This window comes from Shewanella sp. ULN5, assembly GCF_030731885.1.
In the GTDB taxonomy this organism is placed as follows: Bacteria; Pseudomonadota; Gammaproteobacteria; order Enterobacterales; family Shewanellaceae; genus Shewanella; species Shewanella holmiensis.
This window is the reverse complement of the sequence record NZ_JAPJEE010000004.1, coordinates 135,618-193,288: the sequence shown is the minus strand read 5'-3', so window position 1 is coordinate 193,288 and position 57,671 is coordinate 135,618. Positions and strand designations below refer to the sequence as shown.

50 protein-coding genes and 1 other RNA gene are annotated in these 57,671 nt (G+C 40.8%); 22 read left to right on the top strand and 29 right to left on the bottom strand.

The genetic code is table 11. The annotated features are described in order from the left end of the window. Window positions 1-596: 596 nt before the first annotated feature. The 4 genes from ORI98_RS06025 to smpB all read right to left on the bottom strand — a co-directional run bounded on the left by ORI98_RS06025 (window position 597) and on the right by smpB (window position 2,948). Window positions 597-980 (bottom strand): hypothetical protein, encoded by a 384-nt coding sequence (locus ORI98_RS06025; protein WP_306134621.1) that lies wholly within the window; start codon window positions 978-980, stop codon window positions 597-599. 121 nt (window positions 981-1,101) lie between these two features. After that, the gene (locus ORI98_RS06020; RefSeq protein WP_306134620.1) at window positions 1,102-1,632 is read right to left on the bottom strand and encodes a hypothetical protein; all 531 of its coding nucleotides are present in this window, start codon (window positions 1,630-1,632) and stop codon (window positions 1,102-1,104) included. A gap of 391 nt (window positions 1,633-2,023) precedes the next feature. Continuing rightward, window positions 2,024-2,379: a transfer-messenger RNA gene (gene ssrA / locus ORI98_RS06015) on the bottom strand. Between the two features lie 71 nt (window positions 2,380-2,450). Then, window positions 2,451-2,948: an SsrA-binding protein SmpB gene (gene smpB / locus ORI98_RS06010; RefSeq protein WP_306134619.1), complete on the bottom strand. Its 498-nt coding sequence runs from the start codon at window positions 2,946-2,948 to the stop codon at window positions 2,451-2,453. Between the two features lie 217 nt (window positions 2,949-3,165). Here smpB and ORI98_RS06005 point away from each other — a divergent pair, with 217 nt between their 5' ends. Together ORI98_RS06005 and ORI98_RS06000 are read left to right on the top strand one after the other, a co-directional pair. Next, entirely contained in the window at window positions 3,166-3,603 is a 438-nt protein-coding gene (locus ORI98_RS06005; protein WP_261299489.1) for an SRPBCC family protein, read from the top strand. Beyond that, on the top strand, window positions 3,593-3,928 hold the full coding sequence (locus ORI98_RS06000) for an RnfH family protein (RefSeq protein WP_261299490.1): 336 nt from the start codon (window positions 3,593-3,595) through the stop codon (window positions 3,926-3,928). The genes ORI98_RS06005 and ORI98_RS06000 overlap by 11 nt, the downstream gene beginning before the upstream one ends. Window positions 3,929-4,337: 409 nt before the next feature. On the opposite strand, the gene ORI98_RS05995 is transcribed toward ORI98_RS06000, so the two are convergent. Then, entirely contained in the window at window positions 4,338-4,829 is a 492-nt protein-coding gene (locus tag ORI98_RS05995; RefSeq protein WP_261299491.1) for an outer membrane protein assembly factor BamE, read from the bottom strand. Between the two features lie 265 nt (window positions 4,830-5,094). On the opposite strand from ORI98_RS05995, the gene ORI98_RS05990 reads away from it, so the two are divergent. From ORI98_RS05990 to ORI98_RS05965, 6 genes are all read left to right on the top strand, one after another. Continuing rightward, on the top strand, window positions 5,095-5,937 hold the full coding sequence (locus ORI98_RS05990) for an SAM-dependent methyltransferase (RefSeq protein WP_306134618.1): 843 nt from the start codon (window positions 5,095-5,097) through the stop codon (window positions 5,935-5,937). A gap of 29 nt (window positions 5,938-5,966) precedes the next feature. Next, entirely contained in the window at window positions 5,967-6,179 is a 213-nt protein-coding gene (locus ORI98_RS05985; protein ID WP_261299493.1) for a hypothetical protein, read from the top strand. A gap of 145 nt (window positions 6,180-6,324) precedes the next feature. Continuing rightward, entirely contained in the window at window positions 6,325-7,926 is a 1,602-nt protein-coding gene (locus tag ORI98_RS05980) for a GGDEF domain-containing protein (protein WP_306134617.1), read from the top strand. Between the two features lie 1,698 nt (window positions 7,927-9,624). After that, window positions 9,625-11,283: a malate synthase A gene (gene aceB, locus ORI98_RS05975; RefSeq protein ID WP_306134616.1), complete on the top strand. Its 1,659-nt coding sequence runs from the start codon at window positions 9,625-9,627 to the stop codon at window positions 11,281-11,283. Window positions 11,284-11,374: 91 nt separating this feature from the next. Then, entirely contained in the window at window positions 11,375-12,697 is a 1,323-nt protein-coding gene (gene aceA / locus ORI98_RS05970) for an isocitrate lyase (RefSeq protein WP_306134615.1), read from the top strand. A 310-nt stretch (window positions 12,698-13,007) separates the two neighbouring features. Next, window positions 13,008-14,471: an HDOD domain-containing protein gene (locus ORI98_RS05965; RefSeq protein WP_306134614.1), complete on the top strand. Its 1,464-nt coding sequence runs from the start codon at window positions 13,008-13,010 to the stop codon at window positions 14,469-14,471. A gap of 75 nt (window positions 14,472-14,546) precedes the next feature. Here the strand turns inward: ORI98_RS05965 and ORI98_RS05960 are convergent, their stop codons facing one another. The 4 genes from ORI98_RS05960 to ORI98_RS05945 form a co-directional block, all read right to left on the bottom strand. Further along, window positions 14,547-15,182, bottom strand: coding sequence for a nuclear transport factor 2 family protein (locus tag ORI98_RS05960; RefSeq protein WP_306134613.1), 636 nt, complete (start codon window positions 15,180-15,182; stop codon window positions 14,547-14,549). Between the two features lie 91 nt (window positions 15,183-15,273). Further along, window positions 15,274-16,098, bottom strand: a complete 825-nt coding sequence (locus ORI98_RS05955; protein ID WP_306134612.1) for a zinc-dependent peptidase — start codon at window positions 16,096-16,098, stop codon at window positions 15,274-15,276. 177 nt (window positions 16,099-16,275) lie between these two features. Continuing rightward, window positions 16,276-16,695, bottom strand: coding sequence for a CopG family transcriptional regulator (locus tag ORI98_RS05950; RefSeq protein WP_306134611.1), 420 nt, complete (start codon window positions 16,693-16,695; stop codon window positions 16,276-16,278). After that, entirely contained in the window at window positions 16,655-17,401 is a 747-nt protein-coding gene (locus ORI98_RS05945; protein ID WP_306134610.1) for an AAA family ATPase, read from the bottom strand. Before ORI98_RS05945 ends, ORI98_RS05950 begins: the two co-directional genes overlap by 41 nt. 598 nt (window positions 17,402-17,999) lie before the next feature. Here ORI98_RS05945 and ORI98_RS05940 point away from each other — a divergent pair. Next, window positions 18,000-18,233 carry a DUF3820 family protein gene (locus ORI98_RS05940; RefSeq protein ID WP_306134609.1) on the top strand — a complete coding sequence of 78 codons (234 nt, stop codon included), beginning with the start codon at window positions 18,000-18,002 and terminating at the stop codon, window positions 18,231-18,233. Here the strand turns inward: ORI98_RS05940 and ORI98_RS05935 are convergent. From ORI98_RS05935 to ORI98_RS05920, 4 genes are all read right to left on the bottom strand, one after another. After that, window positions 18,212-18,697, bottom strand: coding sequence for a GNAT family N-acetyltransferase (locus ORI98_RS05935; protein WP_306134608.1), 486 nt, complete (start codon window positions 18,695-18,697; stop codon window positions 18,212-18,214). The two genes, ORI98_RS05940 and ORI98_RS05935, sit on opposite strands and share 22 nt — an antisense overlap. A 110-nt stretch (window positions 18,698-18,807) precedes the next feature. Further along, the gene (locus tag ORI98_RS05930; RefSeq protein WP_261299504.1) at window positions 18,808-19,110 is read right to left on the bottom strand and encodes an NrfJ; all 303 of its coding nucleotides are present in this window, start codon (window positions 19,108-19,110) and stop codon (window positions 18,808-18,810) included. 80 nt (window positions 19,111-19,190) lie between these two features. Continuing rightward, on the bottom strand, window positions 19,191-20,924 hold the full coding sequence (locus tag ORI98_RS05925) for a bifunctional UDP-sugar hydrolase/5'-nucleotidase (protein ID WP_306134607.1): 1,734 nt from the start codon (window positions 20,922-20,924) through the stop codon (window positions 19,191-19,193). Between the two features lie 142 nt (window positions 20,925-21,066). Further along, a complete protein-coding gene (locus ORI98_RS05920; protein ID WP_261299506.1) occupies window positions 21,067-22,125 on the bottom strand; it encodes a CNNM domain-containing protein in 1,059 nt (352 codons plus the stop codon). Between the two features lie 148 nt (window positions 22,126-22,273). Between ORI98_RS05920 and ORI98_RS05915 the strand changes: the two genes are divergently transcribed. The 9 genes from ORI98_RS05915 (at window position 22,274) to ORI98_RS05875 (ending at window position 32,259) form a co-directional block, all read left to right on the top strand. Next, window positions 22,274-23,395 (top strand): bifunctional tRNA (adenosine(37)-C2)-methyltransferase TrmG/ribosomal RNA large subunit methyltransferase RlmN, encoded by a 1,122-nt coding sequence (locus ORI98_RS05915; protein ID WP_261299507.1) that lies wholly within the window; start codon window positions 22,274-22,276, stop codon window positions 23,393-23,395. A gap of 31 nt (window positions 23,396-23,426) precedes the next feature. Continuing rightward, window positions 23,427-24,212 carry a type IV pilus biogenesis/stability protein PilW gene (pilW, locus tag ORI98_RS05910; RefSeq protein ID WP_306134606.1) on the top strand — a complete coding sequence of 262 codons (786 nt, stop codon included), beginning with the start codon at window positions 23,427-23,429 and terminating at the stop codon, window positions 24,210-24,212. Next, window positions 24,213-25,259, top strand: coding sequence for a RodZ domain-containing protein (locus ORI98_RS05905; protein WP_306134605.1), 1,047 nt, complete (start codon window positions 24,213-24,215; stop codon window positions 25,257-25,259). A gap of 91 nt (window positions 25,260-25,350) precedes the next feature. Continuing rightward, a complete protein-coding gene (ispG, locus tag ORI98_RS05900) occupies window positions 25,351-26,466 on the top strand; it encodes a flavodoxin-dependent (E)-4-hydroxy-3-methylbut-2-enyl-diphosphate synthase (RefSeq protein ID WP_261299510.1) in 1,116 nt (371 codons plus the stop codon). A gap of 112 nt (window positions 26,467-26,578) precedes the next feature. After that, the gene (gene hisS / locus ORI98_RS05895; RefSeq protein ID WP_306134604.1) at window positions 26,579-27,853 is read left to right on the top strand and encodes a histidine--tRNA ligase; all 1,275 of its coding nucleotides are present in this window, start codon (window positions 26,579-26,581) and stop codon (window positions 27,851-27,853) included. A 15-nt stretch (window positions 27,854-27,868) separates the two neighbouring features. Next, the gene (locus ORI98_RS05890; protein ID WP_261299512.1) at window positions 27,869-28,489 is read left to right on the top strand and encodes a tetratricopeptide repeat protein; all 621 of its coding nucleotides are present in this window, start codon (window positions 27,869-27,871) and stop codon (window positions 28,487-28,489) included. A gap of 11 nt (window positions 28,490-28,500) precedes the next feature. Next, window positions 28,501-29,733, top strand: coding sequence for an outer membrane protein assembly factor BamB (bamB, locus tag ORI98_RS05885; RefSeq protein WP_306134603.1), 1,233 nt, complete (start codon window positions 28,501-28,503; stop codon window positions 29,731-29,733). Window positions 29,734-29,834: 101 nt separating this feature from the next. Further along, entirely contained in the window at window positions 29,835-31,301 is a 1,467-nt protein-coding gene (gene der, locus ORI98_RS05880; protein WP_188840694.1) for a ribosome biogenesis GTPase Der, read from the top strand. 376 nt (window positions 31,302-31,677) lie between these two features. After that, window positions 31,678-32,259 (top strand): CBS domain-containing protein, encoded by a 582-nt coding sequence (locus tag ORI98_RS05875; RefSeq protein WP_306134602.1) that lies wholly within the window; start codon window positions 31,678-31,680, stop codon window positions 32,257-32,259. Between the two features lie 73 nt (window positions 32,260-32,332). Here ORI98_RS05875 and ORI98_RS05870 read toward each other — a convergent pair whose 3' ends face one another. Next, a complete protein-coding gene (locus ORI98_RS05870; RefSeq protein ID WP_306134601.1) occupies window positions 32,333-34,765 on the bottom strand; it encodes a S8 family serine peptidase in 2,433 nt (810 codons plus the stop codon). A gap of 461 nt (window positions 34,766-35,226) precedes the next feature. On the opposite strand from ORI98_RS05870, the gene ORI98_RS05865 reads away from it, so the two are divergent. After that, entirely contained in the window at window positions 35,227-35,613 is a 387-nt protein-coding gene (locus ORI98_RS05865; protein WP_306134600.1) for a GNAT family N-acetyltransferase, read from the top strand. A 51-nt stretch (window positions 35,614-35,664) separates the two neighbouring features. On the opposite strand, the gene ORI98_RS05860 is transcribed toward ORI98_RS05865, so the two are convergent. From ORI98_RS05860 to ORI98_RS05795, 14 genes are all read right to left on the bottom strand, one after another. Beyond that, window positions 35,665-36,048 (bottom strand): rhodanese-like domain-containing protein, encoded by a 384-nt coding sequence (locus ORI98_RS05860; protein WP_261299516.1) that lies wholly within the window; start codon window positions 36,046-36,048, stop codon window positions 35,665-35,667. 48 nt (window positions 36,049-36,096) lie between these two features. Further along, the gene (locus ORI98_RS05855) at window positions 36,097-36,309 is read right to left on the bottom strand and encodes a DUF2892 domain-containing protein (RefSeq protein ID WP_188840697.1); all 213 of its coding nucleotides are present in this window, start codon (window positions 36,307-36,309) and stop codon (window positions 36,097-36,099) included. 23 nt (window positions 36,310-36,332) lie between these two features. Beyond that, on the bottom strand, window positions 36,333-39,587 hold the full coding sequence (locus ORI98_RS05850) for an efflux RND transporter permease subunit (protein ID WP_306134599.1): 3,255 nt from the start codon (window positions 39,585-39,587) through the stop codon (window positions 36,333-36,335). Between the two features lie 15 nt (window positions 39,588-39,602). Then, on the bottom strand, window positions 39,603-40,679 hold the full coding sequence (locus ORI98_RS05845) for an efflux RND transporter periplasmic adaptor subunit (RefSeq protein WP_261299518.1): 1,077 nt from the start codon (window positions 40,677-40,679) through the stop codon (window positions 39,603-39,605). A 203-nt stretch (window positions 40,680-40,882) separates the two neighbouring features. After that, on the bottom strand, window positions 40,883-42,145 hold the full coding sequence (locus ORI98_RS05840; protein WP_261299519.1) for an OmpP1/FadL family transporter: 1,263 nt from the start codon (window positions 42,143-42,145) through the stop codon (window positions 40,883-40,885). 378 nt (window positions 42,146-42,523) lie between these two features. Beyond that, window positions 42,524-43,987 carry a sodium/proline symporter PutP gene (putP, locus tag ORI98_RS05835; RefSeq protein WP_306134598.1) on the bottom strand — a complete coding sequence of 488 codons (1,464 nt, stop codon included), beginning with the start codon at window positions 43,985-43,987 and terminating at the stop codon, window positions 42,524-42,526. A 148-nt stretch (window positions 43,988-44,135) separates the two neighbouring features. Next, complete coding sequence (locus ORI98_RS05830; protein ID WP_306134597.1) at window positions 44,136-44,843, bottom strand: DUF3379 domain-containing protein; 708 nt, start codon at window positions 44,841-44,843, stop codon at window positions 44,136-44,138. Further along, the gene (locus tag ORI98_RS05825; RefSeq protein ID WP_261299522.1) at window positions 44,836-45,399 is read right to left on the bottom strand and encodes a sigma-70 family RNA polymerase sigma factor; all 564 of its coding nucleotides are present in this window, start codon (window positions 45,397-45,399) and stop codon (window positions 44,836-44,838) included. Before ORI98_RS05825 ends, ORI98_RS05830 begins: the two co-directional genes overlap by 8 nt. Window positions 45,400-45,521: 122 nt before the next feature. Next, window positions 45,522-47,141, bottom strand: a complete 1,620-nt coding sequence (locus ORI98_RS05820) for a BatD family protein (RefSeq protein ID WP_306134596.1) — start codon at window positions 47,139-47,141, stop codon at window positions 45,522-45,524. Beyond that, complete coding sequence (locus ORI98_RS05815; protein ID WP_306134595.1) at window positions 47,135-49,216, bottom strand: VWA domain-containing protein; 2,082 nt, start codon at window positions 49,214-49,216, stop codon at window positions 47,135-47,137. The genes ORI98_RS05820 and ORI98_RS05815 overlap by 7 nt, the downstream gene beginning before the upstream one ends. Beyond that, the gene (locus ORI98_RS05810; RefSeq protein WP_306134594.1) at window positions 49,213-50,217 is read right to left on the bottom strand and encodes a VWA domain-containing protein; all 1,005 of its coding nucleotides are present in this window, start codon (window positions 50,215-50,217) and stop codon (window positions 49,213-49,215) included. The genes ORI98_RS05815 and ORI98_RS05810 overlap by 4 nt, the downstream gene beginning before the upstream one ends. Then, the gene (locus ORI98_RS05805; RefSeq protein ID WP_306134593.1) at window positions 50,211-50,792 is read right to left on the bottom strand and encodes a DUF4381 domain-containing protein; all 582 of its coding nucleotides are present in this window, start codon (window positions 50,790-50,792) and stop codon (window positions 50,211-50,213) included. Before ORI98_RS05805 ends, ORI98_RS05810 begins: the two co-directional genes overlap by 7 nt. Further along, entirely contained in the window at window positions 50,793-51,728 is a 936-nt protein-coding gene (locus ORI98_RS05800; RefSeq protein ID WP_306134592.1) for a DUF58 domain-containing protein, read from the bottom strand. Between the two features lie 3 nt (window positions 51,729-51,731). Then, window positions 51,732-52,688, bottom strand: coding sequence for a MoxR family ATPase (locus ORI98_RS05795; RefSeq protein ID WP_261299528.1), 957 nt, complete (start codon window positions 52,686-52,688; stop codon window positions 51,732-51,734). A 535-nt stretch (window positions 52,689-53,223) separates the two neighbouring features. On the opposite strand from ORI98_RS05795, the gene fadI reads away from it, so the two are divergent. The 3 genes from fadI (at window position 53,224) to ORI98_RS05780 (ending at window position 57,186) form a co-directional block, all read left to right on the top strand. Beyond that, entirely contained in the window at window positions 53,224-54,534 is a 1,311-nt protein-coding gene (gene fadI / locus ORI98_RS05790; RefSeq protein WP_261299529.1) for an acetyl-CoA C-acyltransferase FadI, read from the top strand. 5 nt (window positions 54,535-54,539) lie between these two features. Continuing rightward, window positions 54,540-56,666 carry a fatty acid oxidation complex subunit alpha FadJ gene (gene fadJ / locus ORI98_RS05785; RefSeq protein WP_261299530.1) on the top strand — a complete coding sequence of 709 codons (2,127 nt, stop codon included), beginning with the start codon at window positions 54,540-54,542 and terminating at the stop codon, window positions 56,664-56,666. A gap of 340 nt (window positions 56,667-57,006) precedes the next feature. Continuing rightward, window positions 57,007-57,186, top strand: a complete 180-nt coding sequence (locus ORI98_RS05780) for a hypothetical protein (protein WP_306134686.1) — start codon at window positions 57,007-57,009, stop codon at window positions 57,184-57,186. A 278-nt stretch (window positions 57,187-57,464) separates the two neighbouring features. On the opposite strand, the gene ORI98_RS05775 is transcribed toward ORI98_RS05780, so the two are convergent. Further along, window positions 57,465-57,671: hypothetical protein (locus tag ORI98_RS05775; protein ID WP_371931123.1), on the bottom strand; the 207-nt coding region annotated here is incomplete at its 5' end.

Below are 57,671 nucleotides of genomic sequence, written 5' to 3'. Positions count from 1 at the left end.
CCACATCATCTATAGAGTTAACCTAGGAGATTCCCTCACGAAATCTAGCGCCACAAAGAAACCTCCCCACGAAATCCGCACTCTTCCTCACCCTCCTGCGGGCTCTTTATGTTAATTTTTTTTCAGTTTTTGAGTATTGCAGTTCATAAGGGCAACACGCGCCATTCCTAGGGGTTTTAAAAGATCAAAGATCTGAAAAGATCGCGATTAATTTCACTGTTTTGCAGTTCTAAATAGGCGTATCTACAGTTTATTAGTGCTTGCAGCCCGCATTGCAACAGGATTCTGTCTAGTTTTTGTGGGTTATGAGAAGATCTTGGTAAAATTAATAAATATATAAAGTTATATAAAAACAATTGGTTAATCAGGTTTTAAAGTGAAATTTATGCGGTTGTTAAAAATGAGATGACTAAGCGATCCAACTCATTTTTGGACAGTAACGTGTCAGAATTTAAACTCTACAGGTGGATGGTGGAATTAGAAAAAGTATGGTGTTCTGATATGTACGAACGCCTTTATAACGAGCTTCGCTTGCTGCGAAGCTGCGCATAGTGTTGTCCAGCCACAAAGTGGCATTCGTTGATAAATTTGTTATATCAATATTTTCTAGACCAATACTCCAGTCGCTTTTCAGGGTTTTCTAACAACTCTACGCACAGGTCAGAATATTTCTCTATCAAAATTGCCGAGTTTGACCAGTTAGTATCCAGTTCATTATACATTTCTTTGTAAGCTAATTTTACTCTTGCTGCTGATACTTTTTCATTTGAAAGTTCAGAAGCAAATCGAAAGGAATTGATACTAGATTGCTCATATAGACTTCCATCTTGTCCACTCGCAACCAAAGCTTGAGACATCAACAGAAAGTAAGAAGAGCAGTTAGAAAAATCTGAAGCGAGATTAGCCTGAACTCTTTCCATATCAGAACTAAGTGCGCTGAAACTGAAGAAAGGTAAAATCGAAAAAAGTAAGTACTTCATTACATTCCTTATTGATATAACGCCAGGCTCACCGAGCAAATTTTTAATGAAGGCTTTTATGCGTATTTTGGCATAAAGGTGCCTGCGGGAATTTGTTACACCTTCCCTGTGGAGTCGTTTGTTATGTTCGGCCTATTTCTTTTAATTTATTAATGAAGTTGTTTTCTGGGCTTAATATAACCCTTTCTCCAACGGATGTTTCAACCCAAAGCTTTAGGCTTTTTAAAGTTTTACTATCAGGTGTTTTTACAAAACCAGTAGCAAATGGAACAAGCCATTCATTTTCATTGTCAATTGGGATAAGAAAACTTGCTGATTCTCCATGTTGCAAAGTTTTGGGGTATTGAACACTTAAGTTGGAATGAAAAGGTTGTATACAAAATTGTGTATTTTTCCTTTTACCAACACTCCACCCAATACTCGTAATCACAACATTTCTATCCGCTTTGTTTGTGATGTTTATCCCGAAGTAATTATTCGGAGGGCTTCCGTCTCCATCAAATGTTACTCTTAATCCCGCGAACACTCTCAAATTTATTCGATTGGAAGTTCTTGCAAAATATAAAGAAGTAATGACTGCACTAATTGTTCCTATAGCGGCAAGCCAAGTTCCAATTGTGTTTGCTAACTGAATTTTTTGGTCAAATGTCATTGAGTCACCATTCTGAAGCATAATTTGTATAATGCGCGTGCACATTTTATTAGCCTGTCACTTAAGCCTTTTTGCAGAAAACCATTGATTAATAGGCACTATATCAGCGTTTCACTGAATAAACGAGCACAGCAAATTAAAAAGTGCGCATTAATATTTATGTCTTATCTAAAGCAGTCAATAGCATCCACTTATCGATTAGCAAAAGTAGGTCAACTAAATTGTTACTGTTCTGTGCAGCTTATCGCCTGAAAGCAATAAAGGGGTATTTATGTGTTAGCTGGTAAGGGCATTGTGATTATTATGAGTCAAACTTTTGATTGGCTGTGGACACTATGTGGACACTGGAAAGAAAAAGGGCTTAGCATTGCTGCTAAGCCCTTGTTTTAATTGGTGGAGGCGGCGGGACTTGAACCCGCGTCCAGAAAGCCTACATCCTCGGCACTACATGTTTAGTCTCTCTTTTATTTAACCAATTAGTCTCCGAAAGACAGGATGCTACTTGGTGAGTCCGGTACTGTTTCGCGGTTCACCCCCGGACGGAGTTCCCTCGCTAGCACACTGTAATATGACCATCAAAATCCACTGCCCACGTGCGAAACGTGTGGTTGATGGCTAGCTAGCCTAAGCTGCTAGAGAGTAGTTAGAGTCGTTTGCAACTATAACGGTGCGGCTTTTTACGAGGCCAACCGCCCCTCGACATGCTCCTTGGGTTTCGTGAATCCTGTCGAATCCAGAATCGCCCCCAATTAGTGATAGTGTAACGTGTTGTTTGGTGAATACCTAGCGACGATTAACAAAATATCATCGTTTGGTTATTATCCGTTCAGTCGGTCTTTTTTCATGACTCGAGACTGCTCAACTTTCCATTCACGCTCTTTGGTATCTTCACGTTTATCGTGATCTTTTTTACCTTTACCTAAACCAATTTCTACTTTGACCCACGCACCTTTGCGCCAGTACATAGATAGTGGGATTAAGGTATAGCCTTGACGTTCAATTAAGCCTGCAAGTTTATCAATCTCGCTACGTTTTAAGAGTAGCTTTTTGGTTCTGATAGGGTCACATACCACATGTGTTGAAGCTGTATTTAAGGGTTGAATAGTACAACCGTGCATAAATGCTTCATTATTTTTGATGTAGACATAACAATCAGATAGGTTAACTTTACCCATACGAATGGATTTTACTTCCCATCCCATTAACTCTAAACCCGCTTCGATTTTGTCTTCAATACGGTATTCAAAAGTGGCCCGTTTATTACGTGCTATTGTTGCAGGGGCATTTTTTGCTGATTTTGAATTCTTTTTTACCATGCTTATTTACCATCTAGGCGTTATATCGCCTGCAATTTGCCCATTTGAAAAGCGCTATTTATAAGGCTTACCTTATAACAGATATGGGGGAGAGTATTAATAATTCAACGATTATACCTAAATTATTGGTTTGTGTACGTCTATGTTATGCCGCAACAGATGCCTTTTTTATTTATCGTGATAAAATCTAATCATTATGTCGTAAAAGTGAGTACGAATGCCTAAAATTTCCAAAAGTGTATTGGTACGCTTTAGTGCCATGCAAATGTATGAATTAGTCAATGACGTTGAATCTTACCATGCTTTTTTACCTGGTTGTGTTGGTGGGAAAGTACTTGAATTTGATGGTAAAACTATGGTTGCATCGGTTGATGTTAGCAAGGCTGGTATCAAAAAGACTTTTACCACACGTAATCAAGTTGAAGCTGGTAAGCGTATTGCTTTGGCATTAGAAAACGGGCCGTTTAAACGTTTGAATGGTTTATGGGTTTTTACCGAGTTGACGGACGATGCCTGTAAAGTTGAGTTTGATTTAGATTTTGAGTTTTCAAATCCACTCTCTGATTTGGCTTTTGGACGAGTATTTAAACAATTAATGTCGTCTATGGTGACAGCATTTACTGAAAGAGCAAAGGTGATTTATCGTGACAACTGAACAAGAGCCTTTTGCGGTTGATGTTATTTATGCTTTACCTAAACAGCAAAAAATTATTAGTGTGATGGTAAAGCCTGGTTGTACTTTTATTGAGGCTGTTAAGCAAAGTGATATTTGTGCTTTTTTTCCGCAAATTGATTTAGCAACGGTTAAGCTGGGCGTGTTTAGCCGACAAGCTAAGCATGATGAAGTACTTTTGCCTGGACAAAGGGTCGAAATTTATCGTCCTCTCATTGCCGATCCAAAAGATGTACGTCGTAAACGAGCAGAAAAAGCTAAAGATGAAGGGCGAATTAATAAAATTACTGGGGCTAAGGTTAGCTAACTAGTCTTAGTTGGGGTTAGGTATAGGGCAGTATAACTGCAACGTATTCGTTTAAATTAAAACACGTTTAGCCCTAGCAAAACTTAACTGTTACTAAGTAAGTTGTTGATAAAATATGTTAGTTGATCTTAACTCTGATTAAGAGATTTGCTCACTCATCAATGTTATTCAATAAATATATACGCTACCTCTTCAGCCGGAGAGCTTTAGTGATAACAAGGTGAGTTTACCCGTCATTCGTCGGTCTATTGCAAGTTAATCTAACATAGTTAGTGTTGAACGTCGGCGCTGAAGATTGATTTATTCACCCGTTTCAGGCTATGCGAATATGAGCACAATTCTTGTGTACAAAAAAGCAGAGCGATTAGGCTCTGCTTTTTATTATTTGCTGCTGAATTAGGTAAATTATTTACTTATCATCAATGTTCGATGTATTTAATCCACGTTCTTCTTCAACAAGTGGCTTTGAATCCGGGCGAGTTTCTGGATTGAGCGGATCATCTTCTGGCTGGTTAATAGAAGGTAACTTGCTTTGATTCAATGGCGTATTAAATTCTTCACTGAGATCATAATCGCCCTCTACACGGCTGATTTTTCCGTCAATAAAGTGGATCACTAATTCTTTGTGGATGATGCTAGCATCACGACCACTTTTAAAGTGATAGACGTAGTACCAAGTGTCATCAGCAAAACTGTCACGTAAAACAGGACGGCCTAAAATGTATTCAGTTTGTTCTTTGGTCATCTCAATACGTAACTTATGGACTTCTTGCGACTCCATATAGTTACCTTGTGGAACATCTGGCTTATAAACTAGCCAATCGAATACGCCACAACCACTTAAAGAGATAGATAATGCTACTGCGCTTAACAGAGTAAGACTTTGTTTTTTGTTAATCATTGTCTGTGCTACTTCCCAAATTCTGTCGGCCATCATACCCAAGCAAGCCCTATCCTGACAAGGGGGGATGTGACTTGCAGGTCATTTGATTCATTTTATGGCTATAAGTTCACGAGTTTAATTGTGATTCTTAGTAATAAAACCATTGGAATCTTTACTCAAATTGTTTAACTTGTGATGTAAGACATATGTTATTAAGTTCTGCGCTGCAGTATCATTAATTATAAAACTTAGAATGATTTGTGTAATGCGCAATGGCCCCAAGATGAATGAAACTAACCCATTTGAGCACGATGATAATAAACCTGTTAAGCATGAGGGACGTTTAATTTGTGTTGGCACAGGGATGCAATTAAGTGGTCAAATAAGTCTGTTAAGTAAAAGCTATATTGAAATTGCTGATGTAGTGTTTTCTTTAGTTACCGATGGTTTTTCACAGCGCTGGTTAGATTCGTTAAACGATAATGTACAGTCTTTACAGTCTTTTTACGCAAATGAGGGCGAGTTTAAAAATCGCCGTGAAACCTATGCGCAGATGGTTGATGAGATTTTAGCTCAAGTTCGTTTAGGTAAATTAGTTGTATGTGCCTTTTATGGCCACCCTGGGGTATTTGCCTGTGTTGCGCATCGAGCAATAGCATTGGCGCGTGGTGAGGGTTTTGAAGCTAGTATGTTACCTGGTATTTCTGCTGAAGCGTGTTTATGGGCTGATTTAGGCATAGATCCTGGTAATGTGGGACATCAGAGTTTTGAAGCAACGCAATTTTTGCTTTATAACCACATACCTAATACTTGTACCCATTTATTACTTTGGCAGATAGCATTAGCGGGGGAGCATACGCTAACTCAATTTTCTACAACGGTGGATAAGCTAAATATACTGGTAGCGCATTTAAATCAATGGTATCCCTTAACACACCCCGTTATAATTTATGAAGCGGCGACCTTGCCTTTTCAACAACCAAGGATAGAATCTATTACCCTTGCTCAATTACCATATATAAAGCTGAATGCAATGAGTACCTTGATGATACCGCCAGCAAAAGCATTATCACTTAACCATCAAGTATTACAACAATTAGGGATCACTGCGGCTAATATTGGTTAGCAATAAGCGTGACGTTTTACGGAGATAATATGTCAAAATTACAACAATTTGCCCAAGCATTATCAGCAGATGCTGGATTATTAGAAGCTTACAAAGCTGACCCGAAAGGGGTAATGCTTGCTAATGGACTCACTAAGCAGGAAGTGGAGTTAGTTTTATCCGGTGATATCGGTGGCTTAAAAGCGCTATTAGGTGACAGCTTAATGCAAGCTTATGTAGTTATTGCGACCCCTACTGAATAATAAAATGCCCCTAAAGAGGCTTGTATATTGTTTTTTTATTCAATTGGTTTTTGCCTGTTGTGTTTTTGCGTCGCCAAATTTTGATGAGCGTCTGACTACACTAGATAAGTTATTACAAACAGACTTACCTCAAGCAGAAATCATATTGGCTGAATTAGCACCCTCTGTTTCTCAATTCACTCCTTCTCAGTTAGCCACCTACCATACGTTGTCGAGCATCAAGCAGTTGTATTTGTCCGAATTAGAACAGGCTAATCAATCACTTGACATGGCGTTATCTTTTGAGCCTTCAGAAGAACTATTGACTCGAATATACCTTTACAAAGTCACCATATATTTATTGCAGCGAAACTATGAAGCCGCTTTTTCTATGTTGGAGATGAACTTATCAAGAATTGAAAGTTATCAGGATAACCGTTTAAAAGTGGCTTCGTATGTGCGTTTGTTAAATATCTTCTTAGATTTAAATGCGTACGATGAAATGCGAGACACGGCTAATCTTGTGCTTAATATCAATCAAGGTAAAGACACTAAACATGAATGTTACGCGAAATTATATTTAGCCGTCGCCACTTTGAAACTGACGCAATATTCGCAGGCCAACGAGTTATTCAAAGACTCACAAATCTATTGTGCCACTAATGAACAACCATTAATTGCTAATATGTCCATTAAAGGGCAAGCACAGAGTTACTTTGAACTAGGCCAATTAGTACTTGCCAGAACCATGTTTGAAACTGCATTAACAGGTTATCAGGAGTTTCGTTTTCAACTTGAAATTAATGATGTTAAAGCCTATTTAAGTAAAATTTATTTCTATCAAAAGGAATACGAAAGAGCAGCACAATACGCAGATGAACTGAGTAAGCTTAATGATGATAAAGTTAACCAACATGCAAAGAAGCAAGCTAACGAGGTGTTAGCCATGTTGGCAAGTAAAGACGGCGATTACGCAAAGGCATACCAATATCAACTTATTGCGCATACTTTAGATTTACAATATTTAGAAGATAAAACGAATAAACAAAACGCTTATCAGATGGCGCGTTTTAATAATGCCGAGACCAATAGAGAAAATAAAAGTCTGCAGCAAGAGCGCATGTTAATGATGCAACAAAAAGATCTGATGTTGAAAGAAAAAAGTTCATCGATGATGTTTTCTACATTGCTTTTTGGGGTGTGTATCGGATTAGTGTTATTACTATTAACCGCTTGGCTGCAGCGCAATCAATTTAGGCGTCAAGCCCAGCGAGATGGGCTAACGGGGATTTATAACCGCCAAACAGGACAAGATTTAGCTGAAGATGAGCTGGTACAAGTGCTGGCTAATCATAGTCATTTTTCAGTGATGATTTTAGATTTAGATTTGTTTAAATCAATCAATGATCGTTTTGGCCATGCAACAGGGGATTGGACCCTTAAAAAAGTTACCCATGTCATTCAAGATATCATTCGACCAACGGATATATTTTGCCGAATGGGGGGCGAAGAGTTTGTGTTGTACTTACCCAATACCGATCCGCAAGCGGCATTGCAATTAGCAGAAATTATTCGTTCTGAAGTTGAAAGTATTAATACCAAGTATTCTGGGCATAATTTTTCAATTAGTATCAGTATTGGTATTAGCTCACTTGATGACGGTGATTTAAGCCTTGATCCATTTTTGAATCGCGCAGATATCGCGTTATATGAGTGTAAACGTCAAGGTCGAAATAAAGTCCTCATCTATCAGCCTAGCTTTGCATAAGCTATTTTGGTTTTTTAAGTGCTTAACATCTTCTTTACTACTTTGTATAACTTCATTCCAATAGTTGAGATTTAACGCTGCCACTATGGTTAATGTGATGGGCTGTCACTTCCCGATCTTTTACTTTCCTCCTTTATTTGTTTATCTCAAGCTAAGTTAACCTCAAATCAAGTTCAGAGATAAACAAATAATGTTGTAATAGTGAATATTCAGATGCCCAAAATCAAAAATCAAAAATCAAAAATCAAAAATCAAAAATCAAAAATCAAAAATCAAAAATCAAAAATCAAACATCAAACATCAACTTTGCGTCGATATTGAAAATAAGATGAGTTTACTAGTACTAGCTTCAATTTAAACTGACAGGCACCATTTAAACACCAAGTAGATGCCCGTCAATATCAAAGTAATTGCAACTTTTCTCGTGTTAGACATAGCACTGATAACTTTGCAAAGGGGGGGGAGGAGGCAGCTGTTACACCCTCCAGAGGATATTTCTTTTTCATATCAAATCCTAATTCTAAAGTGACCACTTCATTTTCGAGGTAACCTCAAGTTGGCCTAGTCTATAAATAAGCCAGTATGAAGCTGTTCACATTCAATTCTTCATCGTCAAACTTGAGTTTTGTTCGGATAACAAGACGAATTCACATATCAATCATTAGCCTATTCAAGCTGTGTTGTGTTCGAGTTGAATATATTTAACGTAGCTATGGTGCTTTGAATCACATTGACTATCTCGAGCAAGGGCGTGGGAGCATCCATTACTCATCTCCCTGCTTTGAGTGTTTAATCTTGGCAAACCGCTTTCTTGAACTGTTTGATAAATATTGCTTAGCTTTTTGAGGAAATAAGAAGACAACACGTCGCTGCTTAGCCTGATTTTAAATAGTTAAAAACAGCCTCAACTCGCCATAAATGACTATTTAAGCCTTTTTTTACCGTTCAAGTGTAAATAAATCATTAAAAATGCAAATAAATTAATTTTTTTTTCATTAATACCACTCGTGAATAGATTGATGATCTGATAACGCGCATCTGAAAATACCTCAAATCACCCATGCAAACAATTACCTTTACGTAAACGTAAGTTTCAAACGACCGTTTGAAAATTATTTTTGTTTTAAAAATGTTAAGCCTATGTATTTTATGGAAAATAACTCATTACCTCAAGGTGAGCTCAAAACAGGTTTAATTTATTCTACATATCAAACTCGACTAAAGTTGTGTAATAAATATATTACAGCTGGTAATAATATTACGTATTTTGTTTTCGTTGTTTTTTGTTGGTAATAAGGTAAGACCTTTTAATTTTACAGTGTTAACTTTACAAGGTGTAATTTTGCTAATTTGATTTTAATCAGGCAGTTAAATGGTGTTTTTTGTATTGGTAATACCATTTTAAAAGGTGTTTTTTTGGTGTTTTTTGACAAGATTGGTAAGGTTTGAACTGTTGCAAATACAACTGTTTTTGCGTAGTTTTTAATGCGAAACGAACATTTGATAGTTTGATTGAGTGTGAGAGTTAAGTAGAAGTGGTTAGATAGATTGCTCGGATTCATTTGCAGTGTGTTAAGCAAGCAACGTTAAATATTCTGAACCGTCTATCTGTAATGCTTAACTTTCGTTTTTAAACACTCACTAGTGAATATGTTCAACAAACAATGTGAATGATGGTCGCACCAAGGGAGTCAGGTTATGACGGCAGAGCAATTAGTAGCACAGTACAGTAAGACAACATCTGAACAGTCAAATTCTGTAAGCACTTCAGATTTAGTCATTGTTGGTCCTACGATAGCCGGACAAGAAGAAGTGTTTAATTCTGGCGCGATAGCATTACTTGACAGCTTATGTAGCCGTTTTGCCGCAGAAGTACCACAGTTACTTGAAAAACGTAAACAAAAACAAGCACGTATTGATGGTGGCGAATTACCAGACTTTTTACCTGAAACCCGTGCGATTCGTGATGGTGATTGGTCTATCCGTGGTATACCACAAGATTTAACTGACCGTCGTGTTGAAATTACTGGTCCAGTAGATCGCAAGATGATCATTAACGCGTTAAATGCCAACGTTAAAGTGTTTATGGCTGATTTTGAAGACTCACTTGCCCCAAGCTGGCAAAAAGTGGTTGAAGGTCAAATCAACTTACGTGATGCGGTTCGTGGTGATATTGAGTTCACCGCACCAGAAACAGGCAAACAGTACAAGTTGAATCCCGATCCAGCAGTGTTAATTGCTCGCGTTCGTGGTTTGCACTTAAAAGAAAAGCACGTTGAATACAAAGGCCTGGCGATCCCTGGTGGTTTGATGGATTTTGCACTGTATTTTTACCATAACTACCACCAGTTATTAGCTAAAAATTCAGGACCATATTTTTATATCCCAAAACTTGAAAGTCATATTGAAGCGCGATGGTGGGCAAAGGTTTTCGCGTTTGTTGAAGAGCGTTTTTGCTTAAAGCCTGGCACGATTAAATGTACTTGTTTAATTGAGACATTACCTGCCGTATTTGAAATGGACGAAATCTTATATGAGCTACGGTCAAATATTGTGGCGCTGAATTGCGGACGTTGGGATTACATTTTTAGTTATATCAAAACGCTTAAACGCTATGCCGATAGAGTATTACCGGATCGCCAAGCAGTCACAATGGACACCAAGTTTTTAAGTGCTTATTCACGTTTATTAATTAAAACCTGTCACAAGCGTGGTGCACTAGCTATGGGGGGAATGGCGGCATTTATTCCGGCTAAAGATGAAGCTACCAACTTGCAAGTGTTAACAAAAGTTCGCGGTGATAAAGAATTAGAAGCGCGAAATGGTCACGATGGCACTTGGGTTGCGCATCCAGGATTAGCGGATACAGCCATGAGTATCTTCAACGACTATATTGGCGGTGATAGAACCAATCAATTGCATATTACTCGCGATGTTGATGCGCCCATTTTAGCATCAGAACTGCTAATGCCATGTGAGGGTGAGCGAACTGAATCGGGTATGCGTTTGAACATTCGCATTGCGGTTCAATACATTGAAGCTTGGATCCAGGGCAACGGTTGTGTACCGATTTACGGCCTAATGGAAGATGCGGCAACAGCTGAAATATCGCGCACTTCAATATGGCAATGGATCCAACACGGTAAAACCTTATCTAATGACAAATTAGTGACGAAAGATTTATTCAGAAGCATGCTGGCAGAAGAGTTAATTAATGTGCAGCAAGAGTTGGGTGATGCACGTTACGAGTCAGGTCAGTTTGCTAAAGCGGCTGAGTTACTTGAACAAATTACCACCTCAGATGAATTGGTAGACTTTTTAACACTACCTGGATACGAGCTTTTAACCGCTAAATAGTAAAACCAATTTTATTCATTATAAGAATCTCACGTGCTGTATTGTGCAGCCGTGTTAACTGACTAGCAGTCAAACAGGAAGGAGTCACATTATGACTAAGGCAACACAACTAACTCGTCAACAACAAATCGATGCAATCAAAAAAGATTGGGCTGAAAATCCACGTTGGAAAGGGGTTAAGCGTCCATTTACTGCAGAAGAAGTGGTCGCCTTACGTGGTTCAATAGTTCCTGAAAATACTATTGCTAAATTAGGTGCCGCAAAGTTATGGGACCTTGTTAATGGCGGCGCTAAAAAAGGCTATGTTAACTCACTGGGTGCATTAACAGGCGGTCAAGCGGTTCAACAAGCTAAAGCGGGTATTGAAGCTATTTATCTTTCAGGTTGGCAGGTGGCTGCAGATGCTAACTTAGCTGGCACTATGTATCCAGATCAATCACTCTATCCAGCTAACTCTGTACCAGCGGTTGTTAGCCGTATTAACAACTCTTTCCGCCGTGCTGATCAAATTCAGTGGAGCAAAGAAGTTAATCCAGGTGACAAAAATTACACTGACTACTATTTACCAATTGTTGCTGATGCTGAAGCGGGTTTTGGTGGTGTGCTAAACGCATTTGAATTAATGAAGTCAATGATTGATGCTGGTGCAGCAGGTGTTCACTTTGAAGACCAATTAGCCTCAGTTAAAAAATGTGGTCACATGGGCGGCAAAGTGCTTGTTCCAACTCAAGAAGCAGTTCAAAAACTTGTTGCAGCACGTTTAGCGGCAGACGTAAGCGGTGTTGAAACCCTGGTTATTGCACGTACAGATGCTAACGCGGCTGATTTAATGACATCAGATTGTGATGCTTACGACCGTGACTTTGTTACTGGTGAGCGTACTAGCGAAGGTTTCTACCGTGTTAAAGCGGGTCTTGACCAAGCAATTTCTCGTGGCTTAGCTTATGCACCTTATGCTGATTTAATCTGGTGTGAAACGGCTAAACCTTGTTTAGAAGAAGCTAAGAAGTTTGCTGATGCGATTCATGCTCAATACCCAGATCAGTTGCTTGCCTATAACTGTTCACCTTCATTCAACTGGAAGAAAAACTTGGACGATGCAACGATTGCTAAGTTCCAACAAGAGCTTTCAAACATGGGTTACAAGTACCAATTCATCACTTTAGCGGGCATTCATAACATGTGGTACAACATGTTTGATTTAGCTTATGACTATGCACGTGGTGAAGGTATGAAGCACTATGTTGAAAAAGTTCAAGACGTTGAATTTGCTGCAGCAGAGAAAGGTTATACGTTCGTATCTCACCAGCAAGAAGTGGGTACAGGTTACTTTGACCAAGTGACGACCTGTATTCAAGGTGGTAAGTCTTCAGTTACAGCGTTAACAGGTTCGACTGAAGAAGAGCAGTTTTAAGATTTAGATATACCGTTTTACAGTTTAGTCGCTTTGCGACTGTTGTAACCCCGTGCGGTTCTCCTACAGGCCGCACGGGACTTTTATCCAATTTGATGGATCAAAAGCCGACAAGCTTTGATGTTGTTCCTTATTGTTGGATTTACTTCCTACCCGTAAGTTTTTAACCAACTCGCTTGTGTTACGGCCCTTAATGGGCCGATTTTTTTATTTTGTCCTCCTTCATTTAGTAATAATGTCTCGCTGAACTAGCCATCTTGGGTATACTTGTTAGTAAATATTCAAAATTAATTTAATAAAAAGAACAATTATGACAGCTAATCCATCTCATAAAGGAGTTGAATACTGGACTAAACGCATTAGTGAACAAGAAATGCCAGCCCTATGTTCAACAGTTAGAGATTTAGAGAAGCTTGCCAAGGATGACGTCTCCTCTTTATCGTTACTCGGTCGCAGTGTGATGCATGACAATGCATTAACCTCGCGTATTTTACGGGTAGCAAACAGTGCTACTTATAATAAAGGGATTAATCAAGTTTCTACCGTGAGCCGAGCCGCCGTGGTGCTTGGTTTTGATACAATTAGAAATATTTGTCTTACTGCGCGCTTATTATCCAGTTTACTTGAAAATCATAATCTATCTGACAATGTCTTTCAGCGTCTATTAAAGCTTATGGGACAATCATTTCACGCCGCTATGATTGCGCGGATGATGTTGAATGAGCGTGATGAAAGCCTACGAGAGGAGGTTTTTATTGCGACATTACTATATCGCATCGGTGAAAGTGCCTTTTGGAGCATGGGCGGGGATTTAGCCGATGCTTTAGATGCTAAGTTACTCAATACTGAAAACAGCGTCGAACAATTAAACCTGATCCGTTCTGAGCTTGGCACTTCGTTTAACCAGTTAACGCAAGGCATAGCCAGAAGTTGGGGCTTGGGTGACACCTTACTTAAAGCGCTGAATAACCCAGACGAGCGCATGCCAGAAATACGTTGTATTTTTTTAGCCGATAAATTGGCAGAATCTATCGCCCAACCAGACCTGGACCCACAAGGTTTTCAAAAGCGCCTGCAACAAGCTGCCGATATGCTTGATATTAAGGTTGAAGAGTTCAATCAGCGTTTAATTCGTTGTAATCAAGTGACACATAAGTTAGCTATTGATTATGGCGCTAAGGCTTTAGTGGATTATATTCCTAATACTGAAAAAGTATTTGAAAAATTAGATGCACCACAACCAGAAGCCATGTTACGTGAAGCGAATTTAACTGTGCAGCTAAATAAGCTACGTGAGCTCACGGGTTTTGCGATTAATAAGACTGATTTTAATCAAGTAATGCAAACGGCTTTGGAAGGGGTTTTCAGCGGCGTGGGTGTTGACCGATGTGGTGTGTTATTGTTAACACCAAATCGAAAAATGCTCCAGCCTAGAGTCGTTATGGGTGATGACGCTGAAACCATGAAAACTACTTTTGTTATTGAACTTACCGATCACCAATCCATTTTTGCACAATGTATTGAGCAGAAAAAACCTCAATGGGTGCATCAAACACCAACATCGGAATCGTCTAAATTAACTGCCAGCAATGCAGTAGAGCATTTATCTCGAGAAGGCTTTTTAATTGCGCCGTTAATGGTGAATACCAAGGTGTTAGGGGTGTTCTATGCTGATAGACATGCATCCTTCAGAAAGTTTGAACAAGTTGACTTTGATGCTTTTACGCATTTTTCACAGCTTGCAAACATTTGTTTTAGTGTGTCAATGACTTAGCCGTTAATTGAATAGCAAAACGCCCTTAATATGTTGAGTAGTAAGGGCGTTTTGATTTACTTGCGAACCAAAGTTTTATTGCATTATCAAGCTGGTAATACGCTTAGCTTTATCATTCGGAATAGGGAAGCTTAGATGATATTGTGCAATTTTCCAACCCTGTTCTGTTTGAATTAATGCCCCTGTTCCACGGCTTATGCCATAGGCTGGACTGAATAATTGCTCATCAAATACGATGATGTCGCCTATTTGAAGTAAATGACGTGCTTGCAGATCATAGCGCCAGCCTTTAGTCGGTGTCGCATAGGCTCTAAACTGCACCATGTTCCAGCGTTCGGTAGCATCGGTGCCAATAAAAATCGCATCTGGGTGATATAAATTAAAATACGTTTCCCAGTCTGCCGATATTGCACTTTCATGTAGCTGGTTCAATAATCCATTGACTTGATGGCTATCTTCTTCAGTTAATCCTTGGCTGTCTATGGTGTGATCTGCTTGATTAATATTCGTGATCACGGCTTCAGATTCTGCACTACTTTGCTGACTGCTAATCACTTGCTGAACTGAGGCTTCCTTGGTGGTATTTTCAGCTTGTTCTGCCGCTGCGGTTTCATTATCAAAATGCTGTAATGGATTAGCATTGATGTCAAAGGCTGTTACCGTAGTGATTAATACTGCGATAAATCCTAATCGATGAATAATGGATTGCATAATTTTTCCTTGCTAGGTAGCACTTAATAAGACAAGTATTTGTTGAGAAATACACTGGCAATGAAGATGATATCTCTTTGCAATTTTAATATTAATGCCAATGTATTGGGTTCAATTGATAAAACTGGCTTAACTCACCATATAATTCTGGATGCTGTTGAGAAAAAGCGTTAGGTTTTTCAAAAAAGGTTTCACTTATTACGGCAAAAAATTCAGCAGGATTAGTGGCACCGTAATAGTTGAATAATGACGGTATTTGTTGAGATGCGCAATACTGTAACTGTTTAAATTCTTTACCTAAGGTTGATGACCAATCGGCATAATCTTTAATTTGTCTTAACGTTGGAGCACCATTTGCAGGGCCATTTTCCTGATCTAACTGATGCGCAAACTCATGGATGACCACATTTTGGCCATCAAAGGGCTCTGCTGCACCATGGAGGGTATTTTGCCAAGATAATATGACCTTGCCATTTCCCCATGATTCTCCAAGCAAAACACTTCTGTGATGCGATGCCACCCCTGCGAAATCTATTTTTTGTTGCTCTACGATAAATGCATGCGGATAAATAAGGATCTGTTTTAAATTAGGGAAATAGTCTATTTTACGATTTAACAACAGTAAACAGGCTTGTGCTGCTACAGTGACTTTAATTTCATCTGTGATAGTCAGTCCATCACAGCCAACAAATTGCTTTTCATCAATGAATATTTGAATGTGCTTTTTTAATTGTAATTGTAGGTCGGTAGGCATGCTTTGATAATATGGAAAGCGTTTACGCAATATGCTACGCCATGTTTTTGGGAACGCCTGCAAGCACACTTGATGGCGGTGACGTTCACGTCTTAATCGCGCGCTAGCAATCCAACAGATGGCCGATGTGGCAATAATGCAAACAATTACAATCGCTATCATAAACAGGCTCTAATTAAAGGAGGTCTTAAAGAGATGGGGCAAGAATGGTTGCTTTTCAAGCAGAAAAAAACTGGCAACAATAAATGATGCCAGATAAAGAGTGCGGGGAGAAAAACTAAACCAATAAACCTGAGTGTTAGAGAGCGATTAACACATTACATTCTTGGCTTATTATTGTTATTTTGATAACGATTTGAGCTGCGTATCATGTTCAAATTGCTGATAAAGAGCTTGTTTATCTTTGTCTGATAACAAGTTGTGTTCAGCAATTAAGTGACGAATTAATTTTGATTTAGCCATTTTACTTGCCTGGCTTAACGCAGTTAAATCGCTAATTGCTTGTTCACTTAATGTAAATGTGGCACGTCGAAACGGTTTTTTTACCTGTTCCGTTTGATTAACTAGCTGTTGTGATTGAGTTGCTTGCTTATTGTCTCGGCGCTGTAAAAAGTCAACCACATTAGTATGTTGAGTAAATTCATGAGTTTGACCTAACGCATAAAGACTTGCGTTATCGATAAACTCTTCAATAGACATTTGCTTGGAAAACGCAGCTTTACATGACGAGGCGTTTTTCTTGAGATCGGCCAGTCCCATAATTTCCCCTTAGTGTGGTGACATTCCGCGGCGATAAACGCTGCTCCATGATTTGTTTGGCATTTTCTGCTTGCAGTAATTCACACGCAATAGCACGCATTTCGTCAGCCGCTTTACCATTTGGTTCGATTTCAATCACCGACAAGCCTGACTCTTCACTGTCATCGTAAATATTACGACTGTAATTTACCGCATCTAACACATTAATATCATAGGTGCGGCAAACATCTTTTGCTTCTAATATTCTGCCAACCTGATTAGGTAAGTTGGGGCATTGAGTGATCACAAATGAGGCGCGCATTTTGGGGTTAATCATCATACAAGTGGCAACGATATCATCCATGTGACTAACCGTTTTAAGATCGCGACGTTTAGGTCTTAATGGCATCAATACATGTGATGCTACCGACATGGTTGCACGCAGTGCAAGGTTGTCTTGTCCTCCACAATCGACGATAACATAGTCATAGTGTTGCTCTAAACTGAGTAAGTCGTTACGAATTTTGCCATAAAGCTGCACACAATTGATTGCCGGTAAGTCAGGGTTATTGTTTCGAGCCTGGATCCAATCTGATGTGGTTCTTTGGGGGTCGCAATCCACCATTATTACACTGGCTTTGGTTTCTTTTGTGAGAAACACTGCAATATTTTGTGCTAGACAGCTTTTGCCACTGCCGCCTTTTTCGCCACCAACTAAAATAATCATTATCTACACCTCATTATTGAGTGATATAGCTGTAATGTAGTCTGGATGTTAATACTTAGTCAATTAGCTGATTTTTGACGTTTTTTATATATTGTCACACTGCTTTTTTGTTGACGCTATTTTGAGATTTGGCAAATAATTGACGTTTATTCACTAATAAGCAGGTGTTGATAAAATGTTAATTTAATGAATCACTTGGCAGCATTATGAGACGCTTATAGTTGTTGTTAAGCTAATTACATCGATCAATATTTTGCTTTATATAACCATTATCGTGATATTTCTACTTTTGTATTTCAAAATGGTATAAATGTTTTGGTCTGTTATTGCAGCTCTGAGGCTGGAGGGGGCGTTTCTAACATTACGCCATTTTTTTATTGGTATCTATTTTTACTCTACTATCGATTTTTTATATAGAATCACTCCATCATCAACTATCGAACTTGTTGTCATCATTAAGTTATGGTCAACATCCTGTGGCAAAGTAGCTTTAAGGCCTAGATAACTCAGAACAAGATAAATTTCGGTTTTAGTGGATACATTCGATGCCGTGAGAGGTTTGTAGTGGTTCTGTTAAATAAAAATGAGTACAACCTAAATGAATGAACAAGCTTTATTAGAGGCGGTTAACCAAACCATGCCTTTTGGTAAATATGCAGGGCGCAAGTTGATACACTTGCCTGAACCCTATTTAGTTTGGTTTCACGCTAAAGGATTCCCTGAAGGGAAATTAGGTCAGCAACTGGCGCTGATGTATGAAGTGAAGTTGAACGGTTTAGAAGAGATGCTTCAACCGTTAGTGAAACCAAATCATAATACTTTTTCTAAATAAAAGGCGGCCAATGTTTGGTTGTTTTTGACTCTTAAATTTGATTTGATGAGTCTAAAGTTGTGTCTTTCAAACAGCGGTTTAGAAAGGTAGGACGCATCAACCGATAACCGTTGATAATGTTGCGATTTAGCCCAGCATTGCAGATGTTCAATCAACAGGCTGGCAATGCCTTGGTGTTGAAAATGTGGATCGACATACAGGCAATCAATGTAGCCACGTTGGTGGAACTGGGTTTCTATACCAATAAAGCCGACAATTTGTTGCTGGGCATTTTGTACCAGCCAAGCCTTGTTGAGTTTATACCTAAGCTGCCAGTGCTTTGTTGAACGTGGTGCACTAGACCATGCGAGCTTTTTGGCTGAGTTGTATCTTGGGTGCTGAATAGCTTGTATTGCTTGATGATACAACAGGCTAATTGCTGGGGCATGGCAAGGATGAAAATCAACAATAGTAAAAGCGGTCATAGGTTTTATCTATTTGGGATGTGTAAGGTATAAAAAAATCGGCTAACTCTTTCAGGACATTAAAAACCTGTTGAGATTAACCGATATGGAGCAGAACAACGTGTAAACGATTATTTTTTGATGATATGGCCAACAAACATAATTTCATCAAATGTGCGATCTAAGCTAGAGCTTTTAAAGTCAGTCATCCACATTTGTTCAGACATTTCAACATTATCGCCTTTAACGACTTCAACTTGAGGACCCGCTGCCCAGTAGGTTTTGTCTGCTTCTTTAACTTGTACATATGTGTAACCACCACCATTCATGGTGTCGATAACTTCACCTTGATGGATAACACCTTGAGCCCAAGCTGAAGAAACACCTAAAGCAAGCGTTGCCGCGGCGAAAATTTTGATCAGTTTTGTTTTCATTAATGTTTCCTTGATTTTTACTCGGTAATGGCGTCATTAAAACACGCAAGTCTGTTGCCGTCTGTGATCAAAGCCTAAAATCATCGATGGCTAATGTAATTTATATTTACAATGTGTTGTTGGCCTATTTTGTATCCATATTGGCAAACGAAGTCAATAAATGCCTCAGGAAGCGTTTTGTTGTCTACGGGTTGTTGCCATAGCGCTTTAAGGAGAGCCCCGTAACCTTCTCGCCCTGATGCGGTATATGAGCTTGATACGCCAATATACAAAGCATCGTTAAGTAAAGGTTGCCATAATTCATCACGGTACACTTCAACGGATGTTATACGTTCGCCCAAGGTTTTTTTACCATCATAGCTGTAACGAATGCCGTAGGGGTATGGAAAGCTACCTGCACCCGTGCCGATTATGCCGTTATTCGTAGCAGCATTGATGGTCGACTCTAATACCTCAATAATGTATTGCCCTTTAATTTGATAAGTCACTAAAGGCAACTCAAAGGGCAGGATACGACCGAATACATCGGCAACTGAAAGTTGTCCTTTATTGAGAGATTGCCTCACTCCGCCAGCATTGTGTAATGCAAAATCTAACTTCGGCTCAACTAATTGGGTCGCTTTAAACATACTACGGCTTACCCAGGGGGCTATTTCACTGCCATGGGGAAAGTGCTTGCTAGGCAAACGTGTATGAACAAAATCTTTCGGAATATGGGCTAAAATTTGTTGCTCTAGCGCAGCAAGCGCAGGGCGATATTGCGATTGAATGACATTATCTATTTGGTCATCTTGAGCACCATTTAGCATATTAGGGTGTTGCCGTAACTGCTCAATTAATACGTGTTGAATATCTTCAGAGATGGGGTTATCTGAGCTTTGGCTAATGTTGATATCATCACCGAGCATAAAGAAGTTATCGCCCTCAAACTGGCAAACATTACCATTGGCATCAAAACAAAGATCCACTAAGCCTAAGGTTTCGGCATATTTTCCAGCATGGAAAATGGGGGTTTGATTAACGGTTTCACCATAGGGCATGTTCGACATGCCAACGCAGCCGAAATCGCCCTGAAGTGTATGAGAATGTCCGCCAATGATTAAGCTGATACCGTTAACTTGTTTTGCCAGCTCGCGATCTTGATCTATGCCAAGATGACTTAATATGACGATATGCTGAATATTTTGCTGGTGCAGAGCCTGTATTGTGCGTCTTGTTGTGTCTATGGCGTTAACAAATAAGGTGTCTGGATCCGGCCTAGCTATTAGCGGCATTTGATCTAATGTAATGCCCACTATGGCAATTTGGGTATCATAAAAAGGCTTAAGTAAAACCTTGGCGATACCTTGGCTAACGTCATAATCTAATAATTGTGGGTGATCACGTAGCTTACCTGCTTTATGAATATCTTCTTGGCTCAGATCCATATTGCCGGCCATTAACGGAAATTCAATTCGATTTAAAAACGCTTGAACGGGACTATTACCTGCGTCAATTTCATGATTTCCTAGCACCATCGCATCGGGTTTTAGCAAATTTAAAAGATGTGCATTTGCAGCACCTTGAAACTCACGAAAATACAATGTTCCCTGAAAGCTATCTCCACCATGCAGAAACAAAAATGGCTGTTGTTTGGCTTCAGCTTGTTGACGGGCTTGTTGAATGTGATATCCCAAGCGAGCATAGCCACCAGTGTTGACCGCTAAATTATAGCTTTGTTGCTGGTGCTGTAAGGTAAATTTAACCAGACTTGGTTCAAAGTTGGAGTGGGTGTCATTTATGTGAGCAATAGATAGGCGATAAATATTAGGCATGTTTTCCCTCAACTGAATGCCATTTATCTTAGCATTTTAAAATAAGCATATACTAATTTATACGGCTCAACTTGAATCAAAGTTCAATACAAGTTGAGCTTGGTCGCATTAGAAACTAAAGCGAGTGTGACGAGTAAACAGATTAATGGGTTTCACCATCATCAGATAATACCAGGCCTTTGTTTTTTACACGGCGTTGCCACAATTTTCGGGCAAGCGCTTGCATGTCAGGCGCGAGGTCTTTTGAGTCAACAATTTCTAAGCCAATTAATGTCTCAATAATATCTTCGATGGTGACGATGCCTTCGCTTGAACCGTATTCGTCAACCACTAATGCCATTTTTGCATTACGTTTAATCATCATTTGAAAAAGCGGCAACACTTTTACCGATGACGGAATAACAAATAAACTTTTTAAATGCTCACTGATTTCTGCATCTGGTGTTTGGCGAACATTTAAGAGGATGTCATTACGATTGACATAACCAATCACATTGTCTCGTTCACCTTCATATACCGGCACTCGGGTAAACGGGCTTGATAAATGCTTGTCGATAAAATCATTATGACTAATGTGGGTAGGCAATTTAAATATCACGGTTCGAGGCGTCATGATGTCAGTAACCACCATGTCTTTTACCGATAAAATTTGCGTCAAAATTTGTGATTCTTGTTCACCTAATTCGCCACTGTCTTTACCCATTTTGGTCATGGCACTTAATTCCTGGCGAATATATTGACCTTCTTCGCCTTTGCCTAATAAATTAGTGACCTTTTGCGACATCCAGATGAGTGGTGCGGTTAACCTTTCCATCCAGTACAAGCAGACGGAAACCGTAGGCGCGAGTTTTCGCCAATGATTAGCACCTAATGTTTTAGGGATAATTTCTGAGAGGAATAAAATTAAGAACGTCAGTACCGCAGAGAAAACACCTAACATTTCACTGCCAAAAACCACAGCAGCTTGTGCACCAGCAACTGCTGCACCTACAGTATGGGAAATAGTATTTAACGTTAGAATAGATACTAAAGGCGATTCGACATTTTGCTTTTGCTTATGTAATAAGTCAGCAATTTTCGGATTAGATTCTCTTAAGTTGGCAATATAACTTGGCGTGACTGATAAAAGCACCGCTTCAAAAACACTACATAAAAAAGAAACGGCAATAGCAACAAACACAATAACAAACAAAGTTAACATATATGTAAGTAAAAACTTCCTCGTATCAGGCATTATTGCCCGCGACGATATTATCATATTATCAAACTCGGATATACTGGCTAAAACGTGATATGGCCTGTATAATTCGCCGCCCTGTTACAGGTTTTAGGTGTTTGAGGTTAGGCAGATGAGTGAAAAGAAAATCAATTTATTAAATCTTGATCGTAAAGGACTGCGAGCGTTGTTCAGCGAAATGGGTGAAAAACCGTTCCGTGCCGATCAATTAATGAAGTGGATCTATCACTTTGGTGTCAGCGACTTCGAAGAAATGAACAATATAAACAAAGTTTTGCGAGCAAAGCTTGCGGCTAAATGTGAAATTGTTGCACCTGAAATTGCCAGTTATCAAAAGTCTAATGATGGCACTATTAAATTTGCTATCGACGTTGGCCAAGGCCAAGAAGTTGAAACGGTATATATTCCAGAGGAAGACCGTGCAACCTTATGTGTGTCATCTCAAGTGGGATGTGCCCTTGAATGTACTTTCTGTTCAACCGGTCAGCAAGGTTTTAACCGTAATTTGACCGTGTCAGAAATAGTCGGTCAGGTTTGGCGTGTATCACAATTTTTAGGATTTCATAAAGACACGGGTGATCGTCCGATTTCTAACGTCGTGATGATGGGAATGGGAGAGCCATTACTCAATTTAGCGAACGTGATTCCTGCAATGGATATCATGTTAGATGACTTTGGTTTTAGTTTATCAAAACGCCGTGTGACCTTATCTACTTCAGGTATTGTTCCTGCACTTGATAAATTAGGCGATGCTATCGATGTTGCACTTGCTGTTAGTATTCACGCGCCAAATGATGCACTTCGTGATGTATTAGTGCCGGTAAACAAAAAGTATCCTTTAGAAGAATTTTTAGCTGGTATTCGTCGTTATTTAGCTAAATCTAATGCTAACCGTGGTCGAGTCACGGTTGAGTACGTTATGCTGGATCATATTAATGACAGCACTGATCAAGCGCATGAGTTAGCTAAAGTCATGAAAGATACGCCGTGTAAGATTAACTTAATTCCATTTAATCCTTATCCAGGCTCGCCATATGGGCGTTCTTCTAATTCAAGAATTGATCGTTTCTCTAAAGTTCTTATGGAATACGGATTAACTGTTATAGTACGTAAAACACGTGGTGATGATATTGATGCAGCTTGCGGACAACTAGCAGGTGATATCCGTGACCGCACCAAACGTTTAGCAAAAAAACAAATGCAACAAAACCAGATTTCAGTCACAATGGATTAACTCTTTGTTTGCACAATAAATAGGCTTATAAATGAAGCTCAGAATGCAAAAAATAGTGTTAGTAGGTTTGTTAGGTTTATCCCTTGGTGGATGTGTAACCGAACGGACCTACAGTGGAACAGATATACCTGTTGCTGAACGTCAGATCGATAAAGTGGCAGCAGCACGTGAGCGGATGCAATTAGGGTTAACCTATTTACGCCGTGGTAACAGTGAACAAGCAAAATATAATTTAGATAGAGCCGTTGAATTTGCACCACAAATGAGTGAAGTGCACGTTGCAATGGCTTATTACTATCAAACTGTTGGTGACTTAGCGCGTACCGAGAGTGCATATAATGATGCTATCGCAGCAAGCGATGCATCTGGGGATGCTAAAAACAATTTTGGGGTGTTTCTATGTCAGCAGAAGAAATTCGCCCGTGCAGAGACAATGTTTTTAGAGGCGATTGACACGCCTAAATATACCCGTACAGCATCTAGCTATGAAAACTTAGGTGTATGTAGTAAAAGTGATGGTAAGCTAGCAAAAGCGCGTGAATATTTTATGATGGCATTAAAATATGATCCGCGCCGTGGAAACACATTAATTGGATTAACAGAGTTGGACATGGAAGCATCCGACTATGCAAGTGCTCGCAATACTTTGGCTCGATATCACCAGGTTGCGAATGAAACTGCTGAAAGTTTAGCGTTAGGGATAAAAATAGAGCAAGGGCTTGGCGATTCAGATGCCATGAAGCGATTTGGCATTACATTAATTGCTAAATTCCCTGCATCTCCTCAAGCAAAAGAATATAGAGCTAACTTGCATTAAATGACAATAGAAAAATTAGACGAAACTATCGACGCAGTTGAAACCGTAAGTGATATTGCTACCGTTGGAGCAATTCTTAAAACTGCGCGTGAAAATAAAGGCATCACCATTGAAGCTGCTGCATTACAACTGCATCTGCGTCCTAAGATTTTGACGGATATTGAAGCGGACAATTTTGATAATATCGCCTCGAATACCTATGCTCGAGGTTATATCAAAAATTATGCGCGTTTTATTGAAGCCGACATCGATGCAATCAAATCATGTCTAAATCAACAAATCCCTGAACATGTCCCTCCAACCATGCAAAGTTTTTCGCGTAAAACATCGCGCGAAGCTAGAGACAGTAGGCTTAATTTAGTGACTTATGCCATTGTGATTATTTTGCTGGCGATGTTGGTGTTATGGTGGGTGCAAAAGTCTGATTTGATTACCCAATCAAATTTTGCGTTGCCAACTGTAGAAGAATTACAGGCTGAAGCAACACCCCCTGGTGATGATTATGCTAATTTGTTGGAACCAACAGAACGAGTGAGTAGCTCTTTGGTTGCTCCTGTTGATGCAGGCTCAAGTGAAGCTAATCCAGAGATTGTTTCAGCTCAATCTGAAAGTGCTCAGCCCCCAGCTTCCGTATCTACTGAAGCGGTTAATGTTACAAATACAGAAAACTCTAATGTTAACGGTTCAGCTGCCAGTGATTTAAGCGCGCCAGATGAAGCGGCTTCTGCTGATGTCGTTACACCCCAAATATCGACACCAAACCAAGTCGCGGCTAACAACAATGATGTCGTTGCGGATGGACTGTCAGTTGTGACGATGTCGTTAACGGCTGATTGCTGGATTAATCTGGTGGATGTTAATGGCAAAGTGTTAGTTGATGGTGTGAAAACCGCCGGTCATCAAGTTAATGTTTCAGGTAAAGCGCCGTTTAAATTAATTTTAGGTGCACCGCAAGCTGTGTTGTTGACACTTGATGGCAACAAGGTTGATTTATCTGAATACGATAATGGCCGTGCGGCTCGCATCACGTTAACTCAACCTAATTAATAATATTTAGACCTTAGGGTTTATTATTGAATTGAATTCATTGGTATGATGCAAATCGCCAATTTAATAAATTTTAGTAGAGCAACATTGCATGTATAACGAATCTCCAATTATCCGCCGACCTTCCACACGTATTTATGTTGGAAATGTTCCGATTGGTGATGGGGCGCCCATTGCCGTACAGTCAATGACTAACACAAAAACTGATGATGTTGCCGCTACGGTTGCGCAAATTCGTGCACTTGAAAAAGTGGGGGCTGATATTGTGCGCGTATCTGTTCCAACAATGGATTCTGCTGAAGCGTTTAAGTTAATCAAACAACAAGTGAATGTACCTTTAGTTGCAGATATTCATTTTGATTATCGTATTGCATTAAAAGTGGCTGAGTACGGCGCTGATTGCTTGCGTATCAACCCTGGTAACATCGGTAATGAAGAGCGCATTCGCAGTGTAGTTGAATGTGCTCGCGATAGAAATATTCCTATCCGAATTGGGGTTAATGGTGGTTCATTAGAAAAAGATCTAATGGACAAGTACCGCGAGCCGACTCCTGAGGCTTTGCTTGAATCCGCAATGCGCCATGTCGATATATTAGATAGATTGAATTTTGACCAATTTAAGGTCAGCGTGAAAGCATCGGATGTTTTCTTAGCTGTAGAGTCTTATCGTTTACTGGCAAAACAAATCAAACAACCATTGCATTTGGGCATTACTGAAGCGGGTGGTATGCGCTCAGGTTCAGTAAAATCTGCCGTGGGGCTAGGGATGTTATTGGCTGAAGGTATTGGCGATACGTTACGTATTTCTTTGGCAGCAGATCCGGTTGAAGAAATCAAAGTCGGTTTTGATATTTTAAAATCACTGCGCATTCGTAGTCGCGGCATTAACTTTATTGCCTGTCCATCTTGTTCGCGTCAAGAGTTTGATGTTATTTCCACGGTGAATGAGTTAGAACGTCGTCTTGAAGATGTCACCACAGCTATGGATGTATCCATTATTGGCTGTGTTGTTAATGGTCCTGGTGAAGCGTTAGTTTCACATATTGGCTTAACAGGGGGACATCGTAAAAGTGGTTATTATGATGATGGCGAGCGTCAAAAAGAGCGTTTTGACAATGATAATATCGTTGATTCTTTGGAAGCGAAAATTCGCGCAAAAGCCAGCATGATGGCAAACCGCATCGATATCAGCGATACAACTGAATAATTTTGTGCCTGTGCCTTAATCAGCTACTTTTTGGTTAAAAGGCATGGGCGATGTTTTTATTGGTTAACCAAGATTATTGGTTTAGCCTAGCAATTTTACGGACGAGTTACCTGTGGCAAAACAAATCCAAGCAATTCGCGGCATGAATGATCTTCTGCCAACTCAAAGCCCTGTATGGCAGAAGGTAGAGTCGATTATTCGCTCATCTGTCAGCGCTTTTGGTTATAGCGAAATTCGTACACCTATTGTTGAAAGTACCGATCTTTTTAAACGTTCAATTGGTGAAGTGACCGATATCGTTGAAAAAGAAATGTATACCTTTGAGGACCGCAATGGCGACAGTTTAACATTGCGCCCAGAAGGGACAGCGTCGACGGTTCGCGCGGGTAATGAACACGGCTTACTGTATAATCAAGAGCAGCGCTTATGGTACATGGGACCTATGTTCCGTCATGAACGTCCTCAAAAAGGTCGCTACCGTCAATTCCACCAATTTGGTGTTGAAATTTATGGTATTGGCACTGCAGACATTGATGCCGAAGTATTAATGTTATCGGCCCGTCTATGGCAACAGTTAGGCATTGAAGAGCATGTTTCTCTAGAGTTAAACACCTTAGGTGATCCAGCTGAACGTGCTGCTTATCGTGAGGCTTTAATAGCATTTTTAGAGCAACACAAAGAGAAGTTAGATGAAGACAGTAAGCGTCGTATGTATAGTAATCCGCTGCGTGTTTTGGACTCTAAAGATCAAAACGTTCAGGCATTATTAGCAGATGCTCCAGCATTAAATGACTATTTAGGTGAAGAGTCGAAAACACATTTTTCAACCTTGTGTGAACTCTTAGACGCCGTTGGCATCCAATACACCATTAATCCTCGTTTAGTGCGTGGATTAGACTACTACAATCGTACCGTTTTTGAGTGGGTAACAAGTAGCCTTGGATCTCAAGGTACAGTGCTTGCAGGTGGTCGCTATGATGGCTTGGTTGGTCAGCTGGGTGGTAAAGATACCCCAGCAGTTGGCTTTGCCATGGGACTAGAACGTATTGTACTGTTACTTGAGACGTTAGAGCTTAATAATGATATCGCCCCTGAAGTAGACATTTACGTTACCGCTATGGGTGATAACTGTGTGGTAGAAGCAATTAAAGTTGCACAAGAGTTGCGTCAACAACTGCCAACGCTTAAAGTCATGAGTCATTGTGGTGGTGGAAACTTTAAAAAGCAGATGAAGCGTGCCGATAAAAGCGGTGCTCAGTTTGCTTTAATTATTGGTGAAAATGAAATTGCTAATAATCAGGTTGCCATCAAGCCGCTAAGAAACAACAACGAACAACAATTAGTTACCCGCAGTGAGCTGGTAGCTAAACTTGCAGAACTGATTTAGAAAGGGGAAGTGCGCGTGGAAATTTATAGCACAGAAGAACAACAAGTAGATGCTATCAAGCAGTTCTGGAAAGATTACGGCTCATCAATTGCTATTGGTGCCGTAGTAGGATTAGGTGGTTTATTTGGTTGGAATACTTATTCTGACATGAAAGTGAAGTCTGCTGAGCAAGCTTCTGAGTCTTTTGAACAATTAGCAAATAATGCAACTAATCCAGCAGCATTTATCGAAGGTGCTGGTAACTTTGCTAAAGAGCATGATCAAAAAGGCTACCAGGCATTGATTGAATTAATGACAGCTAAAGCAGCTGTTGATGCAGGTGATTTAGCTAAAGCTGAAGATGCCTACAAGCGTATTATTGTGGCTAAGCCTGGTGCGAGTATTGATATGGTCGCTACCATTCGTTTAGCACGTTTACAAGCAGAGCAAGGCAATGTTGGCACTGCGTTACAAACATTAGAATCAGTCACTGATGCGGCTTATGTTTCGCAACGTGAAGAGTTAAAAGGCGATTTCTTAGTTCGCCAAGGTGACCTTGTTTCTGCGAAACAAGCTTACCAAACAGCAATTGATAATGGCGGTGCATTAACTAATCCAGCATTAACGATAAAGTTAGATAACCTAAACAAGGCATAAGGAATTAGCCAATGAAGTTATGGTATAAAAATCTACTTGCGGCTGGCTTAGGTATGGCCCTTATTACTGGCTGTTCTTCTAGCGATGTCGAAGAAGAACCTGTCAGTGAATTAGTTGAAATTCAAGCTTCAGTATTTCCTGAAGTTATCTGGAGTAAAAGCATAGGTAACGGCGTGGGTGATTATTACTCACAACTACGTCCTACTGTGCGCTACGGTAAAATTTTTGTTGCTGATCGCGATGGTGAAGTTCGAGCTTATGATCAACAAACACTTGAACTCGTATGGAGCAAAGACTTTAACGACGAGTTTAGCGAACAACTTAACATCAAAACCAAAGGCATTCGTTTAGCTGCAGGTGTTACAGCTGCGCGTAACAAAGTTTTTGTGGGTGGCGAAACCGGTTTATTAACTGCGTTAGATGAAGCAACTGGCGATGTGCTTTGGTCTGCGCAAGTTAATGGTGAACTCTTATCTGCACCAACGGTTGCTGAAGATGTTGTTACTGTTAATTCTAGCAAAGGCTTGTTTGAAGCCTTTAATATTGATGACGGCAAAAAGCTTTGGACCTATGAAATGCAGCTTCCTAACTTGACCCTTCGCGGTACAGGTTCTGCGGCTTATGAAGCGGGTGGTTTCTTTTTAGGAACCGCTGACGGTAAAGTTGCGGTTGTTGTTAAAAACAATGGTCAAGTTGCATGGGAACAATCTATTTACACTCCAACAGGTGGCAATGAGTTTACCCGTATGGCCGACGTTGACATGACCCCATTGATACTTGGCGATAATCTATTTGTGGCGAGTTACAATGGTAACCTTGTTTCAATGGAGCTACGAACCGGCAGAATCGTCTGGTCGCGTAAATACTCTAGCTTTAATGAGTTAGCCGCAGCCGGATTAAGTTTATATTTAGTTGATGACCGTAGTGGTATTTACTCAGTTGATCGCCGTAATGGTTTAGAGCTATGGTCAAATACCACACTTAAAATCCGTGATTTAACCTCTCCAGCGGTAATTGGTGACTATTTGGTAGTAGGTGATTTTGAAGGTTATTTACATGTATTAAACCGCGACGATGGCGTTGTTGTTGGACGTGTTGAAGTTGATAGTGATGGCTTATATGGCCAACCTTTAGTGGTAGATGATAAAATTTACCTTCAAGGTCGAAGTGGTAAGCTTGCTATTGTTACCTTAAATGGTGATGGCAGCGTAGCGACAAACGAAGAAGTCGCCGCTGACGAATAACAGCAAAGCAATTTCTAACAAATAGGGTATAATGTACCTTATTAGAGCCCCTGGAAGCTTTCCGGGGGCTTTTTATTGAGACGTATTTTAGAGGCAAAATCATGATCCCTGTAGTGGCCCTTGTTGGGCGACCCAATGTCGGAAAATCGACATTATTTAATCGTCTAACACGTACCCGTGATGCTTTAGTCGCTGACTTTCCAGGCTTAACCCGTGACCGTAAATATGGTCGTGCTTATTTAGCTGGTTATGAATTTATTGTGGTTGATACTGGCGGTATTGATGGCACCGAAGAAGGGATCGAAACCAAAATGGCTGAGCAGTCTTTGGCTGCGATTGAAGAAGCGGATGTGGTGTTATTTTTAACGGATGCCCGTGCCGGTTTAACAGCCGCTGATTTGGCTATTGCACAGCATTTACGCAGTCGCGACAAAGTGACCTTTGTTGTTGCTAACAAAGTTGATGGTATTGATGCTGACTCTGCTTGTGCTGAGTTTTGGTCACTTGGTTTAGGCGAAGTTTATCAAATGGCAGCCGCTCAAGGTCGTGGTGTAACCAACATGATCGATTACGCTTTGACGCCTTATGCAGAAGCCATGGGCATTGTGCGTGATGAAGAAGAGCAAGGCGATGTTGTCGAGCGCGAATATACCGAAGAAGAGGCTGAAGCGGAACAAGCTCGCTTACAAAGCTTACCCATTAAGTTAGCCATCATTGGTAAACCTAACGTGGGTAAATCAACCCTAACCAACCGTATTTTGGGTGAAGAAAGGGTTGTGGTTTACGACGAGCCTGGGACAACACGTGACAGTATTTACATTCCAATGGAACGTGAAGGTCGTGAGTATATTTTGATTGATACTGCTGGGGTTCGTCGCCGCAGCAAAGTACATGAAGTGATCGAAAAATTCTCGGTGATCAAAACCCTTAAAGCGGTAGAAGATTCGAACGTTGTGTTATTAATTATTGATGCCCGTGAAGGTATTGCCGAACAAGATTTAGGTTTACTCGGTTTTGCATTGAATGCTGGCCGAGCATTAGTTATTGCTGTTAACAAGTGGGATGGCATAGATCAAAATATCAAAGACCGTGTTAAGAGCGAGCTAGATCGCCGCTTAGGTTTTATCGATTTTGCTCGAATACATTTTATTTCTGCTTTACACGGTACTGGCGTGGGTCATTTATATGAGTCAATTGAAGAAGCCTACGACAGTGCAACACGTCGTGTGAGTACCTCAATGCTAACCCGTATCATGCAGATGTCTCAGGACGATCATCAGCCACCGTTGGTGAACGGCCGTCGCGTTAAGCTTAAATATGCCCATGCAGGTGGTTATAACCCGCCAATCGTGGTTGTTCATGGTAACCAGGTCACTAAGCTGCCAGATTCATACAAGCGTTATATGATGAACTATTTCCGTCGTTCATTAAACGTAGTGGGTACGCCTATTCAATTGCGTTTCCATGAAGGTGCTAACCCGTTTGAAGGTCGCGGAGAGAAGTTAACGTTAAGTCAAGAACGTCGCCGTAAACGCGCTACAAGCCATATACGTGACCGCAAAAAGTAACCTTTGCTAAATACTTTACGCAATAATCAAAATGCCAGTAAATTATGTTTACTGGCATTTTTGTATGCTTTTAAAAATTATCAGTGTTTAGCCTTGCCAATTAAAACAACAATTGGATACCTGCTTCGCAGATATTTCACTTATAGAAATGGTTACTTTAGTTTTTACGATATTGTTCAACAACCTTTAACACTCCCTAGCAAGTATCAATTATGAATTGAACCTTAAAATAACCAATGTGAACTAAATTTAATCCAAAGTGATATTGTGTAAATATCCCCTTAGATTGATAATCATAAGTAGTTTTTAAGTTGTTATTCTTCTATATGTATTTGAAAATCAGTGCATTAGGTTTTCATTAGCTAAGGATATTGTTGTGAAAAAATTAACTCTACATGCCGTTGAAGCTATTGATGAATTGGCTTGGCCCGCAAACTATCAAGAATATACTCTTCGTTCACCTGCGTTACATGTTTTTACTGATTTCAAAAATATTATGCCTCTGGTTATTGAATCGAATACTAAAGCTACTGACGTTGAATTTCTTATGAAGAAAGCGCACGTTCGATTAAAGTTGGTGATAGATAAGCATGAAAAATTTCTCGGTCTAATTAGCTTTGATTCATTAAACCATCAAGAAATTGTCAAAAAACAGGCTGATGGACATCATAGGGATCACCTGTTAATCAGTGACTTTATGATCCCTAAAGCACAATTAAAAGCGATTGATTACGCTGATATAGTGCATGCCAAAATAGGCGATATCATTGAAACATTAAAAGCTGCAGGTCAACAGCATTGCTTAGTGGTTGACCGTGAACATCACACTATACGTGGCGTGTTATCAGCAAATGATATCGCAAAACGATTAAAATTAGATATTGACGTCAGTACACCGACAAGCTTTGCGAGTATATTTGAAGTTATTTCGAAAGTGACGCATTCAATTGTTGCTTAATCTCCTGAATAAAAAAGCCTCGCAATCCATTAAGGGGGTGCGAGGCTTTAGTTTAGCTATTTAGCATTGCCGATTATTGGAAGCTTAATGTCCAAGTATCGATATAACCTGTATCACGTCGTGCATTATCAACAGCTTTTAGTAACCAAGTACCGCTAGACTCAACACCAGTGAAGTTTGCACTATAAGTTTGGTTGATATTGTCTGTGCCACCACCAGAATTGTTGTGTAATGTTACTTTTTGGCCCGTTGGGCTAATAAGTTCTACTTTCAAATCACCGATGTAAGTGTGGATCACACCAAGGTTAACCGACACAGTGCCAGCATCGCCAGTACGAGTTACATTGATTGGGCTAGTAATCCCCGTAGTGTTGTTATCAGGAATGTTGAAGTTCGTTGTATTAGTGTAGCTTGCTGGACCGCCAGTATTGCCACCCGTGCTTCCAGCGGTATAGTTAGCTACAAGATTGACACCGCTAAAGTCGCTGTAACCTTGAATCATGACATAGTAAGTACCAGACTGAACGTTGGTAATCGGGCATGATTCGCTGTTACCGCCTTTCCAAGGGCGACAATCATAGCTGGTTGTTGACGGCGCTGCACCATACTGAACGTAAAGATCCGCATCACCCGTGCCGCCACTCATGATAAAGCTTAAGTTTGTTGCACCTGCTGGTACATCTAACGAGAAATGAAGTTCATCGCTTTTTGCGCCAGCAAGACCTGTTTTAGTGACACCATTTTCAAGCACTAAATCACCTGCACCTGTGCCAGGATCTGTCGGACCATCACAAGATTCATCTAAATAGGCTTTCGCTGCTGTAGCGTTCACCATGCCGTATCCGGTTTTATTGTCTCGACCTGCTACATTCAAATCATCAGCTGTTGCGTTTAAAGCAGCACGAATTTGATTTGCTGAACATTGTGGGTGATAACTCCAGACTAAAGTAGCAACACCTGATACATGCGGTGTTGCCATAGAAGTACCATTGTAATAAGCGTAATCTTTATTGCCTTGGTTTGCGACAGTAGTGGTGGCACCTAATTGATTACGTAATGCTAAACCTGTTGCTCTATCAACAGATACCGATGGGATCGTAATCTCGCTATTGGCATCAACTAAGAATGGGTTTTGTAACCCTGGTAATGCAGTATTACTGTACACAATTGCCGCTACTGCACCTGCTGTTTTACAGGCTTTTACCGCATTAATTTCTGGGTAGCCAGAACCTTGGTTTCCAACTCGTTCAACTAAACATACTTTGTTGCTCATGTTGCCACAGTTAAAGCTAGTACCACTCACAGTACATTCAGCTAATACAGCCGTTGCTTGACCGTTAGTTGGGTTAGCGGCGTAACTTGTGCCAGAAGGGGTTAAACGATTATGTGGCACAACACCATTGTTAAAATATGATTGGCCATTAATAGTGATGTCTGCAAGACGTCCTTCACCGACAGTAACTGTTGATAAAATCGCTTCACCAGGACCTGATATTTCAACTTGATTAGTATATTGCGAGAACGCAGCATGATCACGATTGCTATCAACGGCAGCAACAGACATCACCGCATCATATGATGCAGGGTAGCTGTGGGTGCTATCGCCGTCATTACCCGCAGCAGCAATTAACAGAATACCGTTATTTTGATGAGCGGTCATTGCGTTGCGCTCAGTGGTGCTTGAACCGCTTCCACCTAAGCTCATAGTGACTACATTAGCGCCATTGCTTACACAGGTATCAATGGCCGAAACGAGTGATGAAGAATATCCCCAACCAGCTTCGTTAAACACTTTAACAACATGAATATTGGCATTTTGGTTTGGCATGACACCAACCACACCTTCATTATTGGCAATGGCTGCAATGGTGCCGGCAACATGGGTGCCATGGGCGTTATTATTGCCTGGCTGATACCAGTTACCCGTACCTGAGTTATTGGTACCTGTGACATTATTGCCACTTAAATCGTTGTGGCTGCGGTCGTAGCCTGAGTCGATAATACAGATAGTACGATTACCTGATTGGCTGTCACTTAAAGAGGTGGCGCCAACATAAGTTTGTCCCCATGGCGTTGTTTCTGCCAAGAGTTTTCTTGGTAAATCTTCTTCAATATATTCAACATCAGCGCGTAAGCGAAGTGATTTTAATGATTGTTGGTCTAGCTTTACTGAGTAACTATTACCACGTGCAATACGTTTCATTTCTTTCGCTTGAACACCATTTAAGGCTCTAAAATGCGCAAAAATCTCGTGGGAGCGTGGCTGATAATCCGCTGTAGAATCAGATTGGGTATCAAATTGTTGTAAATTAGATTGCGCAGCAGCGGCATTTCTAAATTTAACAATGTATCGCTTTGGTAACGGTGAAGCCGCATTCAGGCTTGCAACAGAAATACCATTTTGTGAGGTTAAATTAACTGCTTGTGGTGCTGCGTATAGGCTTGATGATACAGCCAATGCGATACCTGAGAGGCTTAATAAAACTAAAGGTCGTTTATTTTGCATGTTTATCTTCCATGTTATTTATATTATTTTTGATGTCAGACTCACAGAAAAACTCAAAGGTGAACTACGTCCAACTTTTTGAAATGTAACATCGCAGTTACATTTGTAAACAGGATGTTACCGTTTGCTGTTTGGTATAATGTTTTATTCAGGTAATTAGGTTGAATTTTTATTCATAATAATGCTTTAAATAGAAATGTTTTTTGATAGGATATTAGATATTACTGATATTAAATCAGGCATTTGTTTTTGTTATTGTGGTCATGGTAATTTGCTATAATCGATAATTTATGCATTTTAATTGCTGTTGATATACGTCTTTAGTTTTATATTCATAAAAGGAATAACTTATAATAAATTTAACAATAAGACGTGCTGTTAGTTATGATGCCCCACGTGCTTTTAATATTCGTAATCAGGCGATATTGGCTCAATGTATTGATTTTTATACTATTGATGTAATGTTGAAATGGACTGAAGGTGAAATGCCTACGCCTTTTGTAGATAAATTGGCGACCGATGGATATGTGGCAGAGGTTGAAGTTAATCTCAACGATAAAACACATCGAGAGATAATCGCCACAGGAATGATCGATTTACAAAATGGTTTTATCGATGCTATTTTTGTTGCTCCGCAATACATGGGCTCAGGGGCAGGTAAACAAATGTTAGCTTATCTTGAAGGACTTGCTAAAGAGGCCGGTCTGGCTTCGATCAAATTGGAGTCTACGCTAAACGCGGCTGAATTTTATCGTAAATGTGGCTTCGAAGGTGAGGGTATAAGTGTTTACCAATCGCCAAGAGGCTTTAATTTAGACTGTGTTGTCATGTATAAAAAGCTGATATAAAAATGCCTTTGTTGATGAAACAAAGGCATGTTATGAGGTTACGCTATTGTATTATGGTTTGGATGCCGCAAGGGACTCATAACCACCGGCGTTAACAGAATCTGTAAAACCAGCCTGTAATAACGATTCATCAGCAAGACGACTTCTTCGTCCACTACGGCAATATAACACTATGCTAGCATCATTTTTTAGACCGAATTTTTCAACGCCAGCAACAATTTGATCAAACGGAATATTAATTGCCCCTTCAATATGGCCAGCAGCAAATTCTTCAGCAGTACGCACATCAATAATGGTGGTACCCGTTTTTATAATATCCCAGGCTTCTTGTGTTGAAACATCTTTGGCAACACTTACCTGATTAAACAACATCAAGCCTGCAGCTAGGATACTGAGAAAACTAACATGTTTACTGACGCGTTTTGAAGATTTCATAAACCGCAATATTCCTTATAATGATTATTCCCTAACCTGAGTTAAGGCTTATTTAGCTTTGGCTATTTCCGCCTCTGATTTTAAGCCCAGTTTTTTCATCACCATAGCTGCGGGACAAAAACCAGTAAAGGCGCTTTGAAATAGATTAGCACCAACAAACACCGTCAGCCAGATAAAATGATGGCTAACTGTTGCGGTCAGTACTAAGGATAACAACACCATAAAACCAGCAAAAGCCATAATTGTGCGTTCGATAGACATAGTAGAACTCCTTAAATAAGCGATTAAATTATTTGTCGATTCTTCATCACTGAGAAGTACAGTACAGGGATGACAAGTAGGGTTAAAATGGTTGAGATAAAGATGCCGAAAATTAAGCTGATTGCTAAGCCATTAAAAATTGGATCATCGATAATAAAGAGGGCACCAATCATCGCAGCTAGCGCCGTCAACATAATGGGTTTAGCTCGCACAGCGGCAGATTTAATGACGGCTTTTTCTAATGACATACCACTAGCTAAAAGGTGATTAATAAAGTCAACCAGTAGTATGGAGTTACGAACGATGATCCCTGCTAAGGCAATCATGCCGATCATCGAGGTCGCGGTAAATTGTGCGCCTAAAATAGCATGTCCTGGCATAACACCAATTACAGTTAACGGGATGGGTGCCATGATGACTAATGGCACAAGATAAGACTTAAATTGGCCAACCACTAACAGATAAATAGCGATCATCCCAACCGCGTAAGCAATGCCCATATCACGGAAGGTTTCATAGGTGATTTTCCATTCGCCGTCCCATAATATGGCCACTTCAGAAATGCCATCAGGTTGCTCAACGTAATGTTGTGCAATGGGAAATTGCTTGTTGTTATTGGCATCATTTATTTGACCGGCGATATCGAACATACCATATAAGGGGCTATCCGTAGGCCCTGCCATATCGGCTACAACCATAATCATTGGGACCATATTTTTATGGACGATGGCTGAATTGATATGACCTTCTTGTATGCTTGTTACCGCAGCTAAACTGATTTGCTCACCAAGATTATTGGTTAATTTAAGATTCAGGATTTGAGCTAAATTAACCTTTTCACCTTCATTAACCTGTAAACGTATTGGCGTAGGTCGCTTGTTTGAATCGAGATGTAAATAGCTGACATCTTTCCCTCCTACAGCTGTGGAAATAGCATTGATGATTTGCCCATAAGATAAGCCCAATAAGCTGGCCTTTGTGCGATCAATGCTGACTTGCCATTGCTGTTGAGATTGGGGTAAAAAGATATCAACATCGACAACATGTTCTGTGTTGTTAAAGCGTGTTTCAAGCGCTAACGCAGCTTGCTCTCTCAGTGCTGTTGTCGGGCCATACACTTCAGCCACTATAGGTGACCAAACTGGAGGCCCAGGCGGTACTTCTACAACTTTGACCTTTGCGTTATAGGGCTTAGCAATATCATTAAGTGGTCCACGTACGGCTAAGGCAATAGAATGACTATCGCGATGACGATGAGATTTATCAACAAGATTGACCTGAATGTCGCCCAACTCCTGGCTGCTACGTAAAAAATAATGACGCACCAAGCCATTAAAGTTCATTGGTGAATGTGTGCCTGCATACCATTGTTGATGATCTATTTCTTCAACAGTAGCAAGGTATTGGCTCATTTCCTGTAACACTCTTTGTGTTTGCTCTACAGGGGTTCCCTCAGGTAAATCAACCATCACCTGAAATTCAGATTTGTTGTCAAATGGCAGCATTTTTAACACCACCGCTTGCATTGCTGGCAAGGCAACCGCGAATAAAATGAGCCCCACAATCCCTACAGCTAATCCCTTACGGGCTTTACCTGCATTATTCCCAATGAGAAATGGTGTCATTAAACGATTGAAAAAAACACTTAACTTATCATTTGAATTGTCGTCAATATGGGCATGAGATCCAGTATTAGTATTTTTACTAATATGTCGATGCAATAGTTTATTTGATAACCAAGGGGTCATCATAAAGGCAATCACTAACGATAAAAGCATACCCATGCTGGCATTGATTGGGATTGGGCTCATGTAAGGGCCCATTAGCCCAGAAACAAACGCCATGGGTAATAGGGCGGCTATCACAGTGAATGTGGCTAAAATGGTTGGCCCGCCAACTTCATCAACTGCGACAGGGATGATTTCAAGTAATGGCTTATTGCTCAGTGCCATATGGCGATGGATGTTCTCAACCACCACAATGGCATCGTCGACTAAAATCCCGATGGAAAAGATAAGTGCGAATAATGAAATACGGTTTAGACTAAATCCCCATGCCCATGAGGCAAATAAGGTCATGGCTAAGGTGATAATGATGGCAATACCGACCACCGCTGACTCACGTAATCCCATGGTAAAAAACACTAATAAAACGACTGCAGAGGTGGCAAATATTAGTTTAAATATCAAAGTGTTGGCTTTGTCTCCTGCCGTTTTACCATAATTGCGTGAGATTGCCACTTTAACATTATCCGGGATTAGCACATTTTGGACTTCATTTATGCGGTTCAATATTTTGTCGGCAATATCAACAGCATTCTGCCCGGCTTGTTTGCCAATAGCGATTGTTACAGCGGGATAATCACCTTGTTGATCGACATGGCGTACATGTTGACTTGGGATATCACTTTTAAGGGTAATTTCTGCCACATCAGCAAGGTAAACCGCTTTGGCTAAAGGGGGAATATTTTGCTGTTGCTGAACCTCAGCTGGAATGACCTTAATCAATAACGATTTTACATCATCAATCGAATTGATAAATTGGCCTGCACGCACTTTAATTTGTTGGTTGTTTTGCACCCATGAGTTAAGCATAGATACTTGATTATTGTCTTGTAAACGTTGCTCTATTTGATCGACAGTTACACCAAACGCATTCATTTTAGCTGTGTCTAATCTTATATTTAACACCATGTCATGACGACCTTGGGTGTAAATTTCTCTGGTTCCAGGAATACGCTTTAATTCGGTTTCTAAATTAGCGGCAACATGGGTTAAGGCTTCTGCGCCGATATCGGTTGACTCAGAATATAAAGTTAAGCTGACAATAGGCACATCGTCGATGCCCCGAGGTTTAATTAAGGGCTCACCAATACCAGCAGCTTGATTGAATTTATCGCGATTAGAGAACAGTTGATTGTAAATATTGACCACAGCTTCATCGCGTGGAACGCCAACCTCAAAAATGGTGATGATTAATGCACCATCAGGCTGAGAAAATGAATATAAAGTATCCACACCTTTGATTTCAGAGATAATTTGCTCAGCAGGAAGTGTCACTAAGCTTTGCACTTCACTTGGCGTCGCCCCCGGAAAAGGAATAAAGACATCGGCAAACGTAACATCAATTTGTGGGTCTTCTTCTTTGGGGGTAATAATGACCGCAAAAATACCTAACAACAGCCCAACAAGTGCAAGCAGGGGAGTGATAGCGCTGGCCTGAAAGGTTTTAGCAATTCTGCCTGATAACCCTAGTTCTGGAGAGTCTGAATGATTCATCTTGCAACTCTCCTATTATTGGACATTGTCAGATTGAGTTTGATTTAAGAGTAAGACATAGCTAGCTGCGTCATTAATGATACTGTCGCCATCCATCACTCCTGATAATATCTCAACTTGGGTGATTTCTGCTGAAGTGACCTGTTTACCTAAACGAACCTGGGTTTGCAGGTATTTATCACCTTGCTTACGATAAACCGCTGTCAACTCGCCCACTTGAAAAATAGCTGATTTAGGCAGGTAAATAGTGTCAACCTGATCAACAGGTAGCGCCGCTTTAAGCCACTGACCGACTTGTAACGTTTGTTGTTGATTCTCGAGCTGTACACGCACTTCAATACTTTGATCGGCTTGGGTGCTGAAATTGAACTTATTAATGGCATCACTTTGGTACGTTGACACATCATCGGATAAGGTGATACTTGTCAGGTCAGCTAACTGTTGACGATATTGTTGTGGTACATAAAACACGGCACGTAATTTATCAGTGGCATAACCTGATAATAATGCTTGTCCATAACTGATGGTTTCACCTTGTTCAACCCACTTCCCCGTGACTCTGCCGGTAAATGGCGCGCTCACAATCGTGTAATTGACGTTCTCTTTTGCGCTGATGAGTTTTGCTTTAGCTGCACTAACAGCCTGTTTACTTGACTTTGCATAAGATGTTGCCTCGTCCATGGCCCCTTTGGATATCGCCCCTTGTGGGAATAGCGCTTTATAACGTTCAAATTGGGCTTGAGCCTCAATATTTTGCGCTTGAGCCTTGGCAAGTTCTGCCTCAGCACCAGCGAGTCCAGCGCCTTGTTCTTTGCTGGTAATCTCTAATAAAGGAGCTCCTTCAGGCACCATATCATTCACATCGTAATGAATTGCTAAAACCCGACCAGAGGTTTGTGCTGCGACGGTTGCAGATTTTATTGGCTCAACTTTGGCATCAAGTTGCAAGTACAGTGTTTGAGAGCTGCTTTTAGCCGTTATCGTTTCAAGTGGGATTTCAGTCGCAAAGGCAAAGCTTGACACCAAATAGGCAGATAAAATAATGAAATTTCGGCTAAGTAAATTCAGCGAAGATTGAGTTGTTGAATGCATTATTTGGAACCTCACAAAAGTCTATAAGAAAATTCTAATGGATGTGTGAGAAAACTACAATCTATTTATTAGTAAAAATTCATATAGTAGGCTTGGTGGACAGTTAACTATAGTTGAGACAGAAGGGTTATAGAGGGAAAAATGTAAAAAAAAGCCATACTTATTGATGAGTATGGCTTTAATTTCTTACAGTATATTACCGATTAGAAGCGGTAGTTGTACTGTAATGAGAAGTAGTTAGCGCCTGACTCAGTGTATGCACCAATTTGAGGTGTTAACAAACTATCTTCAATAACATGTACTTTCTCGCCAGCCACTAATGTGTAGCCAACATCAATGCTTGATTTTTGATTGATGTTGTAAGTGAAACCTGCTGAATACCATGTGCGATCCGAATCAGGAATTGATAAAGAAGACACTTCACCAACAACACCTTGATCGCGTCCGATACCCGCTCTAACTGTCCACTTATCGTTAATATCGTAAGTCGCACCTAAGCTTAAGAACCAAGAATCTTCCCAATTGTAATGCTTAAGAATATAACTATCTGAACCATTATCTCCGTCAGTTAATTCGATGTTGTCGAAGTTGCTCCAGTTAGTCCACTGCGCAGTGTAGTGAAGCGCAAATTTTTCAGTGATTTGGTGGAAACCAGCAAACTGAGCGATATCCGCCATAGGAATATCAATTTCACCAAAGTTTTCGGCTGGTGTGAGTGGGTTTTGATTAAAGCTAATATCGCCAGAAGCTTTCATATTTGGGCTTTTACGATAGCTTAAGCCGATTCTGTTATTTTCATTGATTTCATAAGCTAAACCAACGATAGCACCAAAACCCCAGCCATCAGCGTCAATATCAACAAGGTTAAGCGGTACTTCACCAACAATTGGAATAGTGAAGTCACCAGAGCGGGTCAGTGTACCCATACCTTTAATAGCATCAATACCAAGACCAAGACTTAATGAGTCATTAATACGGTATGACATACTTGCGTTAAAGTTTATGGTGGTCACTTCTGTATTACCCAATAAATCGATTGGGGTATTGAAGTCATTGCCTGTATTTAATGGCGATAAATCAGTGCCAGTACCATAGTTACTGAATGCAGCGATACCAAAAGCCCATTTGTCGCTGATTGGGTTAATGTAGTAAAAACTTGGAATAGCCTTACCTGAAGCGGCATTATCTAAGCCACCTAAGTTATTGTCGCCTACCATAACATCACTAACTTCTACATTGACGTCTGCATATGCACCTGCAACAGAAAGTTCGGCTTTATCAAATAACGCCATTGCAGCGGGGTTGCGAGAAAGCACCGAGGCATTATCAGCAATAATGGCATCACCGGCCATTGCGCGGCCTAGGCCTGTTGCTGACTGGCTGTTAAGTTGAAAACCCGCAGCTGAAGCTTGAGTGCTTGCCAAGGTGACAGCGATAGCGAGAAGAGTCTTGTTAAATTTGGTCATGATTTTACCTATTATGTGCTGTTATTTTATTAATGCCGAATATAGCGGCATCGTTTCAGCTTTAAATTTGCAGGCATCTTAGGTAAGCCGAGCGAATGCAACAACTCCGACCACATGTTAGTTATTGTTAATATTGAGTTAATTCAAAAGGCGTTTTTTTTCGCATGTTCGTGCGGCAAACATGATTATCCATAAAAATGCTTATTTAGCATGATGTTATGGTAGTTTTTAGTCGCAACGCTTGTTAGGGGGATGTTATTTTCAAACAGGGGTGATGTGAACTGTAAAATATAAAAAAGCGTACACCTGTACGCTTTTTTATGATGAAGTAGATTTTTTGTTCTACTTCAGTGGCTAAGCTGTTAATTTATTGAGTGATTACTTTTGGCTCAATAAACTTTGTTCGAACTCACTAAACTGCATTTTAACTTCCGCTCTTGGGGGAGAGAGTTTGCTGAAAGCCACACCAACGATTGTTGCAAACAAGAAGCCTGGTACTATTTCATATAGATCAAATAAACCGCCGCTTAATTGTTTCCACACTACAACCGTAACTGCACCAACAACAATCGTTGCAATAGCACCATTACGGCTATATCCACGCCAAAATAGCGACAAAATAACCACAGGACCAAATGCTGCACCAAATCCGGCCCATGCATAACTGACCAAACCTAGTACGCTACTTTGTGGGTTAAGCGCAATTACGCCGGCAATTAGGGCAATTGCAATCACCCCTATTCGACCCACTAGCATTAACTCTTTGCTGCTTGCCTTAGGACGTAACCATTTACGATAGAAGTCTTCTGTAATAACGCTTGAACAAACCAATAACTGTGAATCAATGGTGCTCATAATGGCAGATAAAATAGCGGCAATCAGTAAACCACCAACCCAAGGGTTAAAAGCGGCATGAGCAAGGTGGATAAATACCGTTTCAGGATTATCAAGTGGCGCGGAGGCAAAATATAACGTGCCTGCAATACCAGTGGCCAATGCCCCAATTAATGCAAGTACCATCCAACTCATTGCGATACGACGCGATAAGCGTAAATCTTTCGCACTACCTATGGCCATAAAACGCGATAAAATATGCGGTTGGCCAAAATAACCTAATCCCCATGCAAGTAGAGATACCAAACCTATGATAGTTGTATTCTCGCCAATAAAGGTCAGCATAGCAGGATCTAACGTATTGATGTTTGCCTGTGTTTCGGTGTCGTTAAAAATGGCAATCGGTACAATAATTAAGGCAATTAGCATTAAACAGCCTTGGAAGAAGTCTGTCCAACTCACGGCGAAAAATCCGCCAACAAAAGTATAAGATACAATGATAACCGAGCCTATGACGAGCGCTAAGGTGTAATCTAGACCGAATACTTTTTCAAATAAGATCGCGCCACCCACCATGCCCGATGAAGCGTAGAAGGTAAAAAATACCAAAATAGTTACCGCAGAGACTAATTTTAATAAGCCATGATTATCATTAAATCTATGTTCAAAAAAGTCAGGAAGGGTAAGCGAATTATCTGCCATTTCAGTATAAATGCGTAATCGCTTGGCGACAAAAAGCCAATTTAGCCACGCCCCGAAAACTAATCCAAAGCCAATCCAAGCTTCGCCTAACCCGCCTAAGTAGACAGCGCCGGGAAGACCAAGTAACAACCAGCCTGACATGTCTGATGCGCCAACACTGAGTGCCGTTACCGCAGGGCCCATTTTTCGGCCGCCGAGAATATAATCATCAACGGAGTCCGTCTTTTTATAGGCCCAAAAACCTATGCCCATCATTACGGCTAAATAGCCAATAAAAGTGATTAAAATTGGTGCTTGAATTTCCATGAATATCCCATCTAATTATAATTCTGGGACAATGCTAGCAGAAGTTTGAGGTAGTTCACACTTTAGCAGCGGAGCTTGGTTAAAAAAAATTCAGCCACACTGTAAAGTGTGGCTGCTTTTTCAAGCTTGTTAAGCTAGGGTTGAAGGCTTAAATAAAAGTTTGCTCAATTTCACGTTTAACGTAATTAAGGTCAGCCTTTTGTTCACCAACAAGTAACATATAAGCGTCTGCAGATTGAAAACCTTGGCCCTTATATTTTGCGTCAGCAAAAGCGGTGTCTAACTTTAAACGCTCTTCGGCTGGCACAATAAACAGGGTCACTTTTTGGCCATTTTCATCTTGCATTACCAGGTGAAGTGACTTCACGCCCTGGAAATCACAGTAAGCAGTATAAAATACCCGACCTGGCTGCTGGATAAATTTAGACTGTTGCAAGCCTGACATGCTGGCAAGCTTAAAGTTAACATCATTGAAACCAATATCTTGCTCTATTTGAAGAGCTTTTGTTTCATGGTACACATGGGCTAACGCGTGCTCAGATAAATCAATAGGGGTAAAACGTAACATACTGAAGCTTACACCTACGATAAAAGCGATAGATGCAGCCATTGCCATTAAATAGCGTGTCCGCTTCTGTGTTTGGTGGTGTTGATTCAACTGTTGACGTAACAGTAACTTTTCCGCCAAATCATCCGGTACAGCAATGTTCAGTGCCTGAGTTAATTGAGTATCAAGGGCCTTTAACTCTTTAACCAATTTAGCTTCATCCGGGTGGCTTGCCATATGTTGCAAAAAGTCATCTGATTGATTATTGGGGTCGCCATAGGCTTGGCGACGAAATTGTAGATCATCCATTTGATTGACCTCTTACTTCTGGTGTGTCTAATGCGTCTTTTAGCTGGTTTCTGGCGCGAAATAATCTTGTCATTACCGTGTTTCTATTCAATTCCAACATGTCTGCAATTTCATCGCCGCTAAATCCACCAATCAGTTGCAGCAATAAAGGCTCACGATATTCAATATCAAGCTTACCAATTTGCCTGCGTAACCAATAATGTTCGGTTTCATCTTCAGTGCTACTGGAGAACACATCTTCAAGTTGTTCTTGCTCAATATCACTGTAATCAAATTGCTTGCGCTCAAATCTTCGTGCATTTTCACGACGCAAAATAGTGATTAACCACGCTTTAGCCGCTTTGTCATCATTTAAAGAATCCAAAGCCCGCCATGCCCGAAGAAAGGTTTCTTGAGTGATATCTTCAGCCACATGTTTATCGCCGCATAACCAAAAGGCATAGCGGAAAATGTCGGTATGAAGTGCCCTGACAAGGCTATCGTAGCGTCGTTGTTTATTTACCATGTCAGATAAGACCGCAGTGTCAGTCTTTTTCTTTCGTAGAATTTCAAACATTTTAAAAATTTCTTAGAATTGTTACCAACAGCTTACTTGTTCAAAAGAATACCGCAACCACAAATTGTGGTTTCCGCCTGACAGTTTTGAGGGACAAAACTGTCAGGCGGAGGTTGATAAGACTAGGGGTTTAACTTGGCAATTACTGAGTTTGATGGGGTATTAATGTTAGGGTGGTAGGACTTCACCGCACTCATTAACTGTTGCTTGTTCACCGCTTTGGTGTGTTGGCTATAACGACCTTGTTGTAAATCGGTTACGGCTTGGCTAAGTGGTTCTGATAATTTACTGATTTCAGCCAATGTGACCTGACGGTTTAATAATGCTGAAAAATATCCTTGTAATGCGCTAATCACATCGCTGACATTATTGCGGTCACATGCCTCTGTAATCGTCGCCAGGCTGGCAACATCTGCGACAGGGCGTTGAGTGGTTTTTGTAGTAACAAGACGGTGTTGTTGTGAAACAGCTTTACGCCACATTATCAGCGTGATTAACCACAAGGTGGCAAACACACCCGTTAACCAAGGCCAGTAACTCGCATACTGATATGACGGCTGTTGCGGCGTTATAGTTAATGCGTTTTCCGCCATCTCGCCTGCGACAACTGTAATCGTTTTGGCTGGTAAAATGGCATATTCCTGTTGCTTCAATTGCGTATTCCACCAAGGTACTTTTAATTCTGGAAGAGTATAAGTTCCTGGTTTTGTTGGAACAATTGCGGCCGTTAAACTGTATTGTGATATTACCTGTCCATCACGAATACCGGTTTGACGCAGTGGTTTTTCAGGATAAACTCTTAACCCTTCCGTCGTCGGCATTGCCAATTCTGGTAGGCTATTTTCATCCACATTCATGGCAATTAAACTAATGGTTCGGGTGATCGGACTGCCCGCTTCAAAAGTGGTTTGAGTATCAGGCCACACTTCACGTAGTGAGACTAAATCACTGACCAACCATTCGCCCTGATAACTGGGTGGATAGCTATTGATTTGAATAACTTTGCGGTCGGCTTCGGTTTGCATTGGAATGCTTTCATTAAAACCAAACATGCCGCCACGACGTTGAGTTTCAATTAACACATCGCCGGAAAAAGTGGCGCCATCGATAATAATTTCACCGGGTAAACCCGCAACAATTCCGTAATTACGCTCGATCACTCTAAAGCGACGACCATTAACAATTTCAGTGCTGTCGGTGTCTTCACCAATTTGTTTTATTTGTGCGCCTTTCACCACAGGTGCACTAAGGACACCACGTTGTAGCTCAACGGCTAAATACAATTTAACTTTATAGTTAATCAGTTGCCCTACATAAGCCTCATCAACGTTAGTGCTCGCTTCAATGTACAGATTTTGGCTTTCTTGCGGCTTGCTTCCCGCGGGAGCAACTTGCAAAACAATCTCAGATGAACTCACACCCTCAATATTAAATGCCGGAATGGTGATGTTTCCCGAAGATTTAGCCGCGATTAAGACCTGCCAACGAGTTTCTTTGGTGGTATTGAAATTGACCATCTGGGTACTTCTGCCAACACTGGTTCGGCCAACAATAAAGTTTTCCAATAGTGCCGACGTGTTTAATGCTCCAGCATTAAGATCGTCATCGGCAGTGATGTTCAAGACAAAGTATTCACCCTCAATGACAGGATTTTTTTCAATACTCGCTTCTACTTGGCTAAGTGCCATGACTGAAGGGGCAATAATAATCAGTATCAGGCTTAATAAAATTCGAATTACCACTGCTCTGTTTCCTTCACCTGTTGATTTTGTTGACGGCGTTTTTGATATTCCAACTGCATTTTATTGCGTATTAATACTTGTGGATCTTCACTTATTGCACGTAATGCTCGTTCCATATTTTCTGGTAATGGCTCCTGACCTAACTGAGTAGGGCTTATTGCCTGCTCAACTGGCTTAGCGTCTTTGTCAGTTGCATCGTCGGTTGTTTTTAAAGCTTGCGATGTTGCACTTTGCTGCTTTTCACCCTGGGTTGGCTCTTGGTCCTTTGATTCTGTATTAGCTTGCATACTAGCTTCATTTTCCGGTGATTGTTCATCTAACGCTTTTGAGTCAGCTGAAGCACTGGCTTGAGACTGTTCTTCATCTGCTTGTTGCTTAGATTGACCATCTGATTCATTAGTAGATGATTGCTGATCATTTGTTGATTGGTTATTGGTATCAGCACCTTGATCTTGATCATCTGTTTTAGGATTTTGACTCTGTTCAGCGTTATCAGGTGATTGTTCATTTTGTTGCTGGGTTTGCTGTTGCTGATCTTTACTTTGCTGACCATTAGGATCTGTATTTGAGCCTGATTGCTGTTGATCCTGCTGCTGTCCTTGTTGCTCGTCACTGTTTTGATCACTATTTTGTTGATCATTACTTTGCTGATCGCCTTGTTGACCATTTTGTTGCTTATCTTGTGACTGCTGTTTAAGCAGCTCTTCAGCCAGAGCTAAATTTTCTTGAGCCTCAGGAAAGTCAGGTCGTAACGATAAGGATTTTTGATATCGCTTAATCGCTTCAGATAAATTAGAAAGCTGCATCAGACTATTAGCTTGATTGTATAACCCTTCAGCAGTGTCATCTTGTTCAAAACCTTCAAGGGCTTTTTGATAATCCTGGGCTTTATAATGAGCTGAAGCTTGCCAATTTGAAGCACTAAATTTTTTAGCTGCTTGTTCATAATCACCTTGCTCAAAATCTTGCTGAGCTTGTTGATCTTTCGTCAGCCACAAATCATCCCACACGCTAGCATCAACACTAGGGCTGTAAGCACTCCCCAAGGTTAATAGGCCTAGCAATCCGGCTAAAGGTAACCATGTTGTAGGCAATACAAAGTTGGGCAATATCCCATGTTTAAAGCTAAATAGCATAGGTAAAAGTAACAACATCGCGATGTAAGGACCTAAATCCTGCCATGATTCACCTTCAAGCTCTGTGGCTTTTGCCTTGCCATCTTCTGCTAACCATTGGGTTAATTGCTTTATATCACTGCCATCTGCCTGGGTGGGGATCACTATTCCAGCCCCACGTTTGGCAAGTTTTTGCAATAAACCAATATCTGTTTTAGCCACGACCACTTCGTTGCTGCTGTCGCGCATTAATTGGCCGTCAGCTAACTTAATTGGTGCACCATTTTGACTCCCAAACGCTAAAATGGATAATCGATAACGGCTGTTTTTAAGTTGGCTATATACTTGATTAAATTGATTATCAGAAACACCATCTGTCATTAAAATAATGTCACCAGTGATGTGCCCACCTTGGGCTAATAACTGCTCAGCAAGCGAGATTGCTGCGGCTAAGTTAGAGCCTCTTGACGGCATGATGTCCGGGCTTAATGTGGGTAATAAGTTTAGTAATGTGGCGTTATCTCGGGTGAGTGGGCTGATGGTGTATGCATCACCTGCATAGGCGATAAGGCCTGTTTCACCTTCTTTTATTTCGGATAACAAGTCGGTTGCGCGAAAGCGCGCATGCGATAAACGGTTGGGGCTAAGATCGGTAGCGAACATGGAGTAAGACATGTCCATCACCAGCACACGCCCTTGTTCAGTGGCAAAAACGGGTAGGTTTTGCTTGGTTATCGCCGGGCCTGATAACGCCAATACGGCAATTATCCAGCAAAACGCGAGCATCCATTTAGGCTTGCGCCCTTGTTCTACGTTGTCACTTATCAACATTGAACTTAAATGTGGTGCGATATACTGTTTCCAAGCCGATTGTTGTTGATGGCGGCGCCAAAACAACGTACTTAATAGGATTAGCGGTATCAAACCGAATAACCATTCTGGGCGAATAAAATGGATCATAGTGTTTTAGCTCCACGTTTGAGTGAAGGTAACACCATTCCTGCTTGAAAATGTTGTCGACAACTAATTAACATGCTCAATAATAAAGACATCAATAAAGGCCAATAAAACAATTCTTTTTTAGGGCGATAGCTCAATTGGTCACGGGTGACAGGCTCTAATTTATCTATGGTTTGATAAATCTTTTCAAGATCTTCACTGCTGCGAGCGCGAAAATATTGACCCTTGGTCATATCGGCTAACTTTTGTAGTTGTGTTTCATCTAAATCCATCGATGGGTTGATGCGCTCTTTACCAAAAATGGTACGCCGTTCAAGCTGCTCTGCACCAACGCCCACGGTGTAAATGGTGATATTACGTTTTGCCGCAATTTCAGCAGCGGCTTCAGGTTCAATACTGCCAGCGTTATTAGAGCCATCGGTAAGTAACACTAATACCCGGTTGCTTTCTTCAACCATATCAAAGCGTTTTACCGCTAGGGCAATAGCTTCACCAATGGCTGTTTGTTTGCCGACTAAGCCGATTTGTGCATCGGTTAAAAACTTGGCTACAGACCGCCTATCTTGGGTTAGTGGGGCTTGTAAATAAGCATGGTCGGCAAATAAAATCAATCCGAGTCGATCGCCATTTCGGCGTTCAATGAAATTAGCCAATACATGTTGGATCAGGGTAAATCGGTCAACGGTTCGCCCCTCAATCACCATGTCTTCAATTTGCATACTGCCTGATAAGTCTACAGCCATCATTAAGTCACGTCCTTTAGAGGGTAACTCTATAGGTTCGCCTAGCCATTGAGGTCTGGCAACGGCGCATAATAAAAACAGCCACATCAGCCAATACAATTTACGAGAGTGTTTTATATTCTGTTTGCTTTGATTTTTGATGGCATGACTGACACCTGGAAGCTGCAGATGACCGCCCTGTTCGACATTTTTAGTTTGCCTAAAAAGGAATGGTAATGGCAGTAATAGGAACACTAAAGGCCAAGTTAAACTTAACATTGCGCCTCCGGTATCTGTTGTTGGTTGTTATTTGCAATATTCACTTGCTCAAAAGGGGCTGAATTAGCTAGCCAGAGTCGCGATAAAGCAAGCAATTGCTGATTATCTTCGCTGGTAAGTCCTTTTTGTTGATGACGTTTAAATAGTAATGGACCGATCACGCCCTGATGCTTATGTGGCAGTCTTTTATCTAACCAATTAAACCAGGGTTGGCCATTTAAATGGGCTAATGATTGTCTTGGTAAATATGTCATTGCGGTGCGCTTTAATAAACTGTTCACTTCCGATGCGAATGTGTTGGCATTGCTGTCCATTGCATTAAGCATAACTAGTGCGGTTCTTCGAGGTGCATGATAGCGGTATTTTTTAAGAACTTTTTTTACTATCCAGCTTAGCGATAATATGATCAGCAGTAATAAAATCCAGTAACCTGGTGCGATCGGTAATGATGACACTTTTTCTGGTAATGCAATGTCATGCATCTGCGCTAAAGGCGATGAAGCCTGATTAACTTCTGGAAGTGGCACATTTGAGGTTGCTGATGCCATTAATGAGTTAAATAAAAGGGATAACATTTAGCGTAATAATTCCAATTGATCACAAAGAGGCTTACCCGCATCAATAAATTTGGGCTGTACGTTAAGTTGTTTCATTAACTGGGTAAATTCATGTTGCGACGCCTGTTGCTCATCCAACCATTTTTGATAACTGTCACGGGTTAATGTTAGCTGTTGTTTGCCATCTCTTACCGGAAAACTAAATTGCTTTGGCAAAGCTAAGGTACCTTGTCTAAGTGGATCTGTGATAACAAAAGCACCAATATCGCAATGACGTTTAAGTTGGGTTAATGGCGCCAGACACCGCTGATTGAAATGATGTCCATCGGTAATGATCCATACCAATGAACCGGGCTTGGCAATACGTTGCAGTCGCTGACAGGCTTTGAGAATATGGTCTGGATCTTGAGGCAGATTATCAAATTGATTCAGTTGCTTTTGATGAACGTCAATCAGCCCTGATGATAATTGCAGCATACCTTGTCTACGACTACGCGGTTTTAATTCTAGGTGATTGGTTTCACTGGCGATCAGTGCGCCGATTTTATCGCCATGTTGCACCGCGCTCCAGGCAAGAGTGGCACAAACATGGGCGGCTTGTACCGCTTGCAATAACAGCTGCGAACCAAAATATAAGCTGTGGCTTAAATCCACTAATAGTAGAATAGGGCGTTCGCGCTCCTCGATAAACAGCTTGGTATGCGCCACACCTGTTCTAGCCGTCACTCGCCAGTCAATAGAGCGCACGTCATCACCATTTTGATAATGACGGACTTCAGCAAACTCCATGCCTCGGCCTTTAACTAAGCTAGCCCTGTGGCCTGACATCGATGCTTTTGCTCGTGTTTTTCTATCAGCAATAACATGAGACAAGCTTTGGCAGGCAATTAACTCCTGCTCATTTAAGTTCATGCCATCGCTAAATAATGGCAGTGATAATGCTGCTAAGCTCATAGATTAAGGTACTGCGACTTGAGATAGAATACTGCTGATAACGCGTTCCGCGCTAACGCCTTCTGCTTGCGCTTGGTAACTCAATAACAAACGATGACGTAAAACATTTGGCGCGACAGCTTGGATATCTTCCGGAGAAACAAAATCACGGCCTTGTAACCAAGCTCTGGCACGTGCGCATCGTTCAAGCGAAATCGTTGCGCGAGGACTCACGCCATATTCTAACCACTTGGCTAATTCTGGGCTGTAACGCTCAGGTTGACGCGTGGCCATCACAATTTCAACAATATATTGCTCTAGCGGCTCAGCAAGATAAATTTCTAATGCTTCATCACGCGCAGCAAACACATCAGATTGCGCTACAGGTTCAATGGTGGGCAGTTGATGGCTAATCGCTTCTTTGCGTGACTGGCGTAAAATAAGGCATTCAGTTTCAGCACTCGGGTAATCGAGATTCAGGTGCATTAAGAAACGGTCTAACTGTGCTTCAGGTAATGGATATGTCCCTTCATTTTCTAACGGATTTTGTGTCGCCATAACTAAAAACAGTTTCGGTAACGGGTAACTGGTTTTGCCAACCGTGACCTGTCCTTCAGCCATCGCTTCTAATAATGCTGACTGTACTTTTGCGGGAGCACGGTTAATCTCATCCGCTAAAATCAAATTATGAAATATTGGACCAGCTTCAAATTCAAATGTCCCGGTTTGCTGGCGATAAATATCTGTGCCAGTTAAATCCGCAGGCAGTAAATCAGGGGTAAATTGAATACGATGAAACTCGCCCTCAACGCCATCGCACAAGGCTTTTACTGCCCGTGTTTTGGCTAAACCTGGTGGTCCCTCAACGAGTAAGTGACCATCAGCGACCAATGCAATTAATAGATTTTCAGTCAATACGGGTTGGCCTAAAATGACTGTGTCGAGATAAGTTCTTAAAGAATGAAATCGGCTTAAAGGCATACGGTTACTCAATAATTTGCTAACAACATAAACATGATGACGCTTATGTTATGAATTCTCTATGGATTTGGCTAGTAGGATTAACAGATTTTAACCCTCAATGAAACCAATAACCTTTAATACGGAGACGTTAGTGTATTTCGCATTGCCATTTTATGAATTTAAGGGGGCTGACATTTGAGATTATCAGTTGAGATTAAGCCTCATCTGAATGTTAACTTTTACGTAGTCTTGAGAATTGGACGAGAGATAAAATACCTCTTCAGTTGATTATTTTTAGCAAAAAAATAATTTTATCTGTGATTAGAATATCTGATTAAACAAGATTAAAGTAATTGAATTATTGCTATTTTTAGCCAATGCCTTTATGTCTTAAATGGCACATTTAAAGATATATCTAAACAGGTGTTTAAAACCAGCAAATAAAAAGTTAGAATCAGATCACATTTTGATGGTCTGACCACTGGTTAGGCAGAAACGGATATTTACAACTTGAGCTTGTATCGCCAGGTTAACGATAAGAAGAGGGTGAAAAATGAGTGATAGACAACAAGTAACAAATGCCCGCGGTGAGCGTATAGCTATCGTCGCAGGTTTAAGAACGCCTTTTGCAAAGCAGGCTACAGCATTCCATGGCGTATCAGCGCTAGACATGGGCAAAATGGTGGTAAATGAGTTGTTGTCTCGCTCAGAGTTAGACCCTAAAACCATCGAACAATTGGTATATGGTCAAGTTGTACAGATGCCTGCCGCGCCAAACATTGCCCGTGAAATCGTCTTAGGTACTGGTATGGATGTATCTACTGATGCCTACAGTGTGACGCGTGCTTGTGCTACATCTTTCCAATCGGCGGTAAACGTTGCTGAATCAATCATGACTGGCAATGTTGAAATTGGTATTGCTGGTGGTGCTGACTCTTCATCAGTGTTACCCATTGGCGTTTCTAAAAAACTGGCCCATGCATTAGTGGATTTAAATAAAGCGCGTACATTCCAGCAAAAATTTGCGATTATGCGCCGTTTAGGTTTAAAAGATCTTATGCCGGTTCCGCCAGCCGTTGCTGAGTATTCAACGGGGTTGTCGATGGGACAAACCGCAGAGCAAATGGCCAAAACCTATGGTATTAGCCGTGCCGATCAAGATGCATTAGCGCATCGTTCACATACGCTTGCGACTCAAACTTGGAATTCAGGTGTGTTACAGCAAGAAGTCATGGCTGCACACATTCCTCCCTATAAACAGTTTATCGATCGTGATAACAATATTCGTGAAAATTCAGTACTTGAGTCTTACGCTAAGCTTCGTCCTGCGTTTGATCGTAAGCACGGCACGGTAACGGCAGCAAACAGCACACCATTAACCGATGGCGCGTCTGCCATTATTTTAATGAGTGAAGGCAGAGCGAAAGCATTAGGTTATCAGCCTATTGGTTACATTAAGAGTTACGCCTTTACCGCAATTGACGTATGGCAAGACATGCTAATGGGTCCTTCTTACGCGACACCACTCGCGCTGAAGCGTGCTGGTATGGAATTAGAAGATCTTACCTTAGTTGAAATGCATGAAGCCTTTGCTGCACAAACCTTAGCGAACATGCAGATGTTTGGCTCGAAAAAGTTTGCTGAAGAAAAGCTAGGCCGTAATCGCGCAATCGGTGAAATCGATATGAGTAAGTTTAACGTTTTAGGTGGGTCTTTGGCTTATGGTCATCCTTTTGCTGCAACAGGCACGCGTTTAATCACTCAGGTGTGTCAAGAACTTAAGCGTCGCGGCGGTGGTACTGGTTTAGCAACAGCATGTGCCGCAGGTGGTTTAGGTGCAGCAATGATCGTGGAAGTGGAGTAATTACAATGGAAAAGACATTTAGCTTACAACGTCGCGAAGACGGTATTGCAATCCTGACTATGGATGTTCCTGGTGAAACCATGAACACCTTAAAGCCTGAGTTTGGTCCTGAAGTGTCGCAAATTATTGCTGAAGTAAAGGGTGATACTAGCATTAAAGGCATAGTGGTTGTTTCTGGTAAAAAAGACTCGTTTATCGCCGGTGCGGATATCAGCATGTTAGCCGCTTGTACCAGCGAACAACATGCTAAAGATTTATCACAGCAAGGCCATGTGGTATTTAATGCGCTTGAAAACATGAATATCCCCGTGGTAGCAGCCATTAATGGTGCTTGTTTAGGTGGGGGGTTAGAGTTTGCTTTAGCCTGTCACTTACGTGTATGTAGTGATGACAATAAAACGGTTCTTGGTGTACCTGAAGTACAATTAGGCTTGTTACCTGGCGGCGGTGGAACCCAGCGTTTACCTCGTTTAGTGGGTGTAGCAACGGCCTTAGATTTAATGTTAACCGGCAAACAAGTGCGTCCAAAACAAGCATTAAAAATGGGGTTAGTGAATGACGTTGTTCCCAACTCAATTTTGCTTACGACCGCAATTGAGCTAGCTAAAAAAGGCAAAAGTGCTGCCAAACCGGTTAAACAGTCAAAGTTAAATCAATTCTTAGAGTCAACTTCATTTACTCGTGACATCATGTTTGATCAAGCGCGTAAACAGGTCGACAAGAAAACTGCAGGCAATTATCCGGCACCGGCTAAGATTATTGATTGTGTTCGCCAGGGCCTAAATAAAGGTATGGCTAAAGGTTTAGAAGTTGAGGCGACTCACTTTGGCAATCTTGTGATGTCTAAAGAATCCGCGGCGTTACGGAGTATTTTCTTTGCCACGACTGAAATGAAAAAAGAAACGGGTGCAGCAGGTGCTGAGCCTCGTAAAGTAAAAAAAGCCATGGTGTTAGGCGGGGGGTTAATGGGGGGCGGTATCGCTTCGGTCACAACCACCAAAGCCAAAATCCCGGTACGAGTTAAAGATATTTCTGAGCAAGGGCTGAGTAACGCCCTAGCTTATGCTTACAAACTATTAGATAAAGGTGTCAAACGCCGTCATATGACCCCCGCGGTTCGTGACAACATTATGTCTTTGATGACCACCACTACCGATTATAAAGGCATCAAAGATGCTGATATCGTTGTTGAGGCGGTGTTTGAAGATTTAGCTTTGAAGCATCAAATGGTTAAAGATGTTGAGCGTGAATGCGGTGAACACACTATTTTTGCATCTAATACGTCTTCATTGCCAATTGGCCAAATTGCAGAAGCTGCAACTCGCCCTGAAAATGTGATTGGCCTGCATTATTTTTCACCCGTTGAAAAAATGCCTTTAGTCGAAGTGATTGCCCACAAAACAACGTCAGCAGAAACTATCGCAACCACAGTTGCCTTTGCGCGTAAGCAAGGCAAAACACCGATTGTTGTTCAAGACGGCGCAGGATTTTATGTTAACCGTATTCTTGCTTTATATATGAATGAAGCGGCGCAATTACTGCTCGAAGGTCAGCGTGTTGAACACCTTGATAGTTCATTAATCAAGTTTGGTTTTCCTGTAGGGCCTATGACGTTGCTGGATGAAGTAGGTATTGATGTTGGCGCGAAAATTTCGCCTATTCTAGAAAAAGAGCTAGGCGATCGTTTTTCTGCACCTGCGGCTTTTGATAAATTACTTGCCGATGATCGAAAAGGCCGTAAAAACAGTAAAGGTTTTTATCAATATGGCCCTAAAGCCAAAAAGGCGAAATTGGTTGATGAATCCGTTTATGGCGTATTAGGGATCAAAACAGCTTCAGACAAAGAAGCAAAAGAAATTGCTGAGCGTTGTACTATTCAAATGCTTAATGAAGCGGTACGTTGCTTAGAAGAAGGGATCATTGCAAATCCTAGAGACGGTGATATTGGTGCTATTTTTGGCATCGGCTTCCCTCCATTCCTTGGCGGGCCGTTCAGATACATAGATACTTTAGGAGCTAAAAACTTAGTTGATACCCTAACGCGATATCAAAAATTATATGGTGACCGTTTTGCACCTTGTGAAATGCTTAAAAACATGGCGACAGAAGGCAACAGCTTTCATTCAAACTAGTTAATTGGGTTGAGTTAACCTGGTTAGATTAAAAAAACGGCAATTGATTGCCGTTTTTTTTTGCCGTCGCGGAACACTTTTGCCTTATTTTTAGCCAAAAAGTCTTATCTTTAGGGTATAATACGAACAATTAGTCGTTGTTTAGTATTAAGTGGCTTGTCCCACTGTATAAGATGATTGAATCAACATGTTGTTTCATAATGAGTAACGACTCAATAATTAACACTGAAAATGGAATGCCAAACGGCCTGTTCAGTATTTTTCATCATGGAATGTAGTTAACTGGATGTAAGTCGAGGTTTCAGTGATATTTCAATTCGAGTGGTTACTCTTGCCATTAATGCTATTGGCGAGTGGAGTGTTTTTAGGTTTTTCAGCTTATTATGCTGGGTTAGCTGTTAAACGATGGGCCTTTATAGGTGCGTTACTAGGGCCTATAGCTTATCCGCTATTCACAACACATAAACATCTAGCCCACCGTAAAGTTGAGGGCAATCAATCACATAGGTTAAGCTTTTGATATGTCTTGAAGCTAAAACAGTGAACAAGGTTTAACCGCCACATCTAGATTCTCTTATAATAACCAGTTAATTTAGTTAACAGCATAAAAACCAAAGGTTTATATAAACAAAAAAGGAGCTATCAGCTCCTTTTTGTTTAATTGGCAGTATTACTTCCACCAGGCTTTAGCTTGAATCACTTCTAAATGTTCTAAACCTGCAGGCAATTTGACTTTTTTACGTGCTGGCTTAGCTAAGCCCAATGCAATTTTCAATGAAGTAAACATAGTCTAACTCCTTAAGCAACTTGCGTATCTAGGACTTTAATAACAGGTAAGCCAGCGGTCTGCGTGTCTAGAACTTTGATAACAGGCAATCCCGCCGTTTGAGTGTCTAGAACTTTAATAACAGGTAAGCCAGCAGTTTGAGTGTCTAGAACTTTGATAACAGGCAATCCCGCCGTTTGAGTGTCTAGAACTTTAATAACAGGTAAGCCAGCAGTTTG

Coding starts and splice junctions, on each gene's coding strand:
- ORI98_RS06025 (WP_306134621.1), bottom strand. CDS start 980: ATGAAGTACTTACTTTTTTCGATTTTACCTTTCTTCAGTTTCAGCGCA.
- ORI98_RS06020 (WP_306134620.1), bottom strand. CDS start 1,632: ATGACATTTGACCAAAAAATTCAGTTAGCAAACACAATTGGAACTTGG.
- smpB (WP_306134619.1), bottom strand. CDS start 2,948: ATGGTAAAAAAGAATTCAAAATCAGCAAAAAATGCCCCTGCAACAATA.
- ORI98_RS06005 (WP_261299489.1), top strand. CDS start 3,166: ATGCCTAAAATTTCCAAAAGTGTATTGGTACGCTTTAGTGCCATGCAA.
- ORI98_RS05995 (WP_261299491.1), bottom strand. CDS start 4,829: ATGATTAACAAAAAACAAAGTCTTACTCTGTTAAGCGCAGTAGCATTA.
- ORI98_RS05990 (WP_306134618.1), top strand. CDS start 5,095: ATGAATGAAACTAACCCATTTGAGCACGATGATAATAAACCTGTTAAG.
- ORI98_RS05985 (WP_261299493.1), top strand. CDS start 5,967: ATGTCAAAATTACAACAATTTGCCCAAGCATTATCAGCAGATGCTGGA.
- aceB (WP_306134616.1), top strand. CDS start 9,625: ATGACGGCAGAGCAATTAGTAGCACAGTACAGTAAGACAACATCTGAA.
- aceA (WP_306134615.1), top strand. CDS start 11,375: ATGACTAAGGCAACACAACTAACTCGTCAACAACAAATCGATGCAATC.
- ORI98_RS05965 (WP_306134614.1), top strand. CDS start 13,008: ATGACAGCTAATCCATCTCATAAAGGAGTTGAATACTGGACTAAACGC.
- ORI98_RS05960 (WP_306134613.1), bottom strand. CDS start 15,182: ATGCAATCCATTATTCATCGATTAGGATTTATCGCAGTATTAATCACT.
- ORI98_RS05955 (WP_306134612.1), bottom strand. CDS start 16,098: ATGATAGCGATTGTAATTGTTTGCATTATTGCCACATCGGCCATCTGT.
- ORI98_RS05950 (WP_306134611.1), bottom strand. CDS start 16,695: ATGGGACTGGCCGATCTCAAGAAAAACGCCTCGTCATGTAAAGCTGCG.
- ORI98_RS05945 (WP_306134610.1), bottom strand. CDS start 17,401: ATGATTATTTTAGTTGGTGGCGAAAAAGGCGGCAGTGGCAAAAGCTGT.
- ORI98_RS05940 (WP_306134609.1), top strand. CDS start 18,000: ATGAATGAACAAGCTTTATTAGAGGCGGTTAACCAAACCATGCCTTTT.
- ORI98_RS05935 (WP_306134608.1), bottom strand. CDS start 18,697: ATGACCGCTTTTACTATTGTTGATTTTCATCCTTGCCATGCCCCAGCA.
- ORI98_RS05930 (WP_261299504.1), bottom strand. CDS start 19,110: ATGAAAACAAAACTGATCAAAATTTTCGCCGCGGCAACGCTTGCTTTA.
- ORI98_RS05925 (WP_306134607.1), bottom strand. CDS start 20,924: ATGCCTAATATTTATCGCCTATCTATTGCTCACATAAATGACACCCAC.
- ORI98_RS05920 (WP_261299506.1), bottom strand. CDS start 22,125: ATGTTAACTTTGTTTGTTATTGTGTTTGTTGCTATTGCCGTTTCTTTT.
- ORI98_RS05915 (WP_261299507.1), top strand. CDS start 22,274: ATGAGTGAAAAGAAAATCAATTTATTAAATCTTGATCGTAAAGGACTG.
- pilW (WP_306134606.1), top strand. CDS start 23,427: ATGAAGCTCAGAATGCAAAAAATAGTGTTAGTAGGTTTGTTAGGTTTA.
- ORI98_RS05905 (WP_306134605.1), top strand. CDS start 24,213: ATGACAATAGAAAAATTAGACGAAACTATCGACGCAGTTGAAACCGTA.
- ispG (WP_261299510.1), top strand. CDS start 25,351: ATGTATAACGAATCTCCAATTATCCGCCGACCTTCCACACGTATTTAT.
- bamB (WP_306134603.1), top strand. CDS start 28,501: ATGAAGTTATGGTATAAAAATCTACTTGCGGCTGGCTTAGGTATGGCC.
- der (WP_188840694.1), top strand. CDS start 29,835: ATGATCCCTGTAGTGGCCCTTGTTGGGCGACCCAATGTCGGAAAATCG.
- ORI98_RS05870 (WP_306134601.1), bottom strand. CDS start 34,765: ATGCAAAATAAACGACCTTTAGTTTTATTAAGCCTCTCAGGTATCGCA.
- ORI98_RS05865 (WP_306134600.1), top strand. CDS start 35,227: ATGTTGAAATGGACTGAAGGTGAAATGCCTACGCCTTTTGTAGATAAA.
- ORI98_RS05860 (WP_261299516.1), bottom strand. CDS start 36,048: ATGAAATCTTCAAAACGCGTCAGTAAACATGTTAGTTTTCTCAGTATC.
- ORI98_RS05855 (WP_188840697.1), bottom strand. CDS start 36,309: ATGTCTATCGAACGCACAATTATGGCTTTTGCTGGTTTTATGGTGTTG.
- ORI98_RS05850 (WP_306134599.1), bottom strand. CDS start 39,587: ATGAATCATTCAGACTCTCCAGAACTAGGGTTATCAGGCAGAATTGCT.
- ORI98_RS05845 (WP_261299518.1), bottom strand. CDS start 40,679: ATGCATTCAACAACTCAATCTTCGCTGAATTTACTTAGCCGAAATTTC.
- ORI98_RS05840 (WP_261299519.1), bottom strand. CDS start 42,145: ATGACCAAATTTAACAAGACTCTTCTCGCTATCGCTGTCACCTTGGCA.
- putP (WP_306134598.1), bottom strand. CDS start 43,987: ATGGAAATTCAAGCACCAATTTTAATCACTTTTATTGGCTATTTAGCC.
- ORI98_RS05830 (WP_306134597.1), bottom strand. CDS start 44,843: ATGGATGATCTACAATTTCGTCGCCAAGCCTATGGCGACCCCAATAAT.
- ORI98_RS05825 (WP_261299522.1), bottom strand. CDS start 45,399: ATGTTTGAAATTCTACGAAAGAAAAAGACTGACACTGCGGTCTTATCT.
- ORI98_RS05815 (WP_306134595.1), bottom strand. CDS start 49,216: ATGATCCATTTTATTCGCCCAGAATGGTTATTCGGTTTGATACCGCTA.
- ORI98_RS05810 (WP_306134594.1), bottom strand. CDS start 50,217: ATGTTAAGTTTAACTTGGCCTTTAGTGTTCCTATTACTGCCATTACCA.
- ORI98_RS05805 (WP_306134593.1), bottom strand. CDS start 50,792: ATGTTATCCCTTTTATTTAACTCATTAATGGCATCAGCAACCTCAAAT.
- ORI98_RS05800 (WP_306134592.1), bottom strand. CDS start 51,728: ATGAGCTTAGCAGCATTATCACTGCCATTATTTAGCGATGGCATGAAC.
- ORI98_RS05795 (WP_261299528.1), bottom strand. CDS start 52,688: ATGCCTTTAAGCCGATTTCATTCTTTAAGAACTTATCTCGACACAGTC.
- fadI (WP_261299529.1), top strand. CDS start 53,224: ATGAGTGATAGACAACAAGTAACAAATGCCCGCGGTGAGCGTATAGCT.
- fadJ (WP_261299530.1), top strand. CDS start 54,540: ATGGAAAAGACATTTAGCTTACAACGTCGCGAAGACGGTATTGCAATC.
- ORI98_RS05780 (WP_306134686.1), top strand. CDS start 57,007: ATGCTATTGGCGAGTGGAGTGTTTTTAGGTTTTTCAGCTTATTATGCT.